The 54,071-nt window shown below is 70.4% G+C and carries 56 protein-coding genes and 1 pseudogene (1 of these 57 running past the window's edge); 30 read left to right on the forward strand and 27 right to left on the reverse strand.

Annotated elements, in window-relative coordinates; all coding sequences use genetic code 11:
* Positions 1-2: 2 nt before the first annotated feature.
* Positions 3-683 (reverse strand): SDR family oxidoreductase, encoded by a 681-nt coding sequence (locus tag ACWDX9_RS14395; RefSeq protein ID WP_449953334.1) that lies wholly within the window; start codon positions 681-683, stop codon positions 3-5.
* A 62-nt stretch (positions 684-745) separates the two neighbouring features.
* On the opposite strand from ACWDX9_RS14395, the gene ACWDX9_RS14400 reads away from it, so the two are divergent.
* Positions 746-1,618, forward strand: a complete 873-nt coding sequence (locus ACWDX9_RS14400) for a LysR family transcriptional regulator (RefSeq protein ID WP_449953337.1) — start codon at positions 746-748, stop codon at positions 1,616-1,618.
* Between the two features lie 81 nt (positions 1,619-1,699).
* Positions 1,700-3,139 carry a nitrilase-related carbon-nitrogen hydrolase gene (locus ACWDX9_RS14405; protein ID WP_449953340.1) on the forward strand — a complete coding sequence of 480 codons (1,440 nt, stop codon included), beginning with the start codon at positions 1,700-1,702 and terminating at the stop codon, positions 3,137-3,139.
* On the opposite strand, the gene ACWDX9_RS14410 is transcribed toward ACWDX9_RS14405, so the two are convergent.
* From ACWDX9_RS14410 to ACWDX9_RS14430, 5 genes are all read right to left on the reverse strand, one after another.
* Complete coding sequence (locus ACWDX9_RS14410; RefSeq protein ID WP_449953343.1) at positions 3,050-4,564, reverse strand: glycoside hydrolase family 13 protein; 1,515 nt, start codon at positions 4,562-4,564, stop codon at positions 3,050-3,052. The genes ACWDX9_RS14405 and ACWDX9_RS14410 overlap by 90 nt on opposite strands.
* A 4-nt stretch (positions 4,565-4,568) precedes the next feature.
* Entirely contained in the window at positions 4,569-5,525 is a 957-nt protein-coding gene (locus ACWDX9_RS14415) for a carbohydrate ABC transporter permease (RefSeq protein WP_449953345.1), read from the reverse strand.
* Positions 5,522-6,388 (reverse strand): carbohydrate ABC transporter permease, encoded by an 867-nt coding sequence (locus ACWDX9_RS14420; RefSeq protein ID WP_192790492.1) that lies wholly within the window; start codon positions 6,386-6,388, stop codon positions 5,522-5,524. Before ACWDX9_RS14420 ends, ACWDX9_RS14415 begins: the two co-directional genes overlap by 4 nt.
* Positions 6,389-6,393: 5 nt before the next feature.
* A complete protein-coding gene (locus ACWDX9_RS14425; RefSeq protein ID WP_449953349.1) occupies positions 6,394-7,752 on the reverse strand; it encodes an ABC transporter substrate-binding protein in 1,359 nt (452 codons plus the stop codon).
* A gap of 177 nt (positions 7,753-7,929) precedes the next feature.
* Entirely contained in the window at positions 7,930-8,919 is a 990-nt protein-coding gene (locus ACWDX9_RS14430) for a LacI family DNA-binding transcriptional regulator (RefSeq protein ID WP_449953354.1), read from the reverse strand.
* A 238-nt stretch (positions 8,920-9,157) separates the two neighbouring features.
* Between ACWDX9_RS14430 and ACWDX9_RS14435 the strand changes: the two genes are divergently transcribed.
* Positions 9,158-12,421 (forward strand): discoidin domain-containing protein, encoded by a 3,264-nt coding sequence (locus tag ACWDX9_RS14435; protein ID WP_449953357.1) that lies wholly within the window; start codon positions 9,158-9,160, stop codon positions 12,419-12,421.
* On the opposite strand, the gene ACWDX9_RS14440 is transcribed toward ACWDX9_RS14435, so the two are convergent.
* Positions 12,418-13,290 (reverse strand): sugar kinase, encoded by an 873-nt coding sequence (locus tag ACWDX9_RS14440; protein WP_449953360.1) that lies wholly within the window; start codon positions 13,288-13,290, stop codon positions 12,418-12,420. The genes ACWDX9_RS14435 and ACWDX9_RS14440 overlap by 4 nt on opposite strands.
* A gap of 224 nt (positions 13,291-13,514) precedes the next feature.
* On the opposite strand from ACWDX9_RS14440, the gene ACWDX9_RS14445 reads away from it, so the two are divergent.
* The 4 genes from ACWDX9_RS14445 (at position 13,515) to ACWDX9_RS14460 (ending at position 16,017) form a co-directional block, all read left to right on the forward strand.
* Positions 13,515-14,201 carry a hypothetical protein gene (locus ACWDX9_RS14445; protein WP_449953363.1) on the forward strand — a complete coding sequence of 229 codons (687 nt, stop codon included), beginning with the start codon at positions 13,515-13,517 and terminating at the stop codon, positions 14,199-14,201.
* Positions 14,202-14,337: 136 nt separating this feature from the next.
* Positions 14,338-15,042 (forward strand): DUF4344 domain-containing metallopeptidase, encoded by a 705-nt coding sequence (locus tag ACWDX9_RS14450; protein WP_449953366.1) that lies wholly within the window; start codon positions 14,338-14,340, stop codon positions 15,040-15,042.
* A gap of 17 nt (positions 15,043-15,059) precedes the next feature.
* Entirely contained in the window at positions 15,060-15,764 is a 705-nt protein-coding gene (locus ACWDX9_RS14455; protein WP_449953368.1) for a maleylpyruvate isomerase family mycothiol-dependent enzyme, read from the forward strand.
* 22 nt (positions 15,765-15,786) lie between these two features.
* On the forward strand, positions 15,787-16,017 hold the full coding sequence (locus ACWDX9_RS14460; RefSeq protein WP_449953370.1) for a DUF6343 family protein: 231 nt from the start codon (positions 15,787-15,789) through the stop codon (positions 16,015-16,017).
* Between the two features lie 71 nt (positions 16,018-16,088).
* On the opposite strand, the gene ACWDX9_RS14465 is transcribed toward ACWDX9_RS14460, so the two are convergent.
* The 3 genes from ACWDX9_RS14465 to ACWDX9_RS14475 form a co-directional block, all read right to left on the reverse strand.
* Positions 16,089-16,358: a DUF3040 domain-containing protein gene (locus ACWDX9_RS14465; protein WP_364244555.1), complete on the reverse strand. Its 270-nt coding sequence runs from the start codon at positions 16,356-16,358 to the stop codon at positions 16,089-16,091.
* An 80-nt stretch (positions 16,359-16,438) separates the two neighbouring features.
* Positions 16,439-16,690: a type B 50S ribosomal protein L31 gene (locus ACWDX9_RS14470; RefSeq protein WP_350729869.1), complete on the reverse strand. Its 252-nt coding sequence runs from the start codon at positions 16,688-16,690 to the stop codon at positions 16,439-16,441.
* 28 nt (positions 16,691-16,718) lie between these two features.
* On the reverse strand, positions 16,719-17,507 hold the full coding sequence (locus ACWDX9_RS14475; RefSeq protein ID WP_449953375.1) for an SDR family NAD(P)-dependent oxidoreductase: 789 nt from the start codon (positions 17,505-17,507) through the stop codon (positions 16,719-16,721).
* A gap of 77 nt (positions 17,508-17,584) precedes the next feature.
* On the opposite strand from ACWDX9_RS14475, the gene ACWDX9_RS14480 reads away from it, so the two are divergent.
* A complete protein-coding gene (locus ACWDX9_RS14480; protein ID WP_449953377.1) occupies positions 17,585-18,802 on the forward strand; it encodes an MFS transporter in 1,218 nt (405 codons plus the stop codon).
* Between the two features lie 551 nt (positions 18,803-19,353).
* Positions 19,354-21,165, forward strand: a complete 1,812-nt coding sequence (gene recQ, locus ACWDX9_RS14485; protein ID WP_449953380.1) for a DNA helicase RecQ — start codon at positions 19,354-19,356, stop codon at positions 21,163-21,165.
* 294 nt (positions 21,166-21,459) lie between these two features.
* On the opposite strand, the gene ACWDX9_RS14490 is transcribed toward recQ, so the two are convergent.
* Both ACWDX9_RS14490 and ACWDX9_RS14495 read right to left on the reverse strand, forming a co-directional pair.
* Complete coding sequence (locus ACWDX9_RS14490) at positions 21,460-21,768, reverse strand: DinB family protein (RefSeq protein ID WP_350730364.1); 309 nt, start codon at positions 21,766-21,768, stop codon at positions 21,460-21,462.
* 690 nt (positions 21,769-22,458) lie between these two features.
* A pseudogene (locus ACWDX9_RS14495) lies at positions 22,459-22,671 on the reverse strand (maleylpyruvate isomerase N-terminal domain-containing protein); the annotation flags it as partial.
* A 323-nt stretch (positions 22,672-22,994) separates the two neighbouring features.
* Here ACWDX9_RS14495 and ACWDX9_RS14500 point away from each other — a divergent pair.
* Positions 22,995-23,291 (forward strand): CocE/NonD family hydrolase, encoded by a 297-nt coding sequence (locus ACWDX9_RS14500; RefSeq protein WP_449953383.1) that lies wholly within the window; start codon positions 22,995-22,997, stop codon positions 23,289-23,291.
* Positions 23,292-23,740: 449 nt separating this feature from the next.
* Here ACWDX9_RS14500 and ACWDX9_RS14505 read toward each other — a convergent pair whose 3' ends face one another.
* Positions 23,741-24,208 (reverse strand): nuclear transport factor 2 family protein, encoded by a 468-nt coding sequence (locus ACWDX9_RS14505; RefSeq protein WP_449953386.1) that lies wholly within the window; start codon positions 24,206-24,208, stop codon positions 23,741-23,743.
* Positions 24,209-24,344: 136 nt separating this feature from the next.
* On the opposite strand from ACWDX9_RS14505, the gene ACWDX9_RS14510 reads away from it, so the two are divergent.
* From ACWDX9_RS14510 to ACWDX9_RS14520, 3 genes are all read left to right on the forward strand, one after another.
* The gene (locus tag ACWDX9_RS14510; protein WP_449953388.1) at positions 24,345-25,415 is read left to right on the forward strand and encodes a helix-turn-helix domain-containing protein; all 1,071 of its coding nucleotides are present in this window, start codon (positions 24,345-24,347) and stop codon (positions 25,413-25,415) included.
* 241 nt (positions 25,416-25,656) lie between these two features.
* The gene (gene thyX / locus ACWDX9_RS14515; protein ID WP_449953391.1) at positions 25,657-26,442 is read left to right on the forward strand and encodes an FAD-dependent thymidylate synthase; all 786 of its coding nucleotides are present in this window, start codon (positions 25,657-25,659) and stop codon (positions 26,440-26,442) included.
* Between the two features lie 411 nt (positions 26,443-26,853).
* Positions 26,854-27,153 carry a hypothetical protein gene (locus ACWDX9_RS14520; RefSeq protein WP_350729856.1) on the forward strand — a complete coding sequence of 100 codons (300 nt, stop codon included), beginning with the start codon at positions 26,854-26,856 and terminating at the stop codon, positions 27,151-27,153.
* On the opposite strand, the gene ACWDX9_RS14525 is transcribed toward ACWDX9_RS14520, so the two are convergent.
* Positions 27,146-27,949 carry an alpha/beta hydrolase gene (locus ACWDX9_RS14525; RefSeq protein ID WP_449953499.1) on the reverse strand — a complete coding sequence of 268 codons (804 nt, stop codon included), beginning with the start codon at positions 27,947-27,949 and terminating at the stop codon, positions 27,146-27,148. The two genes, ACWDX9_RS14520 and ACWDX9_RS14525, sit on opposite strands and share 8 nt — an antisense overlap.
* Positions 27,950-28,246: 297 nt before the next feature.
* On the opposite strand from ACWDX9_RS14525, the gene ACWDX9_RS14530 reads away from it, so the two are divergent.
* The 4 genes from ACWDX9_RS14530 to ACWDX9_RS14545 are packed head-to-tail and all read left to right on the forward strand — an operon-like array spanning position 28,247 to position 30,325.
* Complete coding sequence (locus ACWDX9_RS14530; RefSeq protein ID WP_449953394.1) at positions 28,247-28,735, forward strand: methylated-DNA--[protein]-cysteine S-methyltransferase; 489 nt, start codon at positions 28,247-28,249, stop codon at positions 28,733-28,735.
* Complete coding sequence (locus ACWDX9_RS14535; protein WP_449953395.1) at positions 28,732-29,445, forward strand: 2OG-Fe(II) oxygenase; 714 nt, start codon at positions 28,732-28,734, stop codon at positions 29,443-29,445. The genes ACWDX9_RS14530 and ACWDX9_RS14535 overlap by 4 nt, the downstream gene beginning before the upstream one ends.
* Positions 29,442-29,699 carry an Ada metal-binding domain-containing protein gene (locus tag ACWDX9_RS14540; protein WP_449953397.1) on the forward strand — a complete coding sequence of 86 codons (258 nt, stop codon included), beginning with the start codon at positions 29,442-29,444 and terminating at the stop codon, positions 29,697-29,699. Before ACWDX9_RS14535 ends, ACWDX9_RS14540 begins: the two co-directional genes overlap by 4 nt.
* Positions 29,699-30,325, forward strand: a complete 627-nt coding sequence (locus ACWDX9_RS14545; RefSeq protein WP_449953502.1) for an alpha-ketoglutarate-dependent dioxygenase AlkB family protein — start codon at positions 29,699-29,701, stop codon at positions 30,323-30,325. The genes ACWDX9_RS14540 and ACWDX9_RS14545 overlap by 1 nt, the downstream gene beginning before the upstream one ends.
* Here ACWDX9_RS14545 and ACWDX9_RS14550 read toward each other — a convergent pair.
* The 5 genes from ACWDX9_RS14550 to ACWDX9_RS14570 are packed head-to-tail and all read right to left on the reverse strand — an operon-like array spanning position 30,309 to position 34,162.
* Positions 30,309-30,986, reverse strand: coding sequence for a helix-turn-helix domain-containing protein (locus ACWDX9_RS14550; protein WP_449953400.1), 678 nt, complete (start codon positions 30,984-30,986; stop codon positions 30,309-30,311). The two genes, ACWDX9_RS14545 and ACWDX9_RS14550, sit on opposite strands and share 17 nt — an antisense overlap.
* 49 nt (positions 30,987-31,035) lie before the next feature.
* Entirely contained in the window at positions 31,036-31,203 is a 168-nt protein-coding gene (locus tag ACWDX9_RS14555; RefSeq protein ID WP_449953403.1) for a hypothetical protein, read from the reverse strand.
* A gap of 56 nt (positions 31,204-31,259) precedes the next feature.
* A complete protein-coding gene (locus tag ACWDX9_RS14560; RefSeq protein ID WP_449953405.1) occupies positions 31,260-32,819 on the reverse strand; it encodes a serine/threonine-protein kinase in 1,560 nt (519 codons plus the stop codon).
* A 48-nt stretch (positions 32,820-32,867) separates the two neighbouring features.
* A complete protein-coding gene (locus tag ACWDX9_RS14565) occupies positions 32,868-33,671 on the reverse strand; it encodes an alpha/beta fold hydrolase (protein ID WP_449953408.1) in 804 nt (267 codons plus the stop codon).
* 32 nt (positions 33,672-33,703) lie between these two features.
* A complete protein-coding gene (locus ACWDX9_RS14570; RefSeq protein ID WP_449953410.1) occupies positions 33,704-34,162 on the reverse strand; it encodes a MarR family transcriptional regulator in 459 nt (152 codons plus the stop codon).
* Positions 34,163-34,191: 29 nt separating this feature from the next.
* On the opposite strand from ACWDX9_RS14570, the gene ACWDX9_RS14575 reads away from it, so the two are divergent.
* Positions 34,192-34,554, forward strand: a complete 363-nt coding sequence (locus ACWDX9_RS14575; protein ID WP_449953413.1) for a nucleotide pyrophosphohydrolase — start codon at positions 34,192-34,194, stop codon at positions 34,552-34,554.
* A 63-nt stretch (positions 34,555-34,617) separates the two neighbouring features.
* Here the strand turns inward: ACWDX9_RS14575 and ACWDX9_RS14580 are convergent, their stop codons facing one another.
* Positions 34,618-34,872: a hypothetical protein gene (locus ACWDX9_RS14580; protein ID WP_449953415.1), complete on the reverse strand. Its 255-nt coding sequence runs from the start codon at positions 34,870-34,872 to the stop codon at positions 34,618-34,620.
* Here ACWDX9_RS14580 and ACWDX9_RS14585 point away from each other — a divergent pair.
* The gene (locus tag ACWDX9_RS14585; RefSeq protein ID WP_449953418.1) at positions 34,871-35,914 is read left to right on the forward strand and encodes a trypsin-like serine peptidase; all 1,044 of its coding nucleotides are present in this window, start codon (positions 34,871-34,873) and stop codon (positions 35,912-35,914) included. The two genes, ACWDX9_RS14580 and ACWDX9_RS14585, sit on opposite strands and share 2 nt — an antisense overlap.
* Positions 35,915-36,153: 239 nt before the next feature.
* On the opposite strand, the gene ACWDX9_RS14590 is transcribed toward ACWDX9_RS14585, so the two are convergent.
* A complete protein-coding gene (locus ACWDX9_RS14590; protein WP_449953421.1) occupies positions 36,154-37,650 on the reverse strand; it encodes an MFS transporter in 1,497 nt (498 codons plus the stop codon).
* A gap of 89 nt (positions 37,651-37,739) precedes the next feature.
* On the opposite strand from ACWDX9_RS14590, the gene ACWDX9_RS14595 reads away from it, so the two are divergent.
* Positions 37,740-40,895, forward strand: coding sequence for a BTAD domain-containing putative transcriptional regulator (locus tag ACWDX9_RS14595; RefSeq protein ID WP_449953424.1), 3,156 nt, complete (start codon positions 37,740-37,742; stop codon positions 40,893-40,895).
* Positions 40,896-40,898: 3 nt separating this feature from the next.
* On the opposite strand, the gene ACWDX9_RS14600 is transcribed toward ACWDX9_RS14595, so the two are convergent.
* Positions 40,899-41,342, reverse strand: a complete 444-nt coding sequence (locus tag ACWDX9_RS14600; protein ID WP_449953427.1) for an SRPBCC family protein — start codon at positions 41,340-41,342, stop codon at positions 40,899-40,901.
* Between the two features lie 97 nt (positions 41,343-41,439).
* Between ACWDX9_RS14600 and ACWDX9_RS14605 the strand changes: the two genes are divergently transcribed.
* Together ACWDX9_RS14605 and ACWDX9_RS14610 are read left to right on the forward strand one after the other, a co-directional pair.
* On the forward strand, positions 41,440-42,654 hold the full coding sequence (locus ACWDX9_RS14605) for an amidohydrolase family protein (RefSeq protein WP_449953430.1): 1,215 nt from the start codon (positions 41,440-41,442) through the stop codon (positions 42,652-42,654).
* Between the two features lie 11 nt (positions 42,655-42,665).
* Positions 42,666-43,694 carry an alpha/beta hydrolase gene (locus ACWDX9_RS14610; RefSeq protein ID WP_449953433.1) on the forward strand — a complete coding sequence of 343 codons (1,029 nt, stop codon included), beginning with the start codon at positions 42,666-42,668 and terminating at the stop codon, positions 43,692-43,694.
* On the opposite strand, the gene ACWDX9_RS14615 is transcribed toward ACWDX9_RS14610, so the two are convergent.
* Entirely contained in the window at positions 43,691-44,158 is a 468-nt protein-coding gene (locus tag ACWDX9_RS14615; RefSeq protein WP_449953435.1) for a TetR/AcrR family transcriptional regulator, read from the reverse strand. The two genes, ACWDX9_RS14610 and ACWDX9_RS14615, sit on opposite strands and share 4 nt — an antisense overlap.
* Here ACWDX9_RS14615 and ACWDX9_RS14620 point away from each other — a divergent pair.
* Genes ACWDX9_RS14620 through ACWDX9_RS14630 form a run of 3 tightly spaced genes read left to right on the forward strand, consistent with a single transcriptional unit; the run spans position 44,157 to position 45,886 of the window.
* Complete coding sequence (locus ACWDX9_RS14620; protein WP_449953438.1) at positions 44,157-44,363, forward strand: hypothetical protein; 207 nt, start codon at positions 44,157-44,159, stop codon at positions 44,361-44,363. The two genes, ACWDX9_RS14615 and ACWDX9_RS14620, sit on opposite strands and share 2 nt — an antisense overlap.
* A 41-nt stretch (positions 44,364-44,404) precedes the next feature.
* Entirely contained in the window at positions 44,405-45,031 is a 627-nt protein-coding gene (locus tag ACWDX9_RS14625; RefSeq protein WP_449953441.1) for a TetR family transcriptional regulator, read from the forward strand.
* 15 nt (positions 45,032-45,046) lie between these two features.
* Positions 45,047-45,886, forward strand: a complete 840-nt coding sequence (locus ACWDX9_RS14630; protein ID WP_449953443.1) for an NAD(P)H-binding protein — start codon at positions 45,047-45,049, stop codon at positions 45,884-45,886.
* Positions 45,887-45,898: 12 nt separating this feature from the next.
* Here the strand turns inward: ACWDX9_RS14630 and ACWDX9_RS14635 are convergent, their stop codons facing one another.
* On the reverse strand, positions 45,899-46,630 hold the full coding sequence (locus tag ACWDX9_RS14635; RefSeq protein WP_449953444.1) for a dienelactone hydrolase family protein: 732 nt from the start codon (positions 46,628-46,630) through the stop codon (positions 45,899-45,901).
* 229 nt (positions 46,631-46,859) lie between these two features.
* On the reverse strand, positions 46,860-47,702 hold the full coding sequence (locus tag ACWDX9_RS14640; RefSeq protein ID WP_449953447.1) for an SDR family NAD(P)-dependent oxidoreductase: 843 nt from the start codon (positions 47,700-47,702) through the stop codon (positions 46,860-46,862).
* Between the two features lie 90 nt (positions 47,703-47,792).
* Here ACWDX9_RS14640 and ACWDX9_RS14645 point away from each other — a divergent pair, with 90 nt between their 5' ends.
* Positions 47,793-48,371: a TetR/AcrR family transcriptional regulator gene (locus ACWDX9_RS14645; protein WP_364244471.1), complete on the forward strand. Its 579-nt coding sequence runs from the start codon at positions 47,793-47,795 to the stop codon at positions 48,369-48,371.
* 107 nt (positions 48,372-48,478) lie between these two features.
* Here the strand turns inward: ACWDX9_RS14645 and ACWDX9_RS14650 are convergent, their stop codons facing one another.
* Entirely contained in the window at positions 48,479-48,877 is a 399-nt protein-coding gene (locus ACWDX9_RS14650; RefSeq protein ID WP_449953450.1) for a VOC family protein, read from the reverse strand.
* 92 nt (positions 48,878-48,969) lie between these two features.
* Here ACWDX9_RS14650 and ACWDX9_RS14655 point away from each other — a divergent pair, with 92 nt between their 5' ends.
* Positions 48,970-49,959 carry a helix-turn-helix transcriptional regulator gene (locus ACWDX9_RS14655; protein WP_449953453.1) on the forward strand — a complete coding sequence of 330 codons (990 nt, stop codon included), beginning with the start codon at positions 48,970-48,972 and terminating at the stop codon, positions 49,957-49,959.
* Between the two features lie 123 nt (positions 49,960-50,082).
* On the opposite strand, the gene ACWDX9_RS14660 is transcribed toward ACWDX9_RS14655, so the two are convergent.
* On the reverse strand, positions 50,083-51,093 hold the full coding sequence (locus ACWDX9_RS14660) for a LacI family DNA-binding transcriptional regulator (protein ID WP_449953456.1): 1,011 nt from the start codon (positions 51,091-51,093) through the stop codon (positions 50,083-50,085).
* Positions 51,094-51,315: 222 nt separating this feature from the next.
* Between ACWDX9_RS14660 and ACWDX9_RS14665 the strand changes: the two genes are divergently transcribed.
* The 3 genes in view from ACWDX9_RS14665 to ACWDX9_RS14675 are tightly spaced (each overlapping or abutting the next) and all read left to right on the forward strand, a layout consistent with a single transcriptional unit that may run on beyond the window.
* Positions 51,316-52,602, forward strand: coding sequence for an extracellular solute-binding protein (locus ACWDX9_RS14665; RefSeq protein ID WP_449953459.1), 1,287 nt, complete (start codon positions 51,316-51,318; stop codon positions 52,600-52,602).
* On the forward strand, positions 52,599-53,558 hold the full coding sequence (locus tag ACWDX9_RS14670) for a carbohydrate ABC transporter permease (RefSeq protein ID WP_449953461.1): 960 nt from the start codon (positions 52,599-52,601) through the stop codon (positions 53,556-53,558). Before ACWDX9_RS14665 ends, ACWDX9_RS14670 begins: the two co-directional genes overlap by 4 nt.
* A protein-coding gene (locus ACWDX9_RS14675) for a carbohydrate ABC transporter permease (RefSeq protein WP_350728643.1) crosses the window boundary here: on the forward strand, positions 53,555-54,071 show its 5' portion. It continues 326 nt past the right edge of the window; the window shows 517 of its 843 coding nt (coding positions 1-517); it begins with the start codon at positions 53,555-53,557; its stop codon lies beyond the right edge, outside the window. The genes ACWDX9_RS14670 and ACWDX9_RS14675 overlap by 4 nt, the downstream gene beginning before the upstream one ends.

Here is a 54,071-nt window from a genome sequence, read left to right on the forward strand (position 1 = left end):
TATCAACCCCCCAAAAAACACACTCTTCCCCCACACCCCGCTCTCCCTATCTGGCCGTGGCGCCCAAGCGCGGTCACCTCGGTGACCGCGCGCTCGGCGGCGCCGTCGTCCGCGCGGAGCCAGGCGTTCATGTCCGTCTCCGTGACGCCCGGGGAGACGGTGTTCACGGTGATGTTCCGGTCGCCGAGGAGGGGCGCCAGGCTGAAGCCCAGCGTGTCCAGGGCTCCCTTGGTCATCGAGTAGACGAGGTCCGGGAGGGCGATGCGGACGACGGCCGAGGAGATGTTGATGATCCGGCCGCCGTCGTTCAGGAGCGGGAGGGCCCGTTCGATGATGAAGTACGGCGCCCGCACGTTCACCGCGAAGACCCGGTCGAACTGCTCCTCGTTCACCGTGCCCAGCACCCCGGCGAGGATGGCGGCGTTGTTGACCAGGATGTCCAGCCGCTCTCCCCGGAGGCCCTCGAACAACGCGTCCACGCCGTCCTCGAACGCCGCCTTGACCGCGTACGCCTGCCCGCCCGCGCCCTCGATCGCGGCCACCGTCTCCTTGGCCAGGTCGTCGTTGCTGGCGTAGTGGACGATCACCCGGGCCCCGTCGGCGGCCAGGCGCTCGGCGATGGCCCGCCCGATCCCGCGTGAAGCTCCGGTTACCAATGCTGTCTTTCCCGACAAATCTCTCATGCGCTCCATCGTGGGTCTCGGCTCCCTCACCCGTCCAAGACCGGCTGTTATAGCTTTTTGCTATGGATGCCCATATTCGGGATCTCAGGTATTTCGTGGCGGTCGCCGAAGAGCTGAGCTTCACCCGGGCGGCCGCCGAGCGGCTCTTCATCTCGCAGCCCTCGCTGAGCAGGCAGATCAGGCAGCTGGAGCTGTCGATGCGGGCCAAGCTGTTCGAGCGCGACCGCCGTACCGTGGCGTTGACGGCGGCGGGGGCGGCGCTGCTGCCCGAGGCCCGGCGGATCATCGAGCAGTGGGAGGGCGCGCAGCGGGCGGTGGCGGCGGCGCGCGAGGAGCGGACGCTGGTCGTCGGGTTCCAGACGCGGATCGGGCGCGGGCTCGTGCCGTCCATCTTGTCCGCGCTGCCCGGCTGGGACCTGCGCTTCCGGCAGGTGCCGTGGAGCGACCCCACCGTGGGGCTGGGCGACGGCCAGGTCGACGTGGCCGTCGCGTGGCTGCCCATGCCCGGCCACGACTACGACTGGACGGTGGTCAGCACGGAGGAGCGCTGGGTGGCGCTGCCCGCCGCCCATCCGCTGGCCGCCCGCCCCGAGGTCACGCTCGCCGACCTGGCCGGGGAGGCGTTCGTGGCGATGCCGGTCTCCGCCGGGCCCATGCGGGACTTCTGGCTGGCCGGCGACCAACGGGCGGCGCCCGCCGTGGTGGGGGCGGAGGCGGAGACGGCCGAGGAGGCGTTGGAGCTGGTCGCGTCGGGGCGGGCCGTGGTGCTGGTCTCGGCCGGGAACGCCGAGCTCTACCGGCGTGACGACGTGGTCAGCAGGCCCGTGGCGGGGCTGCCGCCGAGCAGGCTGGCCGTCGTCTGGCGGCGGGACGACCGGCGGCAGGCCGTGCGGACGCTGGTGGACGTGTTCGTCACGTGCATGTGCGTCACCTGATCGTCTTTTGTTGACACCGTATACCTCGCTGTTTACGGTGTAAACATGATGCTCAGAGTGGCCGCTCCGCTTTTATCCGCGGTGCTTTTCTATTTCGGTACGGGTTTCGCGCCGATCCCCGCGCTGACCTGGCTGGCGCCGCTGCCGATGCTGCTCCTGGCGGCACGGGCGAGCGGCAGGGCGACGTTCTCCCTCGCGTTCCTGGCCTTCCTGGCGGGAATGACGAACCAGCTCGACTTCTTCCTGCGCACCCCGTCGGTGCCGCGGCCCATCGGGATCGGCATCATCGTCGGCTGCTCGCTGCTGTTCGGGCTGGTGGTCTGGCTCTTCAGGGCGCTCGCCCGGCGCGGGCTGACCATGCTCGCCGCCTCCGCGCCGCCCGCGGTGTGGGTGGCGTTCATGTACCTGACCGTGCTGGCCAACCCGACGGGCATCATCTGGCCGCTCGCCACGTCCGTGGCCGACGTGCCCGTGGTGACCCAGATCGCCTCGGTGACCGGCGCCTGGGGCGTGGAGTACGTGGTGCTGCTGGCGCCGACCACGTTGGCGGCGATGCTGTGGCCGGGGACTGCCGCAGCGGCGCGGCTGCGTACCGGCGTGGTGGGGGCGGCGGCGTGCCTGCTCGTGCTCGTCTTCGGGGCCGTGCGGCTGGCCGGCGCCGACTCGACCGGGTGGCGGCAGGTGGCGGTGCTGTCGGCCACCCGCTACCAGTGGGCGCCCGACGCGGCGAGCCCGGCGGCCAAGGCCCTGGTCGGCGAGTACGTCAAGGAGATCGCCGGGCTGCCCTCGGGGACCAGCACGGTGGTGCTCCCCGAGGGCACGCTGGGCACGGACGAGGCGAGCCTGGGCCCGGCGCTCGCGCCGCTGCGCGAGATCGCCCGCGATCGGAACATCGACGTGGTGATCGGGGTCGTCCACACGACCCCGGAGATCAAGTACAACTACTCGGTGGACCTCCCGGCAGGCGGACTCGCGCCGGTCTACTACACGAAGTGGCACTTCGCGCCCGGGGAGCCGTTCCGGCGCGGGGACCAGCTCGTCTTCGCGCGTGACCACGTCGGCCTGGCCAACTGCATGGACCTCAACTTCCCCGCGCCGATCCGCGACTACGCCCGCGCCGGGGCGCGGCTGATGGCGGTGCCGGCCGCCGACGAGTTCGGCAACGGCTGGCAGCACAGCCGGATGGGACTGCTGCGCGGCGTGGAGACCGGACTCTCGGTGGCCTGGGCGGCGCAGTGGGGCACGCCGATGATCTCGGACCCGTGGGGCCGGGTGCTGGCCGAGCGGGACACCGAGGGCACGCGGCAGCCGTTCGTCACGGCCTTCGCCGACGTGCCCTCGGGCCCCGGCCCCACCGTGTACGCCCGGTTCGGCGACTGGTTCGCGTGGCTGTGCCTCGCGCTGGCCGCCGCCGGGCTGGTCGCGCTTCGGTCAGTCCCCCGTCAGCCAGGCCGTGGTGTCGGCGGGCAGGGCGCCGTCCTCCAGGGGGCCGCTGGCCAGGAGGAGCCGGCCCGCGGGTAGCGGCACCGGGTCGGGGCCCAGGTTGGTGACGCTCGTCAGGCCCGAGTCCCTGGTGAAGGCCAGGACCTCGCCGCCCGTCGGGAGCCAGGTCAACGTGCCGTCGCCCAGCAGGTCGCGGCGCAGGCCCAGGGCCGTCCGGTAGAGGTTGTGCATCGAGCCCAGGTCCGTGCGCTGGGCCTCGGCGGTCAGCTTGCGCCAGCCCTCCGGCTGCGGCAGCCACGGCGTGCCCGCGCCGAAGCCGAACGGGGGCTCCTCGCCCGACCACGGCAGAGGGATGCGGCAGCCGTCCCGGCCCGGGTTCGTGCCGCCCGACCTGGCGTACATCGGGTCCTGGCGGAGCTCGTCCGCGAGATCCTCGACCTCGGGAAGGCCCAGCTCCTCGCCCTGGTAGACGTACACGGAGCCGGGGAGCGCCATGGCCAGCAGGGCCGCCGCCCTGGCCCGCCGGTAGCCCAGCTCCAGGTCGGAGGGGGTGCCGTGGAGGCGGCCCCCGTGCGCGAACGTGGTGTCGGCGCGGCCGTACCGGGTGACCGGGCGCGTCACGTCGTGGTTCGACAGGACCCACGTCGGCGGCGCGCCGATGGGGGTGTGGGTGGCGAGGGTCAGGTCGATGACCCTGCGCAGCTCGGCCGGGTCCCACGAGCAGGACAGGAAGTCGAAGTTGAAGGCCGTGTGGAGCTCGTCGGGCCGCAGGTAGCGTGCGAAACGCTCCTGGTCGGGGAGCCAGACCTCCCCGATCAGGATGCGCTCGCCGTACTCGTCGGCCACCTCGCGCCACCGACGGTAGACGTCGTGGACCTCGTCGAGGTCTTCGTACTTCGTGTCCGACTTGATCAGCAGGGCGGCGGAGTCGATGCGCACGCCGTCCACGCCGCGGTCGAACCAGAACCGCAGCACGTCCTCGAACTCCTGGTGGACCTCCGGATTGGTCCAGTTGAAGTCCGGCTGCTCCGGGGCGAACAGGTGGAGGTACCACTGGCCGTCGGGGACCTGGGTCCAGGCCGAGCCGCCGAAGATGGACTGCCAGTCGTTCAGCGGCTCGTCGGCGAACCAGAAGCGGTCCCGCGCCGCGGGGTTCTCCAGAGCCTCCTTGAACCAGGCGCTCTCCGTGGAGCTGTGGTTCGGCACCACGTCGATGATGACCTTGATGTCGAGCTCGTGCGCCTCCTCGATGAACCGCTCGGCCTCGGACAGCGTGCCGAAGACCGGCTCGATGTCGCGGTAGTCGGCCACGTCGTAGCCCCCGTCGGCCATCGGCGACGGGTACCACGGGTTCAGCCAGATGGCGTCGATCCCGAGATCCTTCAGGTACGGCAGGCGGGAGCGCAGGCCGGCCAGATCGCCGATCCCGTCACCGTTCCCGTCGGCGAAACTACGCAGGTAGACCTGGTAGATCGCGGCCCCCCGCCACCACGTTTGCGACATGCGCTTATCCCTTGATGCTTCCGGCGGTGAGCCCCGCCATGATGTGTCGTTGGAAGACGAAGAAGACGATGATCATGGGGATACTGGCGATGACCAGGCCGCCCATGATCTGGTTCTGGGTCACCGCGCCCGCCGTCTGCGACAGGCCCACGCTGATCGTCATCTTCTCGCTGTCGGTCATGACCAGCAGCGGCAGGACGAAGTCCTTGAACGCGGTGACGATCGTGAAGATGGAGACCACCCCCAGGATCGGCCTGGAGACCGGCAGCACGACCGACCACAGCACCCGCAGCGGGCCCGCGCCGTCGATCTGCGCCGCCTCGATCAGCTCCCGCGGGATCGAGTCGAAGAACCGTTTGAGCAGGAAGATGTTGAAGCCGTTCGCCGCCGCCGGGAACCACAGGCCCCAGGCGTTGTTGAGCAGCCCCAGGTCCACGATCGTGACGTAGAGCGGGATGAGGATGACCATGGGCGGGATCATCAGCGTGGCCAGCATCGCGCCGAGGATCACGTTGCCGAACATCGGGCGCAGCTTCGACAGCGCGTACGCCGCCGTGACGTCCACCGCCATGGAGAACAGCCACGCGCCCAGCGAGTAGTACGCGGTGTTCGCCAGCAGCGTGCCGATGTCGAACAGGTCCCAGGCCTCGAAGAACGCCTCCAGCGACGGGTCGGCCGGGACGAGCGACGGTGGCATCTGGGCGATCTCCTCCGGCGTCTTCATGGCGCCGGTGATCATCCAGTAGAGCGGGAAGACGAAGGCCAGCGTGAAGACCACGATGACGGCGATCAGCACCAGCCAGTAGATCCGCCGGCCCCACCTGCTGTTGAGCTGGTGCGGCGAGACGATCGTGCGGAACTGCACCTGGATCGGTTTCGGCGGCCTTCGCCGGCGCTTCGGCCCGGCGCCGCCGCCGGGCGGCTCGGACACCGGGGCCCGCCTGTGTTCGGTCGCCGTCATGCCCTGTCCTCACGGGTCGTCCTGAGCTGGAAGGCCGCGAAGACGAGGAGCGCGAGCATGAGCAGCATGCCGAGCGCGCCCGCCTGGCCGTAGTTCATCTGCGAGAACGCGAACTGGTACATCAGGTACGCGACGCTCACGGTCGCGTTCTCCGGGCCGCCGCCGGTCAGCATGTACGGCTCGATGAACACCTGCATGGTCGCCACGATCTGCAGCATCAGCATGAGCAGCAGGATCAGCCGGGTCTGCGGGATCGTGACGTGCCTGATCCGCTTGAGGATCCCGGCCCCGTCGAGCTCGGCGGCCTCGTACAGCTCGGGCGGGATGTTCTGCAGCGCCGCCAGGTAGATCAGCGTCGCGCTGCCCATGTTCATCCAGGTCGAGACGAGGACCAGGGAGATCAGGGCGGTCGACGACGAGTCCAGCCAGGCCAGCGGCGGCAGGTGGAAGAAGTCCAGGACCTGGTTGAACAGCCCGGGCCCCGGATCGTAGAACCACCTGAACAGCAGCACCGCCACGATCGGCGGCAGCATGACCGGCAGGTAGACCACGAACCGCAGGTAGGCCCGGGCGTGGCGCAGCTCGTTGAGGACGAGCGCGACGACGAACGGCACGGCATAGCCGCACAGCAGCGCGAGCAGCGTGAACTCCACGGTGTTCAGCCAGGCCTCGCCGAAGGCCGGGTCCTGGACCGCCGCCTTGAAGTTGTCCAGCCCCACCCAGGTGGGCGGGTTGATCAGGTCGGTCTTCTGGAAGCTCAGAATGAACTCCCTGACCATCGGATACCAGGCGAACACCGTGAAACAGATCAGGGCCGCGCAGAGGAACCCGTAGGCCGTCAGGTTGCGCCGCAAGATTCCCATCCAGGTCAGCCCTTGGCCGCCAGCATGGAGTTCGCCTTGGTCTCGGCGTCCGTCAGGAGCTGGTCGACGCCGGCGTCCTTACGGCTCAGCACGCCCGACATGACCACGTCGAGGATGGCGTACAGCTCCTGCGCGTGCATCGGCTCGGCCTTCGGCGGGATCGTCGCGGCGGCCTGCACGTACGGCGCGTAGTTCGAGACCGGCAGCGAGGCGTTCTTCTCGCGGTCGGCCTGGATGGCCTTGCCCGTCGCCGAGTCGCCGTAGACGGCGTTGTCGGGCACGCCGACCGGGTTGCCGATGGCCTTGCCGCGGGCGAAGTCGAAGCGGCCCTTGCCGACGGTGTTGTAGCGGAAGTCGACCCACTCCAGGCCCGCCTTGGCCTCCTCGGGGGTGGCCTTCGGGTTGATCATGAACGCTTCGCCGCCGCTCAGCGACGCCTTGGCCTCGGGGAAACCGGTGATGCCGTAGTCGGCGACGTTGCCCTTGAACTTGGTGACCACGTCGGTGACCACGTCGGGCGCGCCCAGCATCATGCCGACCTTGCCGCTGCCCATGGCCATCATGAGCGACTCCCAGCCGACCAGGAGCTTGTTGCCCATGCTGTTGTCGACCCAGCGCATGTCGTGCAGGTTCTGCAGCACGGCCTTGCCCTCGGGCGAGTTGAACGCGGCCTTCTTGTTGTCGGGGGTCAGGATGCTGCCGCCGCGACCGTAGATGGCCTGGGTGAAGTGCCAGCCGCCGGTGTTGCCGCCGGAGTACTCGCCGTAGCCGACGTAGCCGGCGCCGAGCGCGCCGATCTTCTTGGCCGCCTCGCGGACCTCGGCCCACGTCTTGGGCGGGGTGTCGGGGTCGAGACCGGCCTTGGTGAACAGGGCGCGGTTGTAGACCAGGCCGACGCCGTAGTGGACGTTCGGCACGCCGTACACCTTGCCGTCCTTGGTCACCATCTCGCGCACGTCGGGGCGCAGGTCGTTCCAGTTCTTGATGGTGCTGGTGTACTGCGTGATGTCGAGCGCCTGGCCCTGGCCGATGACGTCGTTGTAGTTCGTCACCGGGACCACGAAGACGGTCTCCATCTGGCCGCCGGCCAGCTTGGGGCCGAACGTCTTGGGGTCGAAGCAGGGCTGCTGGTCCGTGCTCTTGACCGTCACGCCCGGGTGCGCCTTCATGAACGTGGCCACGTCGTCGTCCCAGGCCTGGCGCTCCTTCGGCGCGGACTTGGCGGGCTGGCAGGCCACCGTGATCGTCACGGCCTTGGCGCCGCCGCCGGCGCCGGCTGACGGGGTGGCGGGGTTGCTGGAGCCGCAGGCTGTGGCTGAGATGCCGAGCACGGACACGAGCAAGAGCCCAGTGGATCTCCGCATGGTCTGACCCTTCTGATGCGAGGTGCCCACACCATAGGATCGGGGACGGATGTTCGCAATATTTCGACTGCATATTGCAAGATAACGACTGGATTAAGCCGATGTCGCGATGCCTCCGACCCACCGCACGGGCCGAGGCCCCTTGGGGAGGAGGGGGAACGGGCCGGGCTCAGGCCCCTAGACCGCCGCGCGGGCGGTGGAGGCGCGGACCACGAGTTCGGGCTCGAACAGCAGCTCGTCCGCCGGCACCACCGCCTTGTCGATCTGCGCGACCAGCAGGTCCACGGCGGCCCTGCCCATGGCGTCGATCGGCTGGCGGACCGTGGTCAGCGGCGGGTCGGTGCAGTTCATCAGGGCCGAGTCGTCGAAGCCGATGACCGAGATGTCCCCCGGCACGGTGAGCCCGGCCCGGCGGGCCGCCCTGATCGTGCCCAGCGCGAGCAGGTCGCTGGCGCAGATCACGCCGGTCACCCCGCGCTTGACCAGCCGGGCGGCGGCCGCGTGCCCGCCCTCCAGCGAGAACATCGTGTGCTCGACCAGCCCGGGGTCCCCGCCCTCCGTTTGGAACGTCTCCAGCTTGCGCCGCGACGGCATGTGGTCCTTCGGCCCGAGCACCATGCCGACCCGCTCGTGGCCGAGCGCGCGCAGGTGGGCCAGGGCCATCTCGGCGGCCACCGTGTCATCGCAGGAGACCTGCGGGAAGTCGAGGTGCTGGACGGCCGCGTTCACCAGCACGGTCGGCAGCTTGCGCTCGTGCAGCAGCTCGTAGTGCCCGTGCGCGGCGTCGGCCTGGGCGTAGAAGCCACCGGCGAAGACGACGCCGCTCACCTGCTGCTGGAGCAGCAGGTCCACGTAGTCGGCCTCGGAGACGCCGCCGACCGTGCGGGTGCACAGCACGGAGGTGAACCCCTGCTGGGCCAGCGCGCCACCGACCACCTCCGCGAAGGCGGGGAAGATCGGGTTCTGCAGCTCGGGGAGCACGAGGCCGACCAGCCGGGCCCGGTCGCCGCGCAGCTGGGTGGGGCGCTCGTAGCCGAGCACGTCGAGGGCGGTCAGCACGGCCTCGCGGGTCGCGTCGGAGACCCCGGGCTTGCCGTTGAGCACCCGGCTCACCGTCGCCTCGCTGACTCCGACTTTCTTGGCCACCTCTGCGAGTCGTCGCGTCATGCGCAAACTATACGGCCTTCAGCGCAAGCGCTTGCAACGGCTTACGTCGATCCGACGTAGGGCTTTGCACCGCCTCCACAGCGTTCTCGCAGCCCCGGCAAGTTCCTGACCAGCAAGGGAAGACTGCGTGCGACGATTCCTGTCAGTCAACTGTTTGCGAAATCTCGTCGAAATATTGCGGCTATCTGCTCGACATCCTATGGTTCGGCCATCCGCCTTACCCGGAAGGGCCACCCCCATGAGAGCACTCTTAGCCGCCCTTACGTTAGTCATCGGATTCCTGGCCGCACCCGCCTACGCGGCGGCCGACACCAACCTCGCGGCCGGCAGAACCGCCACCGCGAGCAGCTTCACCGAGGTCTACGCCGCCCCCAACGTGACCGACGGCAACCAGGCCACCTACTGGGAGTCGGCCAACAACGCGTTCCCGCAATGGGTCCAGGTCGACCTCGGCGCCAGCGCGAGCGTCAACAAGCTCGTGCTGAAGCTGCCGTCCGGCTGGCCCAGCCGTACCCAGACGCTGACCGTCCAGGGCAGCGCGAACGGCTCCGCCTTCAGCACGATCGTCGCCTCGGCGACGTACACCTTCAACCCGACCGCGACGATCACCTTCGCCGCCACCACCGCCCGCTACGTCCGGCTGCAGATCACCGCGAACACCGGGTGGCCCGCGGGCCAGCTCTCCGAGTTCGAGGTGTGGGGCAGCGCGCCGGACAACCCGCCGCCGAGTGGCGCCAACCTGGCGCTCGGCAAGGCGATCACCGAGTCCTCGCACACCCACACGTACGTGGCCGCCAACGCCAACGACGACAACCTCCAGACGTACTGGGAGGGCGCGGCCTACCCCAACACGCTGACCGTGCAGCTCGGCGCCAACGCCGACCTGACCTCGATCACCCTCAAGCTCAACCCCGACCCGGCCTGGACCAGGCGGACCCAGAGCATCCAGGTCCTCGGCCGCGAGCAGAGCGCCGCCGGCTTCACCAGCCTCGTCTCCTCGGCCACGTACACCTTCGACCCGGCCACGGGGAACTCGGTGACCATCCCGGTGACCGGCAAGGCCGCCGACGTCCGGCTGCAGATCACCGCCAACTCGGGCGCGCCGGGCGGGCAGGTGGCCGAGTTCCAGATCTTCGGCACGCCGTCGGCCAATCCCGACCTGACCGTGAGCGGCCTCTCGTCCTCCCCGGCCGCGCCGGTGGAGACCGACGCGGTCACGCTGTCGGCCACGGTCAGGAACGCGGGCACCGCGGCCGCCGCCGCGACCTCCGTGAACTTCTACGCGGGTGCGACCAAGGTCGGCAGCGCGAGCGTGGGCGCGCTGGCCGCGGGGGCGTCGACCACCGTGTCCGCGAACATCGGCGCCAGGGACGCCGGGACCTACCAGCTGTCCGCCAAGGTGGACGAGGACGGCAAGGTCGTCGAGCTGAACGAGGCCAACAACACCGCCACCGGCACTTTGACCGTGAAGCCGGTCGACACGGCCGACCTGGTCGCCTCCCCCGTCGCCTGGACGCCGGGCAACCCGGCCGCGGGCAACACGGTGACGTTCTCGGTGGCGATCAAGAACCAGGGCACGGTGGCCTCCAGCGGCGCCTCCCACGGCATCACGCTCACCGTCACGAACGACTCCGGCACCGTCGTCAAGACCCTGACCGGCTCGACCGGCGGCGCCATCGCGGCGGGCGCGACCACGAGCCCCGTGAGCCTGGGCACCTGGACCGCGGCCAACGGCAAGTACACGGTCAGGACGGTGCTCGCCGACGACGCCAACGAGCTGCCCGTCAAGCGCGCCAACAACACCAGCGAGCTGCCGCTGTTCGTGGGCCGCGGCGCGAACATGCCGTACGACACGTACGAGGCCGAGGACGCCGTGATCGGCGGCGGGGCCACGCGCGTGGGCCCGAGCAGGGACATCGGCACGATCGCCGGCGAGGCGTCCGGGCGGCGCGCGGTGACGCTCAACCAGACCGGCGCGTACGTCGAGTTCACCACCAGGGCGGACACGAACACCCTGGTCACCCGCTTCTCCATGCCCGACGCGGCGGGCGGCGGCGGGCTCAGCTCGACCCTGAACGTCTACGTCAACGGCTCGTTCCTCAAGGCCGTCAACCTGACCTCCCGCTACGCCTGGCTCTACGGCGCCGAGGCCAGCCCGAGCAACTCCCCAGGCTCGGGGCCGCCCAGGCACATCTACGACGAGGCGAACGTGCTCCTCGACGCCACCGTGCCCAAGGGCAGCACGATCAGGCTGCAGAAGGACGCGGCCAACAGCCAGACGTACGCGATCGACTTCGTGGACTTCGAGCAGGCGACCCCGGTCGCGAACCCGGACCCGGCGAAGTACGCCGTACCGACCGGTTTCACCCACCAGGACGTGCAGAACGCGCTCGACAAGGCCCGCATGGACGCCAACCTGACCGGCGTCTACCTGCCGCAGGGCGACTACCAGACGTCGGGCAAGTTCCAGGTGTACGGCAAGTCCGTCAAGATCGTCGGCGCGGGCCCCTGGTTCACCAGGTTCTCCTCCCCCGCCGGGCAGGACAACACCGACGTGGGCTTCCGCACCGAGGCCTCGGCCAACGGCTCGACGTTCGCGAACTTCGCCTACTTCGGCAACTACACCTCGCGCATCGACGGCCCCGGCAAGGTCTTCGACTTCTCGAACGTGGCGAACATGACGATCGACAACGTCTGGGCCGAGCACCAGATCTGCCTCTACTGGGGCACGAACACGGACAACGTCACGATCAAGAATTCACGGATCCGCAACCTGTTCGCCGACGGCCTGAACATGACCAACGGCAGCACCGGCAACCACGTCACCAACGTCGAGGCCAGGGCCACGGGCGACGACAGCTTCGCGCTGTTCTCGGCCACCGACAACAACCCCGGCGAGCAGACCGGCAACGTCTTCGAGAACCTGACCTCGCTGCTCACCTGGCGGGCCGCGGGCGTGGCCGTGTACGGCGGCTACGACAACACGTTCAGGAACATCTACGTCGCGGACACGCTGACCTACCCGGGCGTCACGATCAGCTCGCTGGACTTCGGGATCCCGATGAACGGGTTCGGCGCCAGCCCGCCCACGACGTTCGACAACATCTCGCTGGTCCGGGCCGGCGGGCACTTCTGGGGACAGCAGACGTTCCCGGCGCTGTGGCTGTTCTCCTCGTCCAAGGTGTTCCAGGGCATCCGCGTCAACAACCTGGACATCGTGGACCCGACGTACAGCGGGATCATGTTCCAGACCGGCTACTCCGGCAACGCGCCGCTGAACCCGGTCAAGGACACGATCCTCACGAACGTGTCGATCAGCGGGGCGCAGAAGAGCGGTGACGCCTTCGACGCCAAGTCCGGCTTCGGCATCTGGGTGAACGAGCTGCCCGAGCCCGGTCAGGGCCCGGCCGTCGGGTCGGCCACGATCAACAACCTGAGGTTCGCGAACAACTTCCAGAACATCAAGAACACGACCTCGACCTTCACCCTGACCACGAACTAGAGCTCTGACCTGGTGGGCAACCCCTGCCAGTCGCTGACGCTGGTCACCGCGGCGGCGCTCAACAGCGCCCCGCGGTGCAGGCGTTCCTGGGGGATGAGGCCGTCGAGCGCGGCGCTGATGTACCCGGCCGCGAACGCCTCCCCCGCGCCGGCCGTGTCCACGATGGGGACCTGCCAGCCCTGCACGTCGTAGCGCATCCGGTCGGCGCGCACGCTCGCGCCCTTGGCGCCGCGGTCCACCACGACCTCGCGCTCCGCCGTGAGCGCGGGCTTGACCAGGTCGAGCTCGTCCTGGTGGAGGAAGAGCAGGTGCGAGTCGCAGGCCAGCTCGCCGAGCACCTCCTCGGCCTCGCGTACCGACGGCCACAGCTCGGGCACGTAGTCGACGGAGAAGGAGACCATCACCCCGGCGTTCTTCGCGGCGCTCACGGCGGTGCGAACCGCCTCGAGCGCGTCCCGGCCGAGGCCCGCCGTGAGACCGGTCACGTGGAGCATCTTCGACGCTGCGATCCGGTCGATCGGCACGTTGCCCGGAGTGAGCCGCGAGCCCGCCGAACCCGCGCGATACTGCGTCACTCTCTGTGAGCGGCCGACACGGGTCTCTCTGAGGATCAGGCCCGTGCGCAACCCCTCGGACACGCGCATGTCCGCGACGTCCACACCCTCGCCCCTGAGCGCGGTGAGCACCCTCGCACCCAGCTCGTCATCGCCCACCTTGCCCAGGTAGGCGCTGCGGTGCCCGAGCCTGGCCAGCGCGATCGCCAGGGTGAACTCGGGCCCGCACACGTCCAGCCGGGCTTCGCTCTCGTGGCGAACCCGGCCGCTGGAGACGATCCCCAAGGGCTCGCCGAGCGTGTAGACGTCGGTCATGCGCCAGACTGTAGCCGGTCAAGTACTTTTCCCGCATAACCCCTGGTTGCCAGCGTGATCAAATATTTTCTGTAACATTAGCCAACCTTTTCCCCTTCTCGTGGCTCAAAGTAGTAAAGGGGTCGGCCACCCCGAGCCGGCTCCAAGTCAATACGGGGAGAGGAATCAGCACCCTCATGAGAAAGATCGCACTTGGTATCGTTTCCGCCCTTGTAGGCGGGGCCATGCTGATGTCGGGCGCGAGCACTGCTTCGGCGGCCACCAAGGTGGACACGCAGCTCAAGATCCGCGACATCGACCCTAATCCGGTCGTGGTGGAGCCCGGATCCGAGACGACCGCGTACTTCGACATCGGGGCCAGCTCCGACGTCAAGAAGGTCGAGCTCAGCGTGGCGCCCGAGGGCGCCCGCACGCTCCGCGCCAAGGACGTCAAGGACCTCGAGGGCTGGCGCTTCGCCGTCGGCTTCACCGAGGGGGACCCCCAGGGCAAGTGGCAGGCCACCGCTGTAGCCTTCGACTCCGCCGGCAAGGAGATCGCGAAGGACACGGCGTTCTTCTCGGTCGAGCTCGAGAAGAGCAAGTCCGAGACGCGTATCTCGCGCTTCTCCGCGGACCCGTACAAGATCCGCAAGGGTCGTACGATCGAGTTCTCCGGCCGTCTCCAGGTGGATGACGACGGCTGGGAGGGCGTCCGCGGCGAGAAGGTGGACGTCTACTTCCGCGCGAACGGCTCCAGCGGCTGGAAGTGGGTCGCCTCCGCCAAGACCAAGTGGGGCGGCAAGTTCTACGCCGAGACCCGCGCCTACAAGAGCGGTACCTTCCGCGCCGTGTTCAACGGCAACGACGAGCTCGACGGCTCCAAGAGCCGCACGGACTCCGTGCGGGTCTACGGCAGCTGGTGGCGTCGTTAATCCATAAGACGGAGGCCCGGTCCCTGCCCAGGGGCCGGGCCTTCCGGCTTTTCGGGGACCCTCAGGTTTAGGGATCACGCTTTGCGTGCATGGACAGTCGCATTGCGTGGATCTACCGACCCCCGAGGAGCCTCGTATGCCGCATCCCCTCATCGCCCTCGTCCTGAGCATGACGAGCACGCTGGGGGCGGCGCCTTCGTCCGATCTGTCCGTGCGCTACGAGCAGCCGGGCTCGCCGGGCGCCGAACAGGCCAGAAAGCTCCTCAAGGACGGCGACACGCTCAAGACCCGGATCCGGCTGCCCGCGTCGGTCAAGGTCGTCGCCCGTGACTGCGACGCGCCGGAGGCCACCTGGGACCTCGAGGAGCGCCGGATCACCATCTGCTACCAGCTGGTGGACAAGGTGCGCCACGTGATGGACGGCATCTCCGAGACCGAGGAGACCGACGCCCGTGCCAGGTCCGCCCGCATGGACGGCGCGCTGGCCGTGCTCTTCCACCACCAGCTCGGCCACGCCCTGACCACGCTGAACGGCCTGGCCGACAGCGAGGAGCAGGCCGACCAGTTCGCGGCGCTGACGCTCGCCTCCGACTCGCCCAAGCGCGTGGTGGCCGCCGCCGAGGCCCGTCACCTGCTCGCCGGCCACGCCGGCATCGACCACCTGTCGGGGCCGCCCGAGTCGGCCACGTTCTCCTGCCTCCTGTACGGCGCCGACCCCGGCAAATACGACCGGATCGCCCAGGGCGGCTGGGTCCCGCCCGAGCGGGCGCCCACCTGCGCCGACGAGTACGACCGGGTCAGGTCCGCCGTCGGATCGATGGCCGTGAAAGCGGGCACGTAGCGGGTAGCGTCCGGAGTATGGCCGACGAGCTGCTCAAACACTTCAATCCGTTCGACATCTTCGACACGGAGGCCACCCGGCTCGACCGGTTCTTCAGCGGGCTCGACGAGGCCGGCTGGCAGCGGCCGTCCCGGTGCGAGGGATGGTCGGTGCGCGACGTGCTGGGCCATCTGGCGGGCGAGGAGCTGTACAACCACGCCTGCCTCGACGGGACCGTGCAGGACCTGCTGACCCGGCTCTCCAAGGCCGGCGTGTCCGGCTACAACGACTTCAACGAGTGGTCGGTGCGGCAGCGGCGCCACCTGCCCGTGGCGGAAGTGCTGGAGGAGTGGCGGGTCCAGAACGGCGAGACGCGCCGCCGCATGCGCGAGCTCGGCCCCGGCGGGCTGATCGACACCATGGCCGGGCCCTACCCGTGCGGCCGGCAGGCCTTCCACTACGACTCCGAGTACGCCACCCACGCCGACGACGTCGGCGCGCCCGTCCCCGACGCCGAGGTCGACGACCGGACGCTGTGGCGGGTGGCGGTGGGGCGGTTCGCGCTGGCCGAGCAGGAGGCCAAGGTGCAGGTGGAGCAGACGGCCGACGAGATCTGGGCCGCCGTGAACGGGGTCACGGCCTCGCTGTCGTACCCCGAGTTCGTGGAGGCCACGGTGGGGCGGCTGCCCGCGTCGCACGGGGTCGACCCGCGCGTCGTCGCGGCCCTGAGGTGCCTCGCCTGACCGTTCGGAAGGGGGATCGACGATGTGGCTGCGTAACCGGGCGGGCACGGAGCCACTGAGCGCGCGCAGCCCGCTGCGTACCCGGCGGATCCTGTCGCTGGTCGCGCTGGTGGTGGGGATGGCGGCGGCGGTGTTCTTCGCGGTGCTCGCCGCGAGCACGGGGGCGGAGGTCTGGCGCTGGGAGGCCGCGATCGCGGCCGCGGTGGCCGTCGTGGCCGCCGCCGACCTGGCACTGCTGCGCCGGCGGCGCTGACTGTGCCGTCAGGTGGTCGGTACGGCGAGTCAGGTGGTCAGTACGGCGAGTCAGGTGGTCAGTACGGCGAGTCAGGTGGTCAGTACGGCGAGCAGGAGCAGGACGATCACGAGCGCGCCGGCCGTGAAGATCATCCAGACGTGTGCCAGCACCCACCTGCGCAGGCGATCACCATACGCGTGGGGGAAGTCCCCGTCTGATTCGATCTTGTTGATCGCCGCTACGCGCCTTGCCAGCTCGGGGTCCTCTCGCTCAAGGGCCTGCTCGATCTCAGCGAGAATGCGGCGTTCCTTTCCAGAGAGACTCATGGCCATCACCACTGCTCCGATGCCGGTGACCACCTTTTACCCAGCAGTAGCGCAGGCATGCCCCCTCCGGCCGATCCCCCGCAGGCGCGTACATGCCTGCGGGGGGCCGCCCGTCACTTGCGGCGGTTCGCGTAGCGCTGGTTGAAGCGCTCGACGCGGCCCGCGGTGTCGAGGATGCGGCCGCGGCCGGTGTAGAAGGGGTGGCTGGCGGACGACACGTCCACGTCGACGACCGGGTACGTCTTACCGTCCTCCCACTCGACCGTCCTGTCGCTGGTGAGGGTCGAGCGGGTGAGGAACGCGAACCCGACGCTCGGGTCACGGAAGACGACGGGGCCGTACGCGGGGTGCAGGTTCTTCTTCATGGCCTGCACAACCAGATGACAACGGTTTTCATTCCCGAGCTTCGGGGTCGAGTCCCAGCACCGTGCGGCCGCCGTCCACGGGGATGGTGGCGCCGTTGACGAACGCCGCCTCGTCCGAGAGGAGGTGCGCCACGACGGAGGCCACCTCGGCGGGGGTCGCGACCCGGCCGAGCGGGTGCAGCATGGCCAGCTGCTCCTCGACGGCCTGCCGCGCCTGCGGGGTCTGCGACTCCAGGAACGCCTCATACCGTTCGGTGGCCACCGAACCCGGGGCCACGGCGTTGACCCTGATGCCGTGCCTGCCGTACTCCACGGCCAGAGCCCTGGTCAGGCCCTCGGTGGCGGCCTTGGCGGTCGAGTAGGGGAGGCTGCCGGGCACCGCCCTGGTGGCCTGGTGGGAGGTGACGTTGACGATGGCGCCGGGCGTACCGGCCGCGAGGAAGTGGCGTACGGCGGTGGCGCAGCCCACCACGGCGAGGTCGAGATTGGCCGCGATCAGGGCTCTGACCTCGGCGATCGGGGACGTGTGGACGGAGGCGTCGCGGAACACGGCGGCGTTGTTGACCCAGCCGCGCAGGCTGCCGGCCTCCTGGGCCAGGTCGGCGGCCCAGGCGGCGACCTCCTCGTCGGCCGCGTCGCCGATCAGCGGGATGACTCGGGGGCCGGCCCAGGCGAGGGCGTCGGGGTCGCGTTCGACGGCCACCACCACGGTGTCCTTCCCGCCGCCCTTCTCGCCGCCCTTCTCGGCGAGGAGCCGTTCGACCACGGCCTTTCCGATGCCACGCCCGCCGCCGCTCACCACATAGGAAAAGGTCATGACTCGACGCTATTCCGCTTTCACCGTGCGCTATTCCTGACGGGGCTAAGTGACATTTATCACCGTATTTCTGACCGGTGAACGGGAACGATCCTGGAGTGATCGACGCCACCGTGCCGAAGTCCCCCATGTGGATGATCGGCGCTCTCTCGATCACGCAAACCGCCGGATATGGCGTGCTCTATTACGCGTTCTCCGTGTTCATCCCACCGATGTCCCGCGACCTCCACGCCGGGGTCGCGCAGCTGACCGGAGCGATCACCCTGGCCGTGCTGGTGTCGGGGGTCGCGGCGCCGCTCATCGGCCGCTGGCTCGACCGGCACGGCGGGCGCGGGCTCATGACCCTCGGGTCGGTGCTGGGCGGGCTGGCGGTGCTGGCGTGGTCCCAGGTGCGCTCTGTGACGCAGCTGTACCTGGTCTGCGGGGTGCTGGGCGTGGCGTCGGCGATGGTGCTGTACGAGGCGGCCTTCGCCGTGATCGTGGCCTGGTTCGACGCGACCAGGCGGGCGCGGGCGTTACTCGCGGTGACCGTCGTGGCGGGCTTCGCGTCCAGCATCTTCCTGCCGCTGACGGGCTTTCTCGTGGACCTGTACGGGTGGCGCCAGGCTCTGGTCATCCTGGCCGCCGGATACGCCCTGACCTCGGTGCCGCTGCACGCCCTGGCCGTCCGGAGCCGGGCCGCGCCGCCGCACGTGAACCGGAGCGAGATCGTCGGGGCGGCCCTGCGCGAACGTCCCTTCTGGCTGCTGGCGGCGGCCTTCCTGACCCAGACCGGCGCGGTGTCGGTCATGGGTGTCCTGCTGGTCACGTACCTGATCGCCCTCGGCCACTCCCCCCTCTTCGCCGCAGGCGTCGCGGGCCTGCTCGGGGTGCTGTCGGTCACGGGCCGGCTCGTCACCACCGGCCTGCAGGGCCGCTGGTCGGTGGCGTTGATCACGGCGGTGATGTTCGGGGTGCAGGGGCTGGCGGCGGTGCTGCTGCCGCTGGTCGGCAGGAGCACGGCGGGGGCGGTGGCGGGGGTGGTGCTGTTCGGGCTGGGGTTCGGCGTGGGCACGATCGCTCGGCCTGCTCTTCTTGCCGATCGGTACGGCACGGGAGCGTACGCGTCACTGAGCGGGGCACTCGCGCTGCCCATCACGGTCGCCAAGGCCGTCGCGCCGCTGCTGGCGGCCGGAATCGCGCAGTTCGCCGGGTATCCGGCGGTGATGGGAGCGGTGGCAGCGGCCTGCGCCCTGGGCGCCCTCTCCTTGATCGCCTACCACCGCAACGCCCACCCCACCCCCGCCACCGCCTAACCCACCCTCCCTCCCTCACCCCCACAACCCTCACCCCACCCACGCCCCGCCCTCACCCCCGCCATGCCCATCCCCACGCCGCCTCGCCCTCGCCCCAAGCACGCTCACCACTCCCACTCCGTTCCTCCCAACCCTCAGCCACACTCACCGATCCCAACCCGCCCCGCCCGCGTCCCCAGCCACGCCCAATCTCGCTCCGCTCCTCCCAACCCCAGCCATGCCCGACCGGTAACCCCGGCCACCCCCAACCCCGCCACGCCCAACCCACAGTCCGCCCTCCCAACAGCACCCACGTTCGACCCACGACCCACCACCACCAACCCCCGCCACGCCCAACTCGCACCCCGCCCTCACCCCCGCCCCCAAGCCACACTCCGCCCTCAATGCGCGGCCCCGCCTAACCGCGCCCCTCCCCACTCCCGTGAAGGGCTGGCTCACGGACCGATCACCGTCGGGCAGACTGGGTGATGCCAAGGCGAGCGCGTTGGAGCCCCCGATCGCCGTCGGCGGAACTCACGAAACGCTCACCCGCGAACACGTAAGGTAGCCACATGGATACCCCCACCGACGTTCTGCACCGCGTATTCGGCTACGACTCGTTCAGGGCGGGGCAGCAGGAGATCATCGATCACGTCGTGGCCGGCGGCGACGCGCTCGTGCTCATGCCCACCGGCGGCGGCAAATCGCTCTGCTACCAGATCCCCGCCCTGGTGCGCCGCGGCGTGGGGGTCGTCATCTCACCCCTGATCGCGTTGATGCAGGACCAGGTCGACGCGCTGCGGGCGCTCGGCGTGCGTGCGGGGTTCCTCAACTCGACGCAGGACTTCGACGAGCGGCAGCTGGTCGAGTCGGAGTTCCTGGCCGGCGAGCTCGACCTCCTCTACCTCGCTCCCGAGCGGCTGCGCGTGGACGCCACGCTGCGGCTGCTGGCCAAGGGCGAGATCTCGGTGTTCGCCATCGACGAGGCGCACTGCGTGGCGCAGTGGGGGCACGACTTCCGGCCCGACTACCTTGAGCTGTCCACGCTGCACGAGCGCTGGCCCGATGTGCCGCGCATCGCGCTGACCGCCACGGCCACCCCGGCCACGCACGCCGAGATCTCCTCCAGGCTCGGCCTGAGCGAGGCCCGCCACTTCGTCGCCAGCTTCGACCGGCCCAACATCCACTACCGCATCACGCCCAAGAGCGAGCCCAAGCGGCAGCTGCTGGAGTTCCTGCGCACCGAGCATCCGGGCGATTCCGGCATCATCTACTGCCTGTCGCGCTCCTCGGTCGAGAAGATCGCCGAGTTCCTGGTCGACAACGGCATCGCCGCCGTGCCGTACCACGCGGGTCTGGACGCCCGCACCCGCGCCACCCACCAGTCCCGCTTCCTGCGCGAAGACGGGCTGATCGTGGTGGCCACGATCGCGTTCGGCATGGGCATCGACAAGCCCGACGTTCGCTTCGTCGCCCATCTCGACCTGCCCAAGTCGGTCGAGGGCTACTACCAGGAGACCGGGCGCGCGGGCCGCGACGGCCTCCCTGCCACGGTATGGATGGCCTACGGCCTCCAGGACGTCGTCCAGCACCGGCGGATGGCCATGGAGGGCGACGAGGCCCACCGCCGCCGCCAGGTGGTCCACCTCGACTCCATGCTGGCGCTGTGCGAAACCGTGGGGTGCCGCCGGGTGCTGCTGCTCGACTACTTCGGCCAGAAGGGCGCCGAACCCTGCGGAAACTGCGACACCTGCCAGAATCCGCCCGAATCCTGGGACGGCACCGTCCCTGCCCAGAAGGTCCTGTCGACGGTGTTGCGGCTGGCGCGGGAGCGGCGGCAGAAGTTCGGCGTGGGGCAGGTGGTCGACATCCTGCTCGGCAAGAAGACCGCCAAGGTGCTGCAGCATGGCCACGAGACGCTGACCGTGTTCGGAGTGGGCACTGACCTGGGCAACGCGGAGTGGCACGGGGTGGTGCGGCAACTGCTGGCGCAGGGGCTGCTGGCGGTCGAGTCCGACTACGGAGCGCTGGTGCTCACGGACGACAGCACTTCGGTGCTCCGGGGACAGCGCGAGGTCCTGCTGCGCCGCGACACCCTGCGCCCCGCCCGGGCCAAGGTAGCCTCCTCGTCGAAAGGCCAAGCGGTGGCTGAGCTATCCGCCGAAGCGGCCCCGCTCTTCGAGCGGCTCCGATCCTGGCGGGGCGCCACCGCGAAGGAGCAGGGGGTGCCCGCGTACGTCATCTTCCACGACGCGACCCTGAGAGAGATCGCCACCGCCCGTCCGTCCTCACTGTCGGAGCTGAGCAACGTTAACGGCGTCGGCGAAAACAAACTGGCAAAGTACGGCGAACTCCTCCTGGAGGTCCTCCAGGAGGACACCTGACCCCCGCCACCCCGGCCCCTGCCGCCCGCCTCAGGCGTGCGTTCACCCTGTGCAGGAAGGGCGAGGCGTGGTGGTGGCGACGGCCGCACGAAGAACGGTCGTCGCCACCACGTTGGTCGGCCGGGTCACGGCGATCGGGTGTCGCCGCCCGCTGACGACCGGCCGGACGTGTGCTGGGCTTTATGGTCGGTGTCCCCGACATGGTTGCGGTACAGGATGATCGTACGGCGTGTGAGCGGGAAATGCTGGATGGGCTGGATTGTTCTATCTTTGAGGTTGGGGTCGTTGAGCTGGTCAGAGGGCTGTTGGCCAGTTCGGGTCACGGCCGAGATAGGCCAGAAGGTAGTCCTGGGCTGAGGCGCGCGGGGGCAGGGTCCTCGGCGGGGCGAACCTGTGCGGCCGGTCAACGTCCGTGACGAACAGATGGGCCAGGTCCAGCAGTTCCTCGGCCATGAGATCCGGGATCGGGTGCTGCTCACCACAGGCCCTGGCCACGTCCCAGCCGTGCACGGCAATCTCGATCGCACCCGCGGCGGCCACCATGGGCGCGGTCAAGTGACGATCGCCTATGGAGACCATCCCGGGATGGGTGACCGCGCCCACCCACACACCCAGCACCTCTGTGGCCCGGTCCCTGAGAAGGAGCGCGGGGTTGGCCCCGCATCCTTGCCTTCGCGGCCCAGAGCCACTGAAGCACAGAGCGGTGCTGTCTCCCTCTCCGGCCGCGGACGCAGCCACCTCGCGGATACCAGAGCGCGAAGAGGGGCTGTCTCCTCCCCCGGACGCGGATGCGTCCGACCCGCGAAAGCCGGTTCCCGATGAGGCGCCCCCTCCACCCGACGCGGGTGCGTCCGAACCGCGAAAGCCCGTGCCTGATGGGGCGCCGCACCCTCCACCGGATGCGGACGCGTCCGAACCGCGAAGGCCCGTATCCGGTGAAGCGCCGCACCCTCCACACGACGTAGACGCAGCCGAACCACGAAGGCCGGTTCCCGATGAGGCTCCGCCCCCTCCACCCGACGCGGATGCGTCCGAACCGCGAAGACCGGTGCCCGATGAGGCGCCGCCCCCTCCGCCTGACGCAGATACAGCCGAGCCGCGGATGCCGGAGCGCGATGAGGCGGTGTCTGCGCTGCCGGACGCGGGTGCGGTCGGCCTTCGAAGGCTGCGCTGTGGAGGAGTGCCAATGCCGTCGCCTGGTGCGGGGGTGGTCGGCCTTTGAGGAGCTGGGGTGGGCGGCATGCGTAGGTTGGGGGGTCTTGGCGTTGGGACAGGGGTGACGGGTATACGTGGCGGTGCTGGGGGGATGTGGCCGGAGGCGGCGTCGTTCAGGGTTCGGAGTGAGTCGGTCATGTGGTCGAGCAGGTGCTGGAGGTTCCAGTCCGCGCAGGGAGTGGGACGGCAGAGGGCGGCCGGGGTGACTACGCGGAGGCTGCCCAGCGCATAGTCGATCGCCCGTTCCAGCAGCGCAACCCCCGCGGCCAGTGCCTTTTCTTGATCGCACATATCGCCTCCTCTCTCACATGCAGACCCGCGTGCCCGGGAAAAATCATCGGCCCCGCATACGCTTGGGAGCCGGAGCCGGAGCCGGAGCCGGAGCCGGAGCCGGAGCCGGAGCCGGAGCCGGAGCCGGAGCCGGAGCCGGAGCCGGAGCCGGAGCCGGAGCCGGAGGGGAGATCTGTCACCGACTCGCCGAACGTCGGCGCGACCGTAGCCGGAGCCGGAGGGGGTTCTGCCTTGGGCCTGCTCAGCGGACTGCTTGACCGTTTGCCCGGTTTGCCCGAGGCCACGACGCCCAATATCGAGGTCGCCCACGGCTGAGCGTTCCGATGCCCGATGGCGTGGTGCTGTTCGCCGGCCGCTATCGACTGCGCGGTGCGGGGCCGCTGCGTGTGGTGCTCGTACGGACTCCGTACGGCAAGCACGAGCTCGACGCCAAGGGCACCGCTCGTGTGCCGGGCAGGCGCGGCATACGGGTTGTCGTGCAGAACGCACGCGGCACGTTCGGATCCGATGGCCGGTTCGCGGCCTTCCACCAGGAGAGGGAGGACGGGCTGTCCGCGGGTGCCTGGTTGCCGCGAGGCAGGCGGGGTGCGACGGGCGGCTGGCGACGGCGGGGCCAGTAACCTGGGATACACGTACGCATCGGGCGGTCGGGCCGTACCTCGATCCGCAACTGGAGGCGATGTGCCTGAGGTTGCCGCCGTCGCCCCCAGCCTGGAGGTTATAGCCGCCGGCCCCTGGGGTTGCGGCCATCGCCCCCCCAACCTGGGGTTGCGGCCATCGCGTCCCGGTCTGGGGTTGCAGCCATCGCCCCCCAACCTGGGGTTGCGGCCATCGTGCCCCGGTCTGGGGTTGCAGCCATCGCCCCCCAACCTGGGGTTGCGGCCATCGTGCCCCGGCCTGAGGTTGCGGCCATCGCCCCCCAGCCTGAGGTTACGGCCATCGCGTCCCGGTCTGGGGTTGCGGCCATCGTGCCCCGGCCTGGGGTTGCGGCCATCGCCCCCAGCCTGGGGTTACGGCCATCGTGCCCCGGCCTGGGGTTATGACCGCCGCTACAGCCGGGGCTTTTGGGCTAGTGATGGGTGGTGGTCGCTTCGCGTTGGTCCTGCCGGTCCGATGTCGTGGGTGAGTGGAACCATGCCGCGCCGCGTTGTGTGTCCATGTATTCGCGGACCCGTTTGACCTGGCCAGACTCCAGTTCGAAGATGAAGCAGTATTCGTTGTCGTAGTGGCCACCGTGGGCGAGGGTGGCCTGCAGTCGCATCTCGACGACCACGATGTCCCCGTCGGCGTAGAAGCCGCCGAACTCGATGGACACGTTGTCGACGAAGACCGTGGAGAATTCCTCGGTCAGGAAGCGCACGATGCGGTCCCGGCCGATGAGATGGTGGGTTCCATCGATGGCGCGGGAGGTCGCGTTGTCGGCAGGGGCGAGCCACTCCGCGTCAGGGGCGAAGACGTCGCGGACCCGGTCGGCATCACGCGTGGCGAAGACCCGCCAGGCGTCGATGACGAGTTGCTTGTTCGATGCGGCGCTCATGGAATGTCCTTATGGAGATGGGTGAGCCCGAATTCTCGCGGGGCCCTGATCAGCAGGTCTGGTCACATTCGGCCAGCGTTGGCAGCCTGTCCGGATCCGTCCGATCCGGTGAGCCGGTGGATGCCATGCTGGAAACGTGAACGCAGTCGGCGCCGTCCTGACCACCGGTATCTACTGCCGGGACGACTGCCCGGGCCGCCCCCTCCCGGCGAACACCACCCGCTACCCGTCCGCGGCCGCGGCGGAGGCGGCCGGGTACCGCGCCTGCCATCGGTGCCGCCCGTACCGGCAGGAACCGGCCACCGTCGCGGACATGCCCGAACTGGTGTGCCGCGGGGTCGAACTCATCGCCGACGGAGCGCTGGACGACGCGACGGAGAGCAGTCTCGCCGGTCGGCTCGGCGTGTCCCCACGTCACCTGCGGCGCATGTTTCTTCAGCATGCCGGGGTCACGCCCGACCAGCTCGCCCGCTCCCGGCGCGCGCACTTCGCCCGCCGACTTCTCGACGACACTGACCTTCGCATAGCCGACATTGCCTTCGCCGCGGGCTTCGGCAGCGTTCGGCAGCTCAACCGAGTCCTCATGGGCACCTTCCGCGGCGCCCCGCGTGAGCTGCGGGCCCGACGGCGGGTCACCGACCGCCTCCAGGCCGACGGCGGGCTGGCCCTCCGGCTCACTCACGACAAGTCACTCGATTTCGCGGCCGCACTGCGCCACCTGGCCGCACGCACGACACCGACCGTCGAAGCGGTCTCGTGCACCTCTTATCGGCGCACCATCCTCATCGATCACGACCCCGGCATGATCGAGATCACCCAGCGATCCCCGACCGAACTCCTGCTCGTCGCCCATCTCCCCCGGCTCAACGGACTCATCCACCACGTCCACCGGGCCCGGCGCATCTTCGCTCTCGACGACTCTGCGAGGACGTGCGGTTCGTGGGATCCGTTCGAAGTCGGTGTGCATGACATCGTGCGTGCCGGGGTGCCGGATGCCGCACGGGCACGGGCGATCCTGGGTGACCTCGCCGGCCGGTTCGGCGCGGTCGTGCCCGGCCTCGCCCCAGTCGGCCTCACCAGGATGTTTCCATTACCCGACGTCCTCGCTCGGGCCGATCTCGACGCGCTGCCCATCCCCGATGCCACCGTCCAGGCCCTACGATCGTTCGCGCAGGCGGCCGCGGACGGCTCGGCGACCCATCGATAGAAGCCGGAGCAGCCTGCGTTCGCCCCGGCGGGCTCGAGACCTTCAACGGCCGCGAGATCGGGAGGCCGAAGCTGAAAGCCGTGGCGCCTGCTGACCGTCGAAGCCACAAGCCACTGCGCCTGCCGACCTTGGACGTGGGATGCCCGCGAGGAGCGTCCAGGAGGCGGTCGACTCGCGCCGAGTGGCAGGAGCTGGTTGGCTTGGGGCCGTCAAAAGCGGTCGATCCGAGCGGGGGCTCTCCATGCGCAGTGTCGAACCCGAGGTCTTCATCGTCTCCCGTCCGTCGCTGGACTACGACGAGCTGGCCCGCTACCTGGCCGAGGTCGGCGGCGAGAGCTGGCTGGAGCGGCTCGATCGCGGCGACCTCGACGCGCAGAACCTCGCAGAGTTCGCCGGTCGGCTCTGCTACCGCTCCTTCGAGCCCGGCCTCAATCCCAACGTGGTCAGGATCAGGGAAAACCAGGACGATTACCTGCGCAACATCCTGGCCAGCGCACACGGCTCGGTCCTCGAGCACGTCAGCTTCAGCTTCGTGCTCCACAACGTCAGCCGGGTGCTGACCCACGAGCTGGTGCGGCACCGCCCGGGTGTGGCCGTCTCGCAGGAGTCGCTGCGTTTCGTACGGCTGGACGAGCTGCCGTTCTGGTTCCCGGAATGGGCACGGGAAGACGACGAGTTGATGAAGCGGGCCACGGCGGTGCTGGAGCAGCTCGAGCAGTTCCAGCTGTGGATGGGCGAGCACTTCGGGCTCGATGAGGAGGGCGTGCCGTTCTCGGAGAAGAAGCACCGAACGTCGTTCATGCGCAGGTTCGCCCCGGAGGGTGTGGCGACCGGGCTGGTGTGGACCGCGAACGTGCGCACGCTGCGGCACACGATCGAGGCTCGCACCGCCGCCGGCGCGGAGGAGGAGATTCGCCTGCTGTTCCAGCGCATCGGCGAGCTCATGCGCAAGGAAGCCCCCGCTCTGTTCGGCGACTACACCGTCGAGGAGGGCGGGGCCTGGGTGCCCGGCTGGCGCAAGGTCTGAGCGGTCGCGTCAGGCTCCAGGCTGTTGGCGCCCATGCTTCCAGCGAGTCCGGCTCGCTAGCCGGAACCTCCCGGTATCGCCCGGAGTACAGGTTGCATGAAGTGGTTGATGATGGTGACGCTGTTGGTGGTCGCGGCTGGGTGTTCGGCCGAGGTGCCCGCGCCCGTGGCTCGGTCGGCCGTCCCGGGTCCCATAAGCCCGAGTCCCGCAAGCCCCAGCGCCGTGGGCCCAGGCGCCGTAAGCCCGAGCCCCACAAGCCCCAGCGCCGTAAGCCTGAGTCCCATAAGTCCGAGCGCCGTTAGTCCAGGCACCGTAAGCCCGAGCTCCGTAAGCCCCGGCCCGACGGCTACCAGGGCTGCGTGTAACGGGACATCGGTGCTCCTCAGCGGAGGGTTTCCAGAGGTGCGGGGGGTGGGGCGGGATGCGGAGCTGTGGGGGTTGTTGTTCGTGGCGGGTCCGCCGCTGGCGCGCGGTGAAGAGATCAAGATCGTGTGGCGGATGACGGGTGAAGGGCCGCTGCGGGTCAAGGCGACGCTTCCCGACGGTACGCCCGCCAAGCTCGCCTGGGGGCCCGAGGAGCATGGCGGGTCGAGCTGGCACAAACCCGGCGAGGAGTGGGGTACGGGGTTCGTCTTCCCGAAGCGGGGCTGCTGGAAGATCGAGCTCACCCGTACGCGGGGCTCCGGGTACGTATGGCTGCCGGTCAAATAGTCCGGTCGATGAAGGCCGTCACGTCGTCCAGGACCTCGGCCTTGTTGGTCTCGTTGAAGACCTCGTGCCTGGCGCCCTCGTAGATCCGTTCGGTCAGGTCCGTACCCTTGATCGCCTCGACCCCCGGACGACTCCCGCTCAGCGGGACGAGCTCGTCGTCGGCCCCGTGCACCCACAGCGTGGGCAGGGGGCCGAGGCGGCCGCCCTTGGCGATCGTGGCCAGCGTCGTGGCGAACGCCTCCAGCGTGGCGCGCTTGAACGGGCCGTGCCACACCAGCGGGTCGGCGGCGTACGCGGCGCCCACCGAGAGGTCGCGGGAGAGGGTCGCCGGGTCGATCGGGACGTCCGGGGGCTCCTCGTAGGCCAGGAGGGTCGGGACGACCGCCCATTCGCCGATCACCGGGCCTGACAGCACGAGCGCCGCCAGGCCGTCGCCGTAGCGCTGGGCGTAGCGGGCCGCGATCATGCCGCCCATCGAGTGGCCGATCACCACGACCGGGACGCGGGGGTGGTCGTCCCTGGCCTGCTCCTCGACGGAGTAGACGTCGGTGACCACGTCCTCGAAGTCCGCGACGTGCACCCGGTCGCCGGCCGACTTGCCGTGGCCCGTGTGGTCGAGGCCGTAGACGGCGGCGCCGTGGCGGACGAGCCGGTCCGCCACGTACTCGTAGCGGCCGATGTGCTCGCCGTACCCGTGGATCAGGACGGCCACGTAGCGCGGCCGACCATGGGGCCATACGCGGACCGCGTTGAGGCCCGTGGTGCCGGTGAAGGTGTGCTCGCGCGACTCGGCCATGGTCACCGAGCGTACGCCCATGATCGCTTGATCGTCCACTGACTGGGATGCGGCTTGAGGTGGGCGGGTGGCGGGGACTGACGGTGCGCGGGTGGGGGGACTGACGGTGCGCGGGTGGCGGGGACTGCCGCGGCCGGAGGCGGTGGCGACGGGGGAGGCCGAGGGGCGGGGTTGAGGCGCGGGGCCGAGGGCCGGGGCGGAGGCTGAGGGGCGGAGGCGAAGCGCGGGGTTGAGGAGGGGGTGCTGTGGTGTCCGAAAACCGCTGACATTTGAGGGCTCGGCGGTGTTGAAGAAGGTATGGACATCCACAGCATCATCGAAAGCCCGTTGGGCCCGATCCTGCTCGTCGGCGACGGCTCCGCGCTGACGCGCGTGTCGTTCGACGTAAGCGGAGGGGCTGGTCTGCGGTGGGAGCCGGCCGCGTTCGAGGAGGTCGAGCGGCAGTTCGCCGAGTACTTCGCGGGCGAGCGGGTCGCGTTCGACCTGCCGCTCGCCACCCGCGGCACCCCGTTCCAGGAGCAGGTGTGGGCGGCCCTGGATGAGCTGCCGTACGGCACCACGACGACCTACGGCGCGCTCGCCGCGCGGGTGGGCGCGCCACGTGACCGGATCCGCGCGGTCGGCGCGGCCATCGGCGCGAACCCGTTGCTCGTCGTCCGCCCCTGCCACCGCGTCGTCGGGGCGGACGGCTCCCTGACCGGGTACGCGGGCGGCATCGAGCGCAAGCACGAGTTGCTCACGCTCGAAGGCGCCCTGCAGCCCCAGCTCTGGAGCACCGTCGGATGAACGCGGCGAAGCTGACGGAGGAGACCACGATGGACTGGGCGAAACTGACGGAAGAGGTCAACTCGTACGGGTGCGCGCTGACGCCGCCGGTGCTCACCCCCGAGGAGTGCAAGGAGATCGCCGGCCTGTACGACGAGATCGGGCTGTTCCGGTCCACGATCGACATGGAGCGGCACCGGTTCGGCGCCGGGCAGTACCGCTACTTCAGCCGGCCGTTCCCGCCGCTGGTGGAGAAGTTGCGGGCGGAGTTCTACCCGCGGCTGCTGCCGATCGCCCGCGACTGGGCGGCCAGGCTGGGCCAGCCGGCGCCGTGGCCGGACGACCTCGACGAGTGGCTGGACATGTGTCACAGAGCGGGGCAGACCAGGCCGACGCCCATCCTGCTGCGGTACGGACGGGACGACTGGAACGCGCTGCACCGCGACCTCTACGGCGACCTGGTGTTCCCGTTGCAGGTCGTGATCGGGCTGGACCGGCCCGGCGAGGACTACACGGGCGGCGAGTTCCTGCTGGTGGAGCAGCGGCCGCGGGCCCAGTCGCGGGGGACGGTGACGCTGTTGCCGCAGGGGCACGGGCTGATCTTCACCACGCGCGACCGGCCCGTGCGTTCCTCGCGAGGCTGGTCGGCCTCCCCCGTGCGGCACGGGGTGAGCACCGTACGGTCCGGGCTGCGGCATACGCTGGGGCTCGTCTTCCACGACGCGAAATGACGTACACGCTGGTGGGGGCCGACGGCCGCCCGTATACGAGTCCGGTGCCCGGCACGCTGGGCGGGCATCGAGGGGCCCGGCTGTACGGGCGGCTGGACTGTCCCTCGGCGCTGCGCTCGATCGCTCGCGGGGGATATATCCGGCATCGTGTGTTCTTCGCGGACGCCGGTGACGCGGTGGCGGCCGGGTACCGGCCGTGTTCGAGATGCTTGCCGGAGGCGTACCAGGGATGGAAGGGCCGGGAGACAGCGTGATGCGGGAGATCGCGCCGGGGGCGGTACACGTGCCCGGCTGGCTGACGCTGGACGAGCAGCGCCACCTGGTCGAGGCGTGCCGCGGATGGGCCACGGGACCCGTGCCGATCCGGCACACCGTGCTGCCCCGGGGCGGCGTGATGTCGGTCCGGACGGTGTGCGTGGGGTGGCACTGGCAGCCGTACCGGTACACGCGCATCGCCCACGACGTGAACGGCCGGCAGGTGGCCGAGTTCCCCGCGTGGCTCGGCGAGCTGGGACGGCGCGCCCTGGCCGACGCGTACGGACGACCCGGCGACACGTACGAGCCCGACACCGCCCTGATCAACTTCTACGACGGCCAGGCCCGGATGGGCATGCACCAGGACAAGGACGAGAAGTCCGACGCCCCGGTGGTGTCGCTGAGCATCGGCGACCGGTGCCTGTTCCGCTTCGGCAACACCGAGACGCGCGGCCGGCCGTACACGGACGTCGAGCTCGCCTCAGGCGATCTGTTCGTGTTCGGCGGGCCGTCGCGCTTCGCCTACCACGGCGTGCCGAAGGTCCATCCGGGCACCGGCGATCCCGCCACCGGCCTGGCCTCCGGCCGCCTCAACATCACGATGCGCGTCACCGGCCTCCGGTGACGTAGTCGAAGTCCTCATCGGAGAGCGTGCGCCGCAGCGTCCGCAGCACCTTCGCCGGGTCGTCGTCCGGCCCCTGCGCGTAGAAGGGCCTGCCGTCACGGCCGAACGTGATCGCCGCGTCCCCCTCCCACTTGCCCAGCACGTCGGACGCCGGAGCGAAGTCCTCGTGCGGCTCGAACCCGAGCGTCCGCGCGTAGTCGACGGACCCGAACACCAGGTGCCGGGCCAGCTCGATCGGCGCCTCCTGGAAGCCCGCGTACTCGCCGAAGAAGTACTGGCGGAAGCGCCGCAGGTCGCGGTCGTCGAGCACGTCGGGGCCGATCGCGTTCTTCGCCCCGAGGCAGTAGACGTCGGCAAGGTAGCCGGCCACCGTCATCCTGTCCCAGGTGTGCCGCCGCGCGACCAGCACGCACACCAGGCCGCCCAGTCCCGCGTCGGGGGCCTCGTCCACCCATCCGCGGGCCGGGTCGACGGTGAGCCCCTCGCTCCAGCCGATGTTGACCCAGCACCCGACCACCTCGGGCTCGGCGGTGGGGGCCTCCGAGGCGATGGCCCGCACCAGCGGCGCCACGACGGACGGCGACACCTTCAGCGCCTTGGCGATCTCCTTCGGGGAGCGGCCCTCGGCGCGCAGCTCGCGTACCCGATCCTTCAAGTCCATTCGGGCAGCCTAGCCGTCCTGGCCACCGCCGGCGGCGCCACCATGACGGTCAGGGCGGCGTGGCGAGAAGGACGTACATCAGCTGGGCGCCGATCAGCGCGAACGGCGCGAGCACCCGCAGCTCGCTGAACAGCCACCCCATGTGCAGGGCCAGGGCGACGAACACCAGGCACGACACGGACATCCACAGCAGGAGAGCCCAGGAAGGAATCCGCACGATCCGAGGCTAGGGGCCACTTGTGCAGACAGAGCCCGCCGAATGTGGAGAAAGCGTCAAGCTCCCCGGTGGAAGTAGGACCGGCGCGGCTCCTGACTGGTCAGGCGGCCGATGCAGCGCAGGAAGCGCGTGCCGTTCTCGAACTGCGCCTGCGACGGCGGCATCACGTCCGCCATCCAGCCGGCCGCGCCGGTGTTCCTGGCCGTGCCGACCCTGCTGGCCAGGAGCACCGCCCGGCTGCAGATCCGCTTGATCGTGGGGTGCTTGGCGAGGTCCTGCTGCACGTACGTGTCGGCGTCCGACGGGATCGGGACGACCGCGAACGTCTCCCACGAGTGCAGCTCCTCGCACCCGACCCGCCTGGCCTTCGTGTCGCCGGAGATGATGACCAGCCCGCCCCAGCACTCCGACTCCTGCACGCACGCCGCCTCACCGCCACGCACCTTGCTCGCCGGACAGTTCTCCGTGTACGTCTTCAGCCCCTTGAACACGGTCTTCGCCTCTTCCGTGGCGCTCGTGGAGGCCGACGCGCTGGGAGTCGACGCCTGGTTGCCGCCCGGCTCCCTGGTGACGTACGTGTAGACGACCACGCCGACGCCGACCGAGATCACCAGGGCCAGGGCGGCGGCGATCGAGACCAGGGCCCTCGAGGTGCCGCGCCGGGCGGGTGGCACGGTGTCCGCGTGGCCGCCCGGCGGCGGGCCGGTGACCGGCGGACCCATCATCGGCTGCGGCCCCGGGTGACTCGGATACTGCCCCATCGGCGGGGAGGGGGTCGGCGGCGCGGCGAGCCGTCCCCCGGAGGGTGCCGGGGCGGGCCCGAGCGGCACGGCGGCGAGGGCGTCGCGGAACGCCTCCGCGGTGGGCGTGCGCTCGCGCGGGTCGCTGGCCAGCGCCTGGCGCAGCACGGCGGTCAACTGGGGTGGCACGCCGGGGATGTCCGGAACGGGCAGGCGGTGCAGGGCCAGGATCATCGCCAGGTTCGGCACGCCGCTCTCGGGGAAGCGCGGCGGGCGGCCGTTCAGCAGCGCGTAGACGGTGGCGGCCAGCGCGTACACGTCACCGGCCGGGGTCGGCTCGGCCAGCTCGAACGCCTCGGGCGGCGCGTACGACGGCGTCAGGGACTCGCGCGTCACCGACGCCTCGGGCCCGGACGCGGGCATGGTGGCCAGCCCGAAGTCGGACAGCGCCACCTGGCCGTACCGGTTGACCAGGATGTTGCCCGGCTTCACGTCCCGGTGCAGCACCCCCTGCGCGTGCGCGGCGGCCAGCGCGTCGGCGATCCGTACGCCCACGTCACGCGCCTCGACCGGCGAGAGCCTCCGTCCGGACAGCGACCCGCCCGGGCACAGCTCAAGCACCATGTACGGCCGTCCGTCGGGCAGCAGCCCCGCGTCATAGACGGCCACGACGTGCGGGTGACCGGACAGGGCCCCGGCGGCCGTGACCTCGCGCATGAACCGGCGCCGGTCGCGGTCGGACAGCAGCACCCGGTTGTCGACCTTGAGCGCTACCTCGCGACCCACGGCCGACTGCACGGCGAGGTAGACGACACCGAAGCCGCCCTGGCCGAGAACACCCTTGATCTCATAGCCAGAAACCGATAATTCGGACACGCGCGGAAGCGTACAGGTTCGGGGCGACACCCACCGGAGCGAGGTGATTCAGCCGACGCTCTGGAGGACCTCGCGGAGCCGGGCCGCGTACGCCCGGGGATGGCTGGTGTTGCCGTTGTGCCCGCCCGGGAACTCCACCAGCTCCGTGCCCAGCAGCTCCGCCAGCTCGACCGCGCACCGGCGGTCGAAGACGTGGTGCGGGGTGGTCTGCCCGGCCGCGGGCAGGATGCGGGTACGGCACCCGCTCAGGTCGAGCTCGTCCTCGACGACGGCGGTGAAGTCGTGGCGGATGAAGAAGTCGAAGTTCGCCTGCCGTTGCGGCGTGATGGGCTGCGGGGTCAGGTCGGTCTCGGCGTCGTCGGTGATGCCGAGCACCCGCTTCACCTGGCCGATCGCCGCGGGCAGGCCGCCTTCGCGGTAGAGCGACTGGAGCTCGGCCAGCTCCTTGCGGTGTTCGGCCCGTTCGGACTCGGGCAGCAGCCACGGCGAGACGGGCTCGTGCGCGATGAGCAGGCTGAGCTGTTCGGGGTGCTCGACGGCCAGGTGCAGCCCGATGGAGGCGCCCAGACTCTGCCCCACCATGATCACGGGCTGGTCGGTGAGGTGGGCCAGCAGCCGGTGCACGTCGTCGGCGTGCTCGCGCACGCTCACGCCGGTGCCGGGGACCGTGCTGCGGCTGAGCCCGCGCCGGTCGTACGTGATCACCGTGTACGCGTCCATCAGCCGATCGACCAGGTCAACGGTGCGACCGGCGTCGCCCTCACCGCTCTGCGAGATCAGCAGGAGCGGGCCGCTGCCGCGCACCTCGTAGTAGAGGTCGACGCCCGGGATGCGCAAGGTGTCTGCGTTCATGCCTCCCAAGATAATCCATCAAATCTGATACATCAACTTCGATGCATTATTCCGGGGATCAGTTTGGCGGCCAGCTCCTCCAGGACCGCCACGGTCTCCGCCACGCGCCGCGGGTCCTCCGTGCCCAGCGCGATCCCCAGCGCGGCGTCGATCGGGGTGTCCCTGACCTGCGCCACCCGTTCGGACACCCCAGGCGCCTCACGGATGATCGTGCGCCGCCGATCCGCGGGATCCGTCTCGGCGATCACCGCGTCCACGGACCGCAGCCGCGCGATGGCCGCCGACACGGCGCTCTGCGGCAGCCCGGTACGGGCGGCGATCTCACCCACGGTGGTGTCGGGATGTCCGCGCAGGTCGCTCACCACGATCAGCACCGTGCGCACGCTCGTGGAGTGCTCACCGATGCCCTCGGTCGGCATGGCCTCCTCGCCGATCTTCATCAGCGTCCGGCCCAACAGGAACAGCTCGACCCCATTCACGAGCAGCAACATACCGGCGGTGATGGGTAGGGTCGTGCGACGTGACGACGGACCTGGAACGCCTTGCCGAACGCCTGCGCGAGTTCGCCAGGGTCAGGGACTGGGAGCAGTTCCACACACCCAAGAACCTGACGATGGCGCTGGCGGGTGAGGTCGGGGAGCTGGTGGCGGAGTTCCAGTGGCTCACGGCCGACGAGTCCACGCAGCCTGATCCCGATGCGCTCGCCCGGATCCGTACCGAGCTGGGCGACGTCACCCTCTACCTGGTCCGGCTGGCCGACGTGCTGGGCGTGGACCTGGTGGAGGCGGCCCAGGCCAAGCTGGACGACAACGACCGCCGCTACGACGCCGACCGCTACCGCGGCTCGGCCAGGAAGGCCCCGCCCTCCTCGCACTCCGGCTGAACCCCGGCAGCACTCACGACCTTACAGACTGCGTCCATTGCTGTAAGTTCGCTGGGAATCGGATCAAGGACGCGATGACGGGCCGTCGCGGCGACCTGGACCTTTCACTCCGCGTGACCGCCAAGCCGGATCGGGCCTGGAGCGGATCTTCGCAGCATGAGAGCCGACCACCCCCCGCTCGACACTGTGTTCGATTCTTGGATAGGTCACTTTCTGTGCTTCTTGACCGAATGTGCCGTTTTGTGGCGTGATGCGGATGTTTTGGATCGAGATCTTTAGATCCTCCTTATCTGCGACAAGAACGGAAAGATCAGTCATGAGACGCACACTGACCACGTTAGGCATCGGCCTGAGCCTGCTGGGATCCACCGCCATCTCCACTCCGGCGCAGGCCGAGGGCGAGATAACGGTGGCCCCTCTCGCCGCCACTGTGTCGACCGCTCAGGAGGTCGCGCGGTTCTGGCTCGCCGACGGGGCCGCCAACCTGAAGAACGCCACCCCCTATGCCGTACAGACCGAGGTCCAGGGGGAACGCGTGTCCACCCCCGTCTCCCCGGACACCAAGCCCGGCTCGGTCGCGCCGGTGGCGGGTCCGGCCGAGCAGAAGGGCAAAACGCCCACGACCACGGGCAAGGTGTTCTTCATCGGTGGTGACGGGCAGCCGCACTGGTGCACGGGCACCGCACTGCAGTCGCAGTACCGCAACCTCGTCGCCACGGCCGGACACTGCGTGTACGACATCCAGAGCTCCGACACCACACTCGGCAAGTGGGTCTTCGTCCCCGGCTACACCGCCGGCACCACCCCGTGGGGCCTGTACGTCGGGAAGCAGTCCTTCGCCCACTACGACTTCTCCACGTACAAGGACCACGACCGCGACTTCGCCTTCGTGAACGTCTACAACGGCGTGGTCTCGCCCTCCCCCGACGCGCTGACCAGCACCGGGAGGCTGGTCGACAACGTCGGCGGGCAGGGCTTCGCCTGGAATCAGCCGACGGACTCCATGATGGACGTCTTCGGCTACCCCGCCGGACCCAACCCTGACGGACGGCGGCCCTACACGGGCGAGAACCTGGAATGGTCCACCGGGCCGATCTCCACCATGACGCTGTCCGGCCTGCCCGACGACCTGTTCCTCGGCGTCGAGTCGCCGTTCACCGGTGAAGGCTCCCTCGGTTCTTCCTGGCTGTACAAGTACAGCAGCGACTACCGTGCCGGCTACCTCAACGGCATCACGATCAGCGTTGCCGACACCAACGGCGACGACCGCTACGACACCGGCGTCTCGCCGTACTTCGACGGCGCGGTGAACGTCATCTACAGGGCCGCCGCGGCGGCCTGGACCGGCTCGATCGCGTAGAACAGCTACCGCGGCTGGTGGTGGGGTTCGGGCGGCGGGGGCGGGTGCCGCCGGCCTACCTCGGGATCGGGGTAGGGGTGTGGGCGCTGGGTGGTGCCGCGCTGTTCGAGCCGTCGCCGTTCGTGCTCGCGGTGGTGCCGGCCGTGCTGCTGCTGGTCGCCCATCGCCGGGAAACCGTGGAACGCGACGACGCCGGACGGGCCTCGGAGGCCGGTCCGGCGTCGTCGCGGTACAGGGGGTCATGCCGCGTGGCGCCTGAGGATGGCGAGCGTGAGGGCGGCCAGGCCGATGAAGGTGATCGCGCTGACCATCGCCACCGTGTTGAGCCCCGTGGTGAACGCGGCCCGCGCCAGGTCCAGCAGGTCGGGCTGGTCCTTGGCGGCGATCACCGCGGCGGTGATGCTCTCGCGCACCGCCTCCACCGGCAGGTGCTCGGGAAGCTGCCCGCGGTAGACGGCGCTGCCGAGGCTGCCCAGCGCGGCCACGCCCACCGCGACGCCGAACTCGCCGCCCGTCTCCGACAGCGAGGCGGCGGAGCCGGCCTTCTCCGCCGGCGCGGCCGTCATGATGACGCCGTTGCCCACGCCCATCGGCAGCGCGATGCCAGCGGAGGCCAGGACGAGCCCGGTCACGACCAGCCCGGTGCCACCGGCGCTCGGCACCTGCGTGTGCAGGAACAGGCCGACCGCGCCCACGGCGAATCCGCCGGCCATGACGTACGCGGTGCCGACGCGGCGGGCGAGGGCAGGGGCCAGCGTCAGGGCGACGATCATGGCGAGGTTCTGCGGCACGAGCCAGAGACCCGCCTGCAGCGGGGACATGGCCTCGACGGTCTGCAGGTACTGGGTGGTCATCAGCGTCGTCCCGGCCATCACGACGCCGCCGAGCAGCATGGTCCCGAGCGTGGTCGCGAAGGCCCGGTTGCCGAACAGGCGCAGGTCGAGCAGGGGGCTGGCGAGCCGGCGCTGCCGCCGTACGAACACCACGGCGAACGCCGCCCCGGCCACGACCGCCGCCACGGGCACCGGGTGCCAGCCGCTCCGCGCGATCTCCTTGAGCCCGTACACGACCGGCAGGATGGTCGCGAGCGACAGTGCGACGCTGGCGAGGTCGAGCCGGCCCGCGTTCGGGTCGCGGTACTCGGGCAGCAGCGTCCGCCCGGCCACCAGCAGCGCCACCATGAACGGCACCCCCATCAGGAAGGCCGCCCCCCACCAGAAGTGCTCGAGCAGCAGCCCGCCCACGATGGGCCCGGCCGCCATGCCCAGCATGAAGCAGCTGAACCAGAGCCCGATCGCGGTCCCCATCTGCTTGGCGTCCTGGAACATGTTCCTGATCAGCGCCATCGACGACGGCATCAGCGTCGCCCCCGCGATGCCGAGCAGCGCCCGGGCCACGATCAGCATCTCGGCGCTCACCGAGTACGCGGCCACCACCGAGGCCGCGCCGAACGCCGTCGCCCCGATCATCAGCAGCCGGCGCCGCCCGATCCGGTCGCCCAGCGTCCCCATGGTGACCAGGAACCCGGCCAGCATGAAGCTGTAGACGTCCATGATCCAGAGCTGCTGCGGCGCGCTGGCCCCGAGGTCGGTGCTGAGGTGCGGCAGCGCCAGGTAGAGCACGCTGACGTCAACCGAGAGCAGCAGGGCCACGGAGGCCAGGACGGCCAGCCCGGTCCATTCCCGGCGGCCCGCGCGGGTGCCGGGAAGTGTGCCCTCGAGTGTGGTGGTGTTCATCTCGTTCCCCTTTCAGTTGTCTTCACAGTGCGGTAAGGGGCTTCCGATGTTCTTTTCGTGGGCTTAAGGCCGCGCATAAGGTGACGTCCATGCGTTTTGGGGTGCTGGGTCCGCTGGCCGTGTGGACGGATGCCGGCGAGAGCGTCACGGTTCCCGGGCTCAAGGTACGGGCGCTGCTCGTGGACCTGCTCGTCCACGAGGGCCATCCCGTGTCCGTGGACCGGCTGGTCGACGACCTGTGGGGCGCCGAGCCGCCGGGCAATCCGGCCGGTGCGCTGCAGGTGCGCGTCTCGCAGCTGCGCAAGGCCTTCGAGGACGCCGAGCCCGGCGGCAAGAACCTCGTCGTCTCCCGCGCCCCCGGCTACCTGCTGCGCCACGAGGACGGGGCCGTGGACGCGGCGCGCTTCGCCGGCCTGCTGGCCCGGGCGGAGGCCACCGACAGCCCGCGGACCAGGGCGGGGCTGCTGGCCGACGCGCTGGCGCTGTGGCGGGGGCCGGCGTACGCCGACTTCGCCGACGAGGAGTACACCAGGTCGGCCATCCTGCGCCTGGAGGAGCAGCGGCTGTCCGCGCTGGAGCAGCACGCCGAGGCGCGGCTGGAGCTGGGCGAGCACGGCCTGCTGGTGGGCGAGCTGGGCGATCTGGTGGCCAGGCATCCGCTCAGGGAACGCCTGCGCGCCGTCCACATGCGGGCCCTCTACCGCGCGGGACGCCAGAGCGAGGCGCTGGCCTCGTACGGCGAGCTGCGGGACCGGCTGGCCGACGAGCTCGGCCTGGACCCGGGACCCGAGCTGGTCGCCCTGCACCAGGCGATACTCGGGCAGGACCCGGCCCTGAGCGTGCCCGCCGACCGCCCCGTCACGAACCTGCCCGCCTCCGTCAGCAAGCTCATCGGCCGGGACGAGGCGCTGGCCGAGGTGTGCGCGCTGGTGGGCGACGAACGGCTGGTGACGCTCACCGGCAGCGGCGGGGTCGGCAAGACCCGGCTGGCGCTGGAGGCCGCGAACCGGCTGGTGGACGGGTTCGCGGACGGGGCCTGGCTGGTCGCGCTCGACCAGGCGTCCCGCTCCCCCGCCGAGGCCGTGCTGGCCGCCCTGGACATCCGCGAGGACGCCGGCGCACCCGCGGGGGAGCCGGCCTCCCAGGGGGACCGGGCGCTGGAGCGGCAGCTCGGCGCGGCGCTCAGGGCCAGGCGGATGCTGCTGGTCCTGGACAACTGCGAGCACGTGGTCGAGCAGGTCGCCGAGCTGGCCGAGGCGCTCCTGCGGGCCTGCCCCGACCTGCGGATCCTGGCCACGAGCAGGGAGCCGCTGGCCGTGGCCGGCGAGGTGCTGTGGAGCGTGCCGCCGCTCGACGTGCCGGGCAGCGCCGATCTGGCGGTCATGGCGCGCTCGGACGCGGTCAGGCTGTTCGTGACCAGGGCCGCGGCCTCGGCCCGCGGGTTCGCGCTCGACGCGCGCAACGCGGCGGCCGTGGCGCAGCTCTGCCGGCGGCTCGACGGCATCCCGCTGGCGCTGGAGCTGGCCGCGACCCGGGTGCGGGCGCTGGGCGTCCAGGGCGTGGTGGGCAGGCTGGACGACCGGTTCAAGCTGCTGGCCTCGGGGCAGCGGGGCGCGCCGGCCCGCCAGCAGACGCTCACCGCGGTGATCGACTGGAGCTGGGACCTGCTGTCCGACGACGAGCGCCGCGTCCTGCGCCGCCTCGCCGTGCACGCCGACGGCTGCACGCTGGAGGCCGCCGAATCCGTCTGCGACGCCGCCGAGCTGGACGTGCTCGACCTGCTGGCCCGCCTGGTCGACCGCTCGCTCGTGGTCGTCGTCGAGTCCCCCGCCGGCGTCCGGTACCGGCTGCTGGAGTCGGTGTCGGAGTACTGCCGGGCCAAGCTGTCCGACGCGGGCGAGCTCGACCGGGTACGCCTCGCGCACCTGCGCCACTACCTGGCGCTGGCCGTACAGGCCGAGCCGGAGCTGTACGGGCACGACCAGCGGGACTGGCTGCTGCGCCTGGACGCGGAGGCCGCCAACCTGCGGGCGGCGCTCGACACGGCGGTCGCCGGCAAGGACGCCGACAGCGCGACCCGGCTGGTGAACGCGCTGGCCTGGTACTGGTTCCTGCGCGGCCGGCTGGCGGAGGGCCGGCGGTCGCTGGCCGCGGCCCTGTCCGTCGATGCGGATGTCTCCCCGGTCCGGGCGAGGGCGGCGGCCTGGGAGGCCGGGTTCGCGCTCATGCTGGGTGAGGAGGTCGACTGGGAGCCCGTGCTGGCGGCGGTCGAGGACCCGAGCGAACGGGCCAGGGCCGAGCTGTTCGTGAGCATGCACGTCAAGGACATGCCGACCGGGCAGGAGCTGGTGGGCCGGGCGCTGCCCACGTTCAGGGAGACCGGCGACCGGTGGGGCGTCGCGGCGGCGCTCGCCAGGCAGGCCAGGGACGCGTTCACGACGCGGGACATCGAGACGCTCGAACGGACCGGCGAGGAGAGCGCGCGGCTGTTCACCGAGCTGGGCGACCGGTGGGGGCTGCTGCAGGCCACGGCCTGGCTGGCGTCGCTGGCCGAGATGGCGACCGACGCGGAGCGGGCCACCCGGCTGTTCGGCGAAGGGCTGCGGATGGCCGAGGACCTGGGGCTGTGGCCGGAGGTCTCCACGCGCATCGCCTGGCTGGGCTGGATCGCGATGCAGACCGGCGACTACGACCGCTCCATGGAGTTCTGCGAGCGGGCCATGAAGCTGGCGCAGAGCCAGGGCTACATGGAGGGCGCGATCATGGGCGAGATGGGCCTCGCCTTCGCCGCGCGCCGGGCCGGGCGGCTGGACCTGGCCGAGACGCACCTGCGCCGGCTGCTCGAAGGGGTGCCGCGCGGCGCGGACGTCGAGCCCCCCTTGTACGTGCCGGACACGCTGATCGAGCTGGGCTACCTCACGGAGCTGCGCGGGGACCCGGCCGCGGCCAGGGAGCTGCACGTGGAGGCGCTGGCCGCGGCCCGCAGGATGGGCGACGTCAGGACGATGGCGTTCGCCGTGGAGGGCGCGGCCTCGGCCGCCGGGCCGACCGAGAAGGCGGCCGTGCTGCTGGGGCTGGCGGCCGCGGCCAGGGAGCGGAACCAGACCCCGGCGGGGGCGGCCGAACGGGCCGACGTCGAGCGGGCGGCGGCGCGGGTACGCGAGGCGCTCGGCGAGGAGGCCTTCGCGGCCGCGTACCGGGAGGGCGCCGCCCGCAAGCTCGACGAGGCGGCCGACCTGCTCTGAGGGCTAGGCAAGGTACTCGGCCAGGCGGTCGAAGAACTCGATCCAGCCCGCCTTGGCCTGCTCGGCGTGCGCGGCGTCGGTGTTGACGCCGTACTGGTGGAAGCGCATCCTCGTCTTGCCGTCCGCCTCGGTGAAGTCGATCGTGACGACCGACGCCGGCCCTTCGCCCGGGTTGTCCGGGTCGCCCGTGGTGAACACCAGCCGCTCCGGCTCCGTCACCTCGCGGTAGGTCCCGTCCAGCGTCGCCTCGAACCCCTCCTCGCCCACCAGCGTGGCCCGCCAGACGCCGCCGGGGCGGGTGTCCAGGGTGATCCGGCCGACCGGCGTGCTGAGCATCCGCGGCCCGAACCACTGCGAGAAGCGCTCCGGCTCGGTCCAGGCGGCCCACACCAGCTCGCGGGGGGCGTCGAAGAGGCAGTTGATCTCGTATTCGGCGGTCTGGGTCATTGTCGTGTCCTTTCCGGTTCGTTCGATGGCTCAAAGGTCGCAGGGCGCGCTTCAGATCTCCTTCTCGTGGCCTTAAGGTGCGTGGCAGGCTGGCGGTATGAGGATCATTCGCGCCGCCAGAGTGCTCACCGGCCGGCCCGGAGAGGTGATCGCCGACGGCGAGGTCCTCGTCGAGGGCGACCGGATCGTCTCCGTGGGGCCGCGCGGCAGCGGGGGCGCGGCCGCCGAGGTCCTCGACCTGCCGGGCCACACGGTGCTGCCCGGGCTGATCGACGCGCACGTGCACCTGGGGTTCGACGCGAAGGTCGATCCGGTGACCCGGCGCAGCTCCGAGAGCGACCACCACCTGCTGTTACGCATGGCCGAGAACGCGCGCAAGCTCGTCTCCGCCGGCGTCACCACCGCCCGCGACCTGGGCTCGCGCGGCTTCCTCGACCTGGCCCTGCGCGACGCGATCGAGGAGGGCCTCACGGTCGGCCCGCACATCGTGGCCGCCACCAGGCCCATCACGATCACCGGCGGCCACTGCTGGTACATGGGCGGCGAGGCCGACGACGAGCCCGCCATCCGCCGCGTCGCCAGGGAGAACCTCCGGGCGGGCGCCGACTGCCTGAAGGTGATGGCCTCCGGCGGCCTGATGACGCCGGGCGCGCCGCCGAGCTGGGTCCCGCAGTACGGCACCGAGCAGCTCAGGGTCGTCGTGGAGGAGGCCGCGTCGCGCGGCAAGGGCGTCGCCGCCCACGCCCACGCGCACGCCTCCATCCGCAGCTCCATCGAGGCGGGCGTCACGACGCTGGAGCACTGCACGTTCTTCGGCCCGTCGGGGCACGACTACGACGCCGAGCTGGCCGACCTCGTCGCGGCGAGCGGCACGTACGTGTGCCCCACCGTGCACGGCGTGTTCTGGCGGATGCGCGAGACCTACGGCCCCGAGATGATCGATGCCTGGCTGAACGCGGTGGCCGCCATGCGGGAGGCCGGGATCCGGCTCGTCGCGGGCACCGACGCCGGGTTCACCAACGGCGGCATCGCCAACGAGACCGACGGGTACGTCGCCGGGCTGGAGGTGTTCGCGGAGGCCGGGTTCGGCCACGCGGAGATCATCGAGATGGCCACCGTGCGCGCCGCCGACGCCTGCGGGGTGGGCGGGGTGACCGGCTGCCTGGAGGCGGGCAAGCGGGCCGACCTGATCGCGGTCAAGGGCGATCCGCTCGAACGCCTGGCCGACCTGCGCGATCTCACACTCGTCCTGATCTCCGGTCGTTCCGTCACGCAGACGGGCATCGACACGGTGACCTCGTCCGTCGGCTGAGAGGATTCTTCATGCTGCCCTGGTCCGCCGAGCTGGCCGGCCGTCTCGACCATTCCGTCATCGACAGCGCCCTGCTGCGCGGCAACCCCCTGGGGGATCCGCACGAGCGCCCGATCATGGTGTACGTCCCGCCCGGGTACGACGACGATCCCTCCCGTCGCTACCCCTCGATCTACGTGCTGCTCGGCTACACCGGCCATGTCGCCATGTGGCTGAACCGGGCTCCGTTCCGCCAGCCGTACCCGGAGCTCGCGGACGCCGCCTTCGCCTCAGGCGAGGCCCTGCCCGCGATCGTCGTGTACGTGGACGCGTGGACCTCGCTCGGCGGCAGCCAGTTCCTCGACTCCCCCGGCACCGGGCGCTACCACTCCTACCTGCGGGACGAGGTCGTGCCGTGGGTGGACGCCCGCTACCGCACGATCGCCGACCGCGACCACCGGGCGGTCACCGGCAAGTCGAGCGGCGGCTACGGGGCCATGGTCACCGCGATGCTGGCGCCCGACGTGTTCGGCGCGCTGGCCACGCACGCCGGCGACGCGTTGTTCGAGGTGTGCTCGCGCGGGTCGTTCCCCGAGGTGGCGCGCAGGCTGCGGGACATGTACGACGGCTCGTACGACACGTTCCTCGCCGACTTCCGCGGCCGGCTGGCCGGGACCAAGGAGGGGGACCTGGAGCTGCTGGAGATGTACGCGTACGCGGCCGCCTACTCCGCGGACCCCGACGGGACCGTCCGCGTGCCCTTCGACGACACGGGCGCCGTCGTGCCGGAGGTGTGGGAGCGCTGGCTGTCCTGGGATCCCGTGCTGATGGCCCCGCGGCACGCCGAGGCCCTACGCTCGATGCGGGCGATCTGGGTGGACGCCGGGAGCAAGGACGAGTACTTCCTGGACTTCGGGGCGGTGGCGTTCCGGCGGGCGCTGGAGGCGGCGGGCGTCAAGGACGAGAACGTCTACTTCGAGCTCTTCGACGCCGGCCACGGCGCCATCGAGTACCGCTACCCGCTCGCCCTCGCCTGGCTGTCGCGCCGCCTGACCCCCTAGGACCGGAGACTGCGCACGCCGGCGAGGATCAGCTCCGGCCCGGCGCGGAAGGCCGCGTCGCGCTGCTCCCGGGGCCAGGTCTCGGCCTTCCTGGCCTGCTCCTCGACCGTGTAGCCGTTCACGTAGGCCATGACGGTGTCCACGGCCACGGCGGCCCTGTCCGCGGGGATGCCCGCCGCGGCCAGGGCCGCTATGAGGGCGTGGAAGCCGGCCACGGCCTCCTCCCCCGCGTGCTGGAACGTCGTCATGAGGCGCGCCCCGTCCCGATGGGCCGGCATGAGCTCGCGGATGCCGATCGCGACGATCCGCAGCTGCTCGTCCCAGGGGCCGTCGAGCGGCGGTGGGGGGCCGTCCTGCGGGGTGACCAGGTGCGTGACCATCGCGTCCAGTAGCGCCTGCTTGCTGGGGTAATGCCGATACAGCGCGCCTGCCTGCACCCCGAGCCGGCCGGCCGGGCGGCGCATGGTCAGCCCGTCCAGGCCGACCTCGTCGAGCAGCTCGATCGCCGGCCGCGACCGGCCGGCCGAGGTCCATCGGGGCGAGCGGGACCTCCGGTCGGCGCTGACCGAATATCAGGCCGACCTGCTGGAACGCGGGAACGCGGCGGTGGAGCACGGCAAGGAGGCCATGAAGCGGTTCGTCCCCGCAGACTCTCAATCATCCAGATGACACTTGTCAATCAAACGATTGATGCTCTACCGTCCTTGCACATGGCGGCACGAAGGGCGCCGCGCCCTGAGGAGCGCGGCAAGGCGGCGGAGCTGACGCGGGAGCGGATCCTGCGGGCCGCCGTGAGCGAGTTCGGCGAGAAGGGATATTCCGGCGCGCGCACCGCCGGGATCGCCGCCCGCGCCGGCGTCAACCAGCAGCTGATCTCCTACTACTTCGGCGGCAAGCAGGGGTTGCTGGAGGAGCTGCGGCGGCGCCGGCAGGCGGACGAGGCCGCGTCCGACGCCTCGTCCGCCTCGTTCGCGGAGTCGGTCGGGGCCCAGCTGGAGCGCACGCTCGACGACCCGGAATGGGCACGGCTGGTGGTGTGGCAGGCGCTGGGCGACTGCCCATTCGCCGACGCCGAGGAGGGACAGCGGTACGCGCAGGCGCAACGCGCCCGGATGGCCGGGTCGCTGGAGCGGATGCGCGGGCGGCAGGAGGCCGGGGAGGTCACCGATCGGGTCGATCCGGCGTTCGCGCTGCTGGTCGCCTATGCGGTGGTGTTCGCGCCGATCACGATGCCGCAGTTCGTCCGGGACATCTTCGGCGACGAACCGCTCTCGCCCGAGGTGCGCCGCCGCCTGCATGGTGAGCTGGTCAGGCTTCTCGGCCAGGCCGAGGATTAGGGAGGTTCTGCGGCGATGGTGATGGTGGTCTTCGGGGCTCGGGGCAGTGTGGGGCGCCATGTCGCCGCCGGTCTGCTGGCGGCCGGCGAACAGGTGCGGGTGACGAGCAGGGACCCGGAAAAGGGCGGCCTGCCCGCTTCCGCGGAGGTCGTGGCGGCCGATCTGGACCTTCCTGAGACGTTGCCCGCCGCGCTGGAGGGCGCCACGAAAGTGTTCGTGTACGCCAAACCGGACGGTGTCGCGGGCTTCGTCGAGGCGGCCCGGTCGGCCGGGGTGCGGCAGGTGGTGCTGCTGTCGTCGGCGGCGGTCGTGATCGAGGGCTCCGAACACAACCCGATCGCCGTGCACCACCAGGTCGTCGAGACGGCCGTGGAGGGCTCGGGGCTGGACTGGACGTTCATCCGGCCGGGGATGTTCGCGACGAACACGCTGTGGTGGTGGCAGGCGGCGATCCGGGGCGGGGACGTGGTGCGGCTGCCGTACCCGGAGGCCGAGACCGCCCCCATCCACGAGAAGGACCTGGCGGCGCTCGCGGTGACGGCGTTGACGGAGTCCGGGCACGAGCGGCGGGCGTACACCGTGTACGGGGTGGAGTCGCTCACGCTGCGGCGGCAGGTCGAGCACATCGGGGAGGCGATCAGGCGTGCGATCGCCGTCGAGGTGGTGTCGGAGGCGCAGGCGCGGGAGGAGATGGGCCGGACGACGCCGGCGGTCGGCGTCGAGGTGATCATGAAGCAGTGGGCGGCCCGCGACGGCATACCCGCGCAGACCTCGACGGTGGTGGAGAAGGTGACCGGCCGCCCGGCGCGCACGTTCGCCGAATGGGCCGTCGACCACGCGGACGACTTCCGCTGAGCGAGCCGGGTGTCAGCCCAGGTGCCGGGCGAAGAACCTCAGCGAGCTGTCCGTCTCGAACCGCGGCAGATCTCCGTGCTTGCCGGGGTTGGCGTGCAGCGTCTTCTCGGCCGAAGCGAAGGCGTCGAACAACGCCAGGCCCTCGGCCCGCGGCACCCGCTCGTCGTCCCACTGGAGCAGGAACCGCACCGGCACGGTGATCCGCGCCGCGGTCCCGGCCAGCGTGGTCGCCCCGAGCAGGCCCAGCACCGCGGCGCCGACCCGGGGTTCCGCGGCGACGAACGGGACGCCGAGCCCGCAGCCCATCGACATGCCCCAGTAACCCACCGGACCTGCGCCGACGTGGTCGAGCTGCTGGAGCGCGGTCAGGACCGCCTGCCATTCCGCGACGGCCTGCCCGGCCAGGAGGCTGTGCATGGCGAGGACCTGCGCGGTCGCGTCCTCGCCGGCGGCCGCACGGGCCCGCATCTCGGTCGCGATCCGGCCGAACTCCTCGCCTTTCGGCCGCTCGCCGTGGTTGGGCGCGTCGATCGCGGCGACCGCGAACCCGCCCTCGGTGACGAAGTCGTGCGCGCGGGCCAGGATGCCGGGTGCCTTCTTGTGCTGCCCGCCGCCGTGTCCCATCAGGATCAGGGGACGAGTGCTCGGGGCGGCTTCCGGCGTCCACAGCACGCCGGGGATCTCGCCGAGGGTGAAGAGCTGTTCGGTGACGCCGTCCGACGACGTCCGGGAGATGAAGCGCATGGCGTTTCAAGCCTTTCGGGAGGCCTTCTGCGGGCGCTCCCTAGACCATGCGTGGGAGGGAGCCCCGACCTGTCACAGCGTTGATCGGTCTCACCTCCTCGAGTTCGCAGCGATGCACGGCGCCGCCGAAAGTATCACAAGCGGCACCGCTCGCGTGACACCAGGCATGGGGTCCGGCAGGGTGCCGCTGGGGTTCCAGTGAGCTTGCTCCTTGCGCCTGCCGCGGGCGTTACCGAGTTGCGGCGATCTGTCCGAGCAGGTCCGTCGTCACGCGGTCGAGGCGGGCCGCGGTGTCCGGGTCGAAGTCCTTGCCGGTCATCGGCAGCGGCTTGCCGCGCATGTAGGCGGTGACGGCGGGTTCGGGCGCGGCGTCCAGCAGTGCGGCGATCGGCACGATCGCCTTGCCGACCGGCATCGCGAAGAACCGGGCGAGCGCCTTGGTGACGGCACGCCTGGGCTGCGGCAGCGGGTCGGCCATGCTGGTGTTCACGAAGCCGGGGTTGTAGAGGACATAACGCGTACGGGCCGCCGGGTAGCGAGCGGGGAAGCCGGCTCCCAGCAGGTCGTTGCAGCGCGAGGACTGCATCGCCGCGCGCATCCCCGTGTAGTCCTCGCGCCATTGCAGGTCGTCCCAGTTGACGCGGCCCGGCAGGCCGCCGGGTCCGGCGATGTTCATCACGACGGGCGCCTGCGCGCGTTCCAGGTGCTCCATCAGGCCGTGGCCGATGACGAACCGGCTCAGGTAGGCGAGCGCGAAGGTGAACTCCAGCCCGTCCGCCGTCTCCTCGCGCCTGGGCCGGAACCGCTGGGCCGCGAACACCAGCCCGTCCACGGCCTCGGTGGTCGCCTTGACCTCCTCGACCACCTGCCGCATGCCCGCGACGGTGCTCAGGTCGGCCCGGAGAAACACGGCCCTGCCCTCGGCGCCGAGCCCGTGCGCCTCGGCGAGGAAGGCACGCCCCTTGTCCTCCCCGCTGGCCACGGCGATCACGCTGTCCCCGCGCCGCAGGAAATGCAGCCCCAGGCCCTTGCCCATGCCGTCCGTGCCGCCGGTGATCACGTATGTACGCATTCCCGAGCCCTCTCAAGTCATCGATCGGTGACAAGAATGCTAGGCCCGGCCGCTGGTTAAGTCAACGTACGATGACTTAGGATGATTTGCATGGACCAGCCGAAACGCCGCGACAAAGCCGCCACCCGCGCCAAGCTGCTCGACGCCGCCCGCCTGCGCTTCGCCCGCCAGGGCTACGACGGCACCGGCGTACGGGAGATCGCGGCCGACGTGGGTGTCGATCCAGCTCTGGTCTTCCGCTACTTCGGCTCGAAGGAGCAACTCCACGAGGAGGCCGTACGCGTGGAGATCCCGGCCGGCCTCACGGACGACCCGGCGCGTCCGCTCACCCACATCACCGACACGCTGCTGCACGATGTCGTCTTCGCCGACTGGGAGCAGTTCGCCGGCGAACACCCGCTCCTGGTGATGCTGCGCTCCGCGGGACGCCCGGCCATCCGCGACCAGTTGCGTACGCAGATCTGCGAGGGCTACCTGCCCGACTTCGCCGAGCGGATGGGCGGCGAGAACCCCGCCCTGCGGGCCGAGATGGTGGGCGCGCTGCTGCTCGGTATGGGGGTGATGCGCTCACTGCTCGGCAGCCCCGCCCTGAGCGACGCCTCCTTCGAGGAGACGCGCGCACTGGTCGCCCGGCTGGTCACGGCCTTGAGCGATCAATCCCCTCGATAACTCCCCAGTTATGCTCCCCTGCGCCTTTTGTCGCGGAGCGCCGACCCGGTGTGGGGCTGACCCGGGTCACGGTGATCGGCGGCGTTCGTGCTCGGCGGTGCGTGGCGTCAACCTGCGAACTTCTCGACAGCCGCCGGGGTGACGGGGGTGAAGAAGTTGACGAGGTTGCCGTCGGGGTCGCGGAACAGCAGCGACCGGTTGCCCCAGGGCATCGTGGTGGGCTCGTTGACGAAGTCGGTCACGAAGCCGATCAGGTTCTGGTGAACGCGATCCACGTCGTCGACGAGGAACTCGATGATCACGCTGTGGTTGTCCGCCGGGCGGGCAGAGCCCGGGGCGAACAGCGGGACGGTGCGGGTGCCGGCGATCGCGAGGGTGGCCTTGGGGGTCTTGAGTTCGGCGAAGTCCTCGGTGGCCCACATCGCACGCACCCCTGTGGCTCGTTCATAGAACTCGACGAGGCGCGCGACGTCGCCGGTGATGATCCGGATCGAGACGAAGTTCATGGGGAGCTCCTTGGCTGTGCTGAAGTCGTGCGCTTGGCAGACTAGGAGAAATACGGGACAGAATCGGTCCTGTATTCGCATAGGCTGCGAACATGCCTCGACCCACCGGGCGCGTGCTGACACTCCTGGAGCTGCTGCAGTCGGGCGGCATCCGGACCGTGGCCGAACTCGCCGACCGGCTCGGCGTCGAAGGACGCACCGTGCGGCGGTATGTGGACCAGCTGATCGATCTCGACGTGCCCGTGGAGTCGGTGCGCGGCCGCTACGGCGGGTACCGGCTCGCTCCCGGGTACCGCCTGCCTCCGCTCATGCTCACCGACGACGAGGCGCTGGCCGTGCTGCTCGGCCTGGTCGCCGGCCGCCGGGCAGGGTTGATGACGACGCAGCACACGGCGAGCGAGACGGCATCGGCCAAGATCCGGCGGGTGCTGCCCAAGCACATCGCCCGCCGGCTCGACACACTCCTGGAGTCTCTCGCCTTCACGGATCAGCCCGGTGAGTTCGCCGCCCCGGACGCCGGGGTCCTGCTCACCATCGCCGACGCGGTACGCCACCGCCGACCGGTCTCGATCCGATACACCGACCGCGACGGGCGGCTCAGCGAACGCACGCTGCACGCGTACGGGATCGTCGCCCATTCGGGCCGGTGGTACGTCACCGGCAACGACGCCCGGATCGGCGAGGACCGAACCTTCCGGCTCGATCGCATCGCGGACGCGAGGACCCTGCCCGGCTCATTCGACGCGCCCGCAGGTCCGGATCCGGCACAGCGCGTGCTGTCCGGGTTCGCCACGGCCGAGTACCGCCATGAGGTGACCTTGCGGATCCACGGGACGGTTGAGCAGATCCGCGCCCACCTTCCCGCCAGCGTCGCGAGCCTGGAGGAGCACGAGCCCGCGGCCGGCGAGGACCGGACGAGCGAGCGCTGGCTGCGCGTCGAGCTACGGGTGGAGCGGCTCGACTGGTTGCCTCCGGCACTCGCCTCGCTCAACCGGCCGTTCGTCATCGAGCGTCCCGACGAACTGCGCGACCGCGTCATCGCGCTCGCCGACCACCTCGCGTCCTGCGCCCGCCAAGCCTGACAGCGAGGAACCAAGGTCAGGAGGTGGCACACCTGGTCGTCGTCCGGCAGGGGCCGGTCGCCGGACGTGACCAGGCCCAGAGCGAGGACCGCCGCGGTACGGCGGCGCGCCCTACCCGGATGCCTACTCGTGGCGGGCCGTGCTGTCTCGGACGATGAGTTCTGTTGCCAGCTCGACCCGCTTGGTCTCCGGGACCTCGCCGCGGCCCATGGCCAGGACCGTGCGGGTGGCGAGGGCGGCCATCTCCTGCAGCGGCTGGCGTACCGTGGTCAGGGGTGGCCAGGCCGACTTGGACAGGGGCAGGTCGTCGAAGCCCACCACGCTCAGGTCCTCGGGGACGCGAAGGCCGCGCTGGCGGGCCGCCTCGAACACGCCGAAGGCCATCAGGTCGCTCCCGGCGAAGATCGCCGTCGGGGGCGCGTCCAGGGAGAGCAGCGCGTGGCCCTCGTCGTGGCCCGACTCCACCAGGAACGTGCCGCGGCGGATCAGCTCGGGCTCGATCGGCACCCCGGCCGTCTCCAGGGCCGCGCGGTAGCCGTCCACGCGGGCCTGGCTGCACAGCATGTCCGTGGGGCCGCTGATCATGCCGATGCGCCGGTGGCCGAGTTCGAGCAGGTGGCGGGTGGCGGCCAGGCCCCCGTTCCAGTTGGTGGCCCCGACCGAGACGACGCCGGGGGCGGGCTCGCCCTCCGGGTCGACCACCGCGAACGGGAGCGAGCGCGCGCTGAGCTGGGCCTGGATGCCGGTGGACAGGCGTGAGGCGACGATGACCACGCCGTCGGTACGGCGGGCGGCCAGGCGGTCGAGCCAGTCGCGGCCCGGTCCGGCATGGGTGTGCAGGACGGAGATGACCACGCTGGCCCCGGCCTCGTGGGCCGCCCCCTCCGCTCCGCGCACGATCTCCATGGCCCACGGCGACTCGATCTCGGCGAAGACCAGGTCGACCAGGCCGGCCGGGGTGTCGTCCTGGCTGATGCGCCGCTGGTAGCCGTGTTCCTGCAGGAGTCGTTCGACTCGATGGCGGGTCGCCGGAGCGACCTCTGGACGTCCGTTGATGACCTTGGACACCGTCGGAATGGAGACCCCGGCCTCTTCCGCGATCAGTGCGATCGTCACCCGCCGCTTCGCTGACACGTTCGGGAGTGTATCCGAAAGTTTCGGTTTGGGATCGCTCCCACCCGAGGTGTTGACGCTTTACGCAGCGTTTACCTACGATCCAGGCAGCGAAATTATCGGGGAGGTAACGAAATTTTCGCCCGGTGCGTCGCGCTGTGCCCCATGAGTCACGCTGAGTCCCGCGAATCACGTGCAGGGGTCCGTACGGCAGGCCGAGCCAGTCTGAGGGAAGGACCCCTGATGAAACGCAGTCTGGTGTTGATCGCGACCGCAGTGCTCATGACGGGCTGCGGCGGTGGGGGCGGTGGGGGCAGCAGCACGGCCCCTCAGCAGAGCGGCCCGGCCGCCAAGGTCACTCTTGAATGGTGGCACCTGTCGACCACGGAGCCGCTCAAGTCCCTCTGGGCGCAGCGGGCCAAGGACTTCGAGGCCAAGCATCCCAACGTCACCATCAAGGCGACCGTCCTGGAGAACGACGCGTACAAGGCCAAGCTGACCACGATCACGCAGTCGGGCAAGGCTCCCGACCTGTTCGCCACGTGGGGCGGCGGCGTGCTCAAGCAGCAGATCGACGCCGGGCTGGTCAAGGACATCTCCTCCGACGTCGCCGACGTCCTGCCCAGCTTCACGCCGGCCGCGCTGAGCGCGTACCAGATCGACGGCAAGACGTACGGGCTCCCGACCGACATCGGCCTGGTCGGCTTCTGGTACAACAAGAAACTCTTCGCCAAGGCCGGCATCACGCAGCCGCCCGCCACGTGGTCGGCGTTCCTCGAGGACGTCAAGAAGCTCAAGGCGGCGGGCGTCACCCCGATCGCCCTGGCCGGCAAGGAGAAGTGGCCGGGTCACTACTACTGGGCCTACCTCGCCATGCGCATCGCCGGCCTCGACGCGCTCAAGCAGGCGGCCGTCGACCACGACTTCACCAAGCCCGACTTCGTGGCCGCCGGACAGCAGGTCAAAGCGCTGGCGGACCTGCAGCCGTTCCAGAAGGGCTTCCTCGGCGCGGGGTACGGCACCCCGGACGGCCAGGCGGCCACCGTGGCGAACGGTAAGGCCGCCATGGAGCTGATGGGCCAGTGGGCCCCCGCCGTGCAGAAGGACGCCGGCAAGGGCCTCGGCGACGACCTGGGCTTCTTCCCCTTCCCCGCGGTCGAGGGCGGCAAGGGCTCGATCTCCGACGCGTTCGGCGGTGGCGGCGGCCTGGCCGTGGGCGCGGACGCCCCCGCGGAGGCCGTGCAGTTCGTGAAGTTCATGACCGAGATGGACAACCACTCCAAGGCCGTGGCGGCCGGCGGCGTGCTGCCGGTGCTCAAGGGCGAGGAGAGCGCGGTCACGGACCCCAACCTCAAGCAGGTGGCGACCCAGCTGGCCGCGGCCGGCGGCTACCAGCTCTACCTCGACCAGGCCTACCCGCCCGCCGTCGGCCAGCAGGTCAACGACAGCGTCGCCGAGCTCATCGCCGGTACGAAGACGCCGGAGGAAGTCGGCAAGGCCATCACCGAAGTGGCCAAGAGCGAAGGATGACGACCCTCGTCAAGGGGCCGGAGGCGGTCACGCGTCCGGCCCCCTCCCCTGCCGCCAGGCGGCGCGGCCGCTGGGTGACCATCGCCCTGTTCCTGCTCCCCGCCCTGGTCCTCTTCCTGCTGCTGGTCGTCGCACCCATCCTCGTGGCGTTCTACGCCAGCGTGTTCAGGTGGAACGGCTTCGGCGGCCTGCCGACCAACTTCATCGGGCTCGACAACTTCACCCGGCTCTTCGGCACCGAAATTTTCGGCCAGGACCTGTGGCACCTGCTGGTCCTCGTGCTGCTGTCGGTCTGCGTCCAGCTCCCGTTCTCGCTGGCCATCGCGATGCTGCTGAACCAGCGCATCCGCGGGCGGGCGCTGTACCGGGTGGTGTTCTTCGCGCCGTACGTGCTCTCCGAGGTCATCACCGGCGTGCTGTTCTCGCTGATCCTCTCGCCCGAGTCCGGCATGGCGAACCAGGTCCTGTCGGTGTTCGGGCTCGACTCGGAGTGGCTCGCCGACCCCGGCACCGTGATGCCGTCGCTCTTCCTGGTGATGATGTGGAAATATTTCGGCTTCCACATGATGATCTATCTCGCGGGGCGGCAGAGCATCCCGAACGAGCTCATCGAGGCCGCCCAGATCGACGGGGCCACGAGCTGGAAGACGTTCCGGCACATCACGCTGCCGCTGCTCGGGCCGACGATCCGGATCAGCGTCTTCCTGTCCGTCATCTACACGATCCAGCTCTTCGACCTGGTGTGGATCCTCACCCAGGGTGGGCCGTCGCACTCGTCCGAGACGATGGCCGTCACGATGATGGACTGGGGCTTCAAGCGCTCCCAGGTCGGCTACGCCAGCGCGATCAGCGTCGTGATGTTCGCGCTCAGCCTCGTCTTCGCCCTCGTCTACCAGCGGTTCGTGATGCGCCGCGACCTGGAGGGCGCGACCACCTCGATGGGAGAGCGCCGATGATCCATCGCAAGAAGTCCTCGCCGCGGCGCAACACCCTGCCGCTGCATCTGATCGCGTGGGTCGTCGGCCTGTTCATCATCATCCCGGTGGTGTACGCGCTGATCGGCGGCTTCAAGTCCACCAGCGAGCTGTCCACCAACCCGCTCGGGCTGCCCAACACCTGGGCCACGGAGAACTACACCGACGTGATCGGCTCCGGCTCGTTCTGGCTGCAGCTGTGGAACAGCACGTTCATCGCGGTCGTGACGACCGTGCTGACCGTCGGGGTGTCGGCGCTGGCGGGGTTCGTCTTCGCCAGGTTCGCCTTCCGCGGCAGGGAGCTGTACTTCACGCTGTTCACGGCCGGGCTGATGTTCCCGTTCGCGGTGGCCATCCTGCCGATCTTCGTGCTGCTGCGCACGTTCGGGCTGCTGGGCAACCCGCTCGGCGTGATCCTGACGCAGGCGGCCTTCGGCCTGCCGCTGACGATCATCATTCTGCGCGGCTTCTTCCGCGGCATCCCGGGCGAGATCG

Source organism: Nonomuraea sp. NPDC003201 (genome assembly GCF_053590415.1).

What these genes read in the sequence shown, in the direction of transcription:
- ACWDX9_RS14395 (WP_449953334.1), bottom strand. Translation starts at nt 683, where the DNA reads ATGAGAGATTTGTCGGGAAAGACAGCATTGGTAACCGGAGCTTCACGC.
- ACWDX9_RS14400 (WP_449953337.1), top strand. Translation starts at nt 746, where the DNA reads ATGGATGCCCATATTCGGGATCTCAGGTATTTCGTGGCGGTCGCCGAA.
- ACWDX9_RS14410 (WP_449953343.1), bottom strand. Translation starts at nt 4,564, where the DNA reads ATGTCGCAAACGTGGTGGCGGGGGGCCGCGATCTACCAGGTCTACCTG.
- ACWDX9_RS14415 (WP_449953345.1), bottom strand. Translation starts at nt 5,525, where the DNA reads ATGACGGCGACCGAACACAGGCGGGCCCCGGTGTCCGAGCCGCCCGGC.
- ACWDX9_RS14420 (WP_192790492.1), bottom strand. Translation starts at nt 6,388, where the DNA reads ATGGGAATCTTGCGGCGCAACCTGACGGCCTACGGGTTCCTCTGCGCG.
- ACWDX9_RS14425 (WP_449953349.1), bottom strand. Translation starts at nt 7,752, where the DNA reads ATGCGGAGATCCACTGGGCTCTTGCTCGTGTCCGTGCTCGGCATCTCA.
- ACWDX9_RS14430 (WP_449953354.1), bottom strand. Translation starts at nt 8,919, where the DNA reads ATGACGCGACGACTCGCAGAGGTGGCCAAGAAAGTCGGAGTCAGCGAG.
- ACWDX9_RS14435 (WP_449953357.1), top strand. Translation starts at nt 9,158, where the DNA reads ATGAGAGCACTCTTAGCCGCCCTTACGTTAGTCATCGGATTCCTGGCC.
- ACWDX9_RS14440 (WP_449953360.1), bottom strand. Translation starts at nt 13,290, where the DNA reads ATGACCGACGTCTACACGCTCGGCGAGCCCTTGGGGATCGTCTCCAGC.
- ACWDX9_RS14445 (WP_449953363.1), top strand. Translation starts at nt 13,515, where the DNA reads ATGCTGATGTCGGGCGCGAGCACTGCTTCGGCGGCCACCAAGGTGGAC.
- ACWDX9_RS14450 (WP_449953366.1), top strand. Translation starts at nt 14,338, where the DNA reads ATGCCGCATCCCCTCATCGCCCTCGTCCTGAGCATGACGAGCACGCTG.
- ACWDX9_RS14455 (WP_449953368.1), top strand. Translation starts at nt 15,060, where the DNA reads ATGGCCGACGAGCTGCTCAAACACTTCAATCCGTTCGACATCTTCGAC.
- ACWDX9_RS14460 (WP_449953370.1), top strand. Translation starts at nt 15,787, where the DNA reads ATGTGGCTGCGTAACCGGGCGGGCACGGAGCCACTGAGCGCGCGCAGC.
- ACWDX9_RS14470 (WP_350729869.1), bottom strand. Translation starts at nt 16,690, where the DNA reads ATGAAGAAGAACCTGCACCCCGCGTACGGCCCCGTCGTCTTCCGTGAC.
- ACWDX9_RS14475 (WP_449953375.1), bottom strand. Translation starts at nt 17,507, where the DNA reads ATGACCTTTTCCTATGTGGTGAGCGGCGGCGGGCGTGGCATCGGAAAG.
- recQ (WP_449953380.1), top strand. Translation starts at nt 19,354, where the DNA reads ATGGATACCCCCACCGACGTTCTGCACCGCGTATTCGGCTACGACTCG.
- ACWDX9_RS14500 (WP_449953383.1), top strand. Translation starts at nt 22,995, where the DNA reads ATGCCCGATGGCGTGGTGCTGTTCGCCGGCCGCTATCGACTGCGCGGT.
- ACWDX9_RS14505 (WP_449953386.1), bottom strand. Translation starts at nt 24,208, where the DNA reads ATGAGCGCCGCATCGAACAAGCAACTCGTCATCGACGCCTGGCGGGTC.
- thyX (WP_449953391.1), top strand. Translation starts at nt 25,657, where the DNA reads ATGCGCAGTGTCGAACCCGAGGTCTTCATCGTCTCCCGTCCGTCGCTG.
- ACWDX9_RS14525 (WP_449953499.1), bottom strand. Translation starts at nt 27,949, where the DNA reads ATGGCCGAGTCGCGCGAGCACACCTTCACCGGCACCACGGGCCTCAAC.
- ACWDX9_RS14530 (WP_449953394.1), top strand. Translation starts at nt 28,247, where the DNA reads ATGGACATCCACAGCATCATCGAAAGCCCGTTGGGCCCGATCCTGCTC.
- ACWDX9_RS14535 (WP_449953395.1), top strand. Translation starts at nt 28,732, where the DNA reads ATGAACGCGGCGAAGCTGACGGAGGAGACCACGATGGACTGGGCGAAA.
- ACWDX9_RS14540 (WP_449953397.1), top strand. Translation starts at nt 29,442, where the DNA reads ATGACGTACACGCTGGTGGGGGCCGACGGCCGCCCGTATACGAGTCCG.
- ACWDX9_RS14545 (WP_449953502.1), top strand. Translation starts at nt 29,699, where the DNA reads ATGCGGGAGATCGCGCCGGGGGCGGTACACGTGCCCGGCTGGCTGACG.
- ACWDX9_RS14550 (WP_449953400.1), bottom strand. Translation starts at nt 30,986, where the DNA reads ATGGACTTGAAGGATCGGGTACGCGAGCTGCGCGCCGAGGGCCGCTCC.
- ACWDX9_RS14565 (WP_449953408.1), bottom strand. Translation starts at nt 33,671, where the DNA reads ATGAACGCAGACACCTTGCGCATCCCGGGCGTCGACCTCTACTACGAG.
- ACWDX9_RS14570 (WP_449953410.1), bottom strand. Translation starts at nt 34,162, where the DNA reads ATGTTGCTGCTCGTGAATGGGGTCGAGCTGTTCCTGTTGGGCCGGACG.
- ACWDX9_RS14585 (WP_449953418.1), top strand. Translation starts at nt 34,871, where the DNA reads ATGAGACGCACACTGACCACGTTAGGCATCGGCCTGAGCCTGCTGGGA.
- ACWDX9_RS14580 (WP_449953415.1), bottom strand. Translation starts at nt 34,872, where the DNA reads ATGACTGATCTTTCCGTTCTTGTCGCAGATAAGGAGGATCTAAAGATC.
- ACWDX9_RS14590 (WP_449953421.1), bottom strand. Translation starts at nt 37,650, where the DNA reads ATGAACACCACCACACTCGAGGGCACACTTCCCGGCACCCGCGCGGGC.
- ACWDX9_RS14595 (WP_449953424.1), top strand. Translation starts at nt 37,740, where the DNA reads ATGCGTTTTGGGGTGCTGGGTCCGCTGGCCGTGTGGACGGATGCCGGC.
- ACWDX9_RS14600 (WP_449953427.1), bottom strand. Translation starts at nt 41,342, where the DNA reads ATGACCCAGACCGCCGAATACGAGATCAACTGCCTCTTCGACGCCCCC.
- ACWDX9_RS14605 (WP_449953430.1), top strand. Translation starts at nt 41,440, where the DNA reads ATGAGGATCATTCGCGCCGCCAGAGTGCTCACCGGCCGGCCCGGAGAG.
- ACWDX9_RS14610 (WP_449953433.1), top strand. Translation starts at nt 42,666, where the DNA reads ATGCTGCCCTGGTCCGCCGAGCTGGCCGGCCGTCTCGACCATTCCGTC.
- ACWDX9_RS14620 (WP_449953438.1), top strand. Translation starts at nt 44,157, where the DNA reads ATGGTCAGCCCGTCCAGGCCGACCTCGTCGAGCAGCTCGATCGCCGGC.
- ACWDX9_RS14615 (WP_449953435.1), bottom strand. Translation starts at nt 44,158, where the DNA reads ATGCGCCGCCCGGCCGGCCGGCTCGGGGTGCAGGCAGGCGCGCTGTAT.
- ACWDX9_RS14625 (WP_449953441.1), top strand. Translation starts at nt 44,405, where the DNA reads ATGGCGGCACGAAGGGCGCCGCGCCCTGAGGAGCGCGGCAAGGCGGCG.
- ACWDX9_RS14630 (WP_449953443.1), top strand. Translation starts at nt 45,047, where the DNA reads ATGGTGATGGTGGTCTTCGGGGCTCGGGGCAGTGTGGGGCGCCATGTC.
- ACWDX9_RS14635 (WP_449953444.1), bottom strand. Translation starts at nt 46,630, where the DNA reads ATGCGCTTCATCTCCCGGACGTCGTCGGACGGCGTCACCGAACAGCTC.
- ACWDX9_RS14640 (WP_449953447.1), bottom strand. Translation starts at nt 47,702, where the DNA reads ATGCGTACATACGTGATCACCGGCGGCACGGACGGCATGGGCAAGGGC.
- ACWDX9_RS14645 (WP_364244471.1), top strand. Translation starts at nt 47,793, where the DNA reads ATGGACCAGCCGAAACGCCGCGACAAAGCCGCCACCCGCGCCAAGCTG.
- ACWDX9_RS14650 (WP_449953450.1), bottom strand. Translation starts at nt 48,877, where the DNA reads ATGAACTTCGTCTCGATCCGGATCATCACCGGCGACGTCGCGCGCCTC.
- ACWDX9_RS14655 (WP_449953453.1), top strand. Translation starts at nt 48,970, where the DNA reads ATGCCTCGACCCACCGGGCGCGTGCTGACACTCCTGGAGCTGCTGCAG.
- ACWDX9_RS14665 (WP_449953459.1), top strand. Translation starts at nt 51,316, where the DNA reads ATGAAACGCAGTCTGGTGTTGATCGCGACCGCAGTGCTCATGACGGGC.
- ACWDX9_RS14670 (WP_449953461.1), top strand. Translation starts at nt 52,599, where the DNA reads ATGACGACCCTCGTCAAGGGGCCGGAGGCGGTCACGCGTCCGGCCCCC.